This window comes from Sphingomonas sp. FW306-1B-B10E (assembly GCF_058782005.1).
This window is the reverse complement of record NZ_JBYSXG010000021.1, coordinates 1-55,306: the sequence shown is the minus strand read 5'-3', so window position 1 is coordinate 55,306 and position 55,306 is coordinate 1. Positions and strand designations below refer to the sequence as shown.

The following is a 55,306-nucleotide window of genomic DNA, read 5'->3' as shown; positions in this document are numbered from 1 at the left end:
GCTGACGGCGGCGGGTTCACTGCGATTGCGCCCGAACTGCCGGGATGCCGCTCCGACGGGGAAACGCCCGAGGAAGCGCTGCGCAATGCCTATGATGCGATCGCCTGCTGGATAGAGGCTGCATGTGAGATGGGACGCGTTGTTCCCCTGCCGCAACGCCGGGCCGCGTGAGGAGTAACCATGGACTTCATCTCGATCCTGTCGATCTTCGTGCTGGCCTGCTTCGTCGGCTATTATGTCGTCTGGTCGGTCACCCCGGCGCTGCACACGCCGCTGATGGCGGTGACCAATGCGATCTCCTCGGTGATCATCGTCGGCGCGCTGATCGCATCGGCGGCTACGGGACTGGGCGGCGGCGGCGCGGTGTCGAAATGGCTGGGGCTGCTCGCGGTGGTGTTCGCCAGCATCAACATCTTCGGAGGGTTCGCGGTGACCGCGCGGATGCTGGCGATGTACAAGAAGAAGGTGCGCTGAGATGGAGCATGCCGTCTCCGTGAGCCCCTGGGTGTCGCTGGCCTATCTGGTCGCGGGCGTCTGTTTCATCCTCGCGCTGCGCGGCCTGTCGAGCCCGGTCACCAGCCAGCGCGGCAATCGCCTCGGCATGATAGGCATGGCGATCGCGGTGGTGACGACGCTGGTGACGCATATGCCTTTGCGCTCCCAACCATGGCCGCCCGGCAATCCTCACGACTTAATGATCGATTATTCCACCGCCGGATTGATCCTCGGTGCCATTGCCATAGGCGCGGCGATCGGTCTCGTCACCGCCCGCCGCATCGCGATGACTGCGATGCCGCAGCTCGTCGCGGCGTTCCACAGCCTGGTCGGCATGGCCGCGGTACTCGTCGCCGCAGCGGCGTTCCTCAATCCGCTGGCCTTCGGCATCGCGCAGGTGATCCGGCCGATCTACGGCCCGGATGTAGTGACGATCCTGCCGGTCAGCCGCATCGAGATGGCGCTCGGCGTCGCGATCGGCGCGATCACTTTCTCTGGCTCGGTGATCGCCTTCCTCAAGCTCAACGGCAACATGTCGGGCAAGCCGATCCTGCTACCGGGCCGACACGTCATCAACCTCGCACTGCTCGCGGGCATCGTCGGGCTGATCGGCTTCTTCCTCACCGATCAGAGCCCCTGGGTGTTCTGGACGATCACCGTGCTGAGCTTCGTCATCGGCTTCCTGCTGATCGTGCCGATCGGCGGAGCGGACATGCCGGTGGTGGTGTCGATGCTCAACTCCTATTCGGGCTGGGCGGCCGCGGCGATGGGATTCACGCTCCACAACACCGCGATGATCGTCACCGGTGCGCTGGTGGGCAGCTCGGGCGCGATCCTTAGCTATATCATGTGCCGCGCGATGAACCGCAGCTTCGTCAGCGTCATCGCCGGCGGCTTCGGCGGCGACAGCGGCAGCGGCGCGGCCGCGGCGGCGACCGACCGGCCGTGGAAGCGCGGCTCGGCCGAGGATGCCGCCTTCCTGATGAGCCAGGCCGAGCAGGTCATCATCGTCCCGGGCTACGGCATGGCGGTCGCGCAGGCGCAGCACACGCTGCGCGAGATGGCGGACAAGCTCAAGGAGCATGGCGTCCGCGTCAAATACGCGATCCACCCGGTCGCGGGGCGCATGCCGGGGCACATGAACGTGCTGCTCGCCGAGGCGAACGTGCCCTATGACGAGGTGTTCGAGCTCGAGGACATCAACAGCGAGTTTGCGCAGACCGACGTCGCCTTCGTGATCGGCGCCAACGACGTAACCAACCCGGCCGCCAAGACCGACAAGTCCTCGCCGATCTACGGCATGCCGGTGCTCGACGTCGAAAAGGCCAAGACGGTGCTGTTCATCAAGCGATCGATGGGCGGCGTCGGCTATGCAGGTGTGGACAACGAGTTGTTTTACCGCGACAATACGATGATGCTTCTGGCCGACGCCAAGAAGATGGTGGAAGAGATCGTGAAGTCGCTCGACTGATTTCCGGTCGAACGGGGGAATTTGTTCAAGCGTAGTCGCCGCGTTCGATCCGTTACGGACGCTTGATCGACTGCGCACTGCGTGGGCCGCCTTATAACCTCCGAAATGGAGGAAATCGGACTCAATTGTTTCGGGGCGCTGCGGCATCTCCGGAACAGAAGACGAACCCTTGAGGCAGCGGATGGCGAGACTGACCCAATTTTCCGAAAGTCCGAGCGATGGCTATGCCAACGGTGCGCCTGTCGCGCTGGTCATCGCGGACAGCGTTGACGCAGCCGGCGAGGCGGTCGATGCTTTGGGCCTCGCGGGATGCCAGTCGCGCCAGCCGGTTTCCTTCGCCGAGGCCTCGCGCGACCTGAGCAACTATGACGGGCTCGACCTGATCCTGATCGAGACCGCGGCAGCGCCCGAGGACCTTCTCGACCTGGTGCTGGCGCGCGCGGACACGATGGCGCGTGAGCGCGCGCTTGGTGTCGTCGCGACCGTGCTGCCCGAGCAGATCGACGCCGCTGCTGCGCAATTGCTCGGCCCGCATCGCCAGATACTCTGCAGCCCGACGCGCGCCGAGCGGGTCAGCGCGATTGCGGGTGCCAAGTGGCACGCCCGCGGGGTGATGGACGATGTCAACCGCGAGACCGAATCGGTTCGACTGCGTCGGCTGAGCGAGGAAGTGGCGCGGATCGCCGAGACGCTGGCGCGGCTGACCCGCAGCGAGGAAACCGAGACGCGCGGTCGGATCCGCGACCCTGGCACCGGCTATCGCGGCCCCGATGCCGGCCCGCCCGTCGAGATTGCCGCGGGCGAGATCCGCGCCGTGATCCGCGCGCGGCGGATGCGCGCGCAGTTCTTCGCCGACGAATTGTTCGCCGATCCGGCCTGGGACATGCTGCTCGACCTGTTCGCCGCGCAGCTCGAGCGGCGCCAGGTCTCGGTGTCGAGCCTGTGCATCGCCGCCGCAGTGCCGCCGACGACGGCGCTGCGCTGGATCGGTACGCTGCACGAAGCCGGACTGTTCGAGCGCCAGGCCGATCCCAGCGATCGTCGTCGCGCCTATATCGGCCTGAGCGCCAAGGGCCTCGAGGGGATGCGCAGCTATGCGAGCGCGGTGAAGCGCGCGGGGCTCCACCTCGTTTGAAGCCTTGCCCCGGCGCGCGGCTTTTGGCATCGGCAACGGGCAAGGGCGCTTAGCTCAGTTGGTAGAGCATCTCGTTTACACCGAGAGGGTCGGCGGTTCGAGCCCGTCAGCGCCCACCATCCCTTCGCTACCGGGCGGCTAGGTCGCCTTGAAGGTCGGCGCGCCGTTGGCGTAGTTGAGCGTCACATAGGCGTTGTCGCACACGTTGATCCCCGACCAGACCGCGCTGGTATCGTCGGCAAACGTTGCCTTGACGTCGTATTTGCAGCCGCTGCCCTTGTCGAAATGCACGGTCATCCGGCCGCCATGCTTGGTCTCGCTCTTCTTCGCCTCGGGTTCGACCTTGTTGGGGACCCAGGTCCCGGCGCCGGCGGCGGAAATGTCGATCCCCTTGATCGGCTTGCCGGTGTTGTTCGCGAGGACGAAGTCCCAGTCCTCGGCCAGTGCCGGCGCCGCGAATGCCGCTATTGCGGCGATCGAAATCGCTGTTCTGATCATCGCAGTCCCCTCCTGCATTTGCCTTTTTATGCAGGCAGACTGCGCCTCTGTGGCGCACTCGGCAAGAGGGTTGCGACGGCCTAGAGCGCGCGGACCAGCCGTACCGCGCAGCCGATCCAGGGCGGATCGTTCACCACTTGCTGACGCGCGCCGGCGCCGAGCGGCAGCAGGTGCAATTTCTCCCCTTCGCGGCCGATCAGCCGCCCGAACACGAAGCGGCCGGCGGGGCGGGGCACCAGCACGTCGCGATTGAGCGCGCGCGCGTAGAGATCGGGGGCGAGCCGATCGCACCAGATTTCGTCGCCGGCGCGATAATCGCCGATCCCGCCGCCCACCGTTACGGCGATCATCCCCGGCTCGCCGCGCGGCGGGACCACCGAGGCGGGCCTGCGCGGCGCCTGCGCACCGCTGCCGTCGAGGATCGCGGCGACGGCGATCTCGGGGCGGTCGGGCAGCCGGACGAGGTCCGACGCCTCGACGCCGAGCGCGGCAGCGATACGGTTGAGCCAGCCGACCGACACCGTCCGCGTGCCCGTCTCGAGACGGCCGATGGTCTGCGCGGTGGTGGGGGGATCGCAGCGCTGCGCGACGTCGTCGAGCGTCAGGCCCTTGGCGCGTCGCACTTCGCGGATGGCAGTGATCATCGGCACGTCTCCTAACCGATTTGGTTTTTTGTCTTTCCTACAAACAGGTCTTCGTGGCAAGCCGTGCCTTCGGAACATAAGGAGTACGACATGCGCGAACTCATCGAGCGGCGGATCGACCATTTCGGTGTAAGCGGCGAGGCGCCACCGCGTGGGGGGCGCAGCGTGACCGTCAATCTGGCCGAGTCGCCGCTCGGCTGGCTTCGATCGCGCGGGCATGTCGACGCTCGGCAGTTCGAGGCGGGCGAGCGGTTGCGCGGCGACTATGAGCGGGCGGCGCTGGGGCCGCAGGTGACGATGCGTTGGGATACGAGTCCGCGTGCGCCGCGCGGGTCGTCGGCGCGCCACGATCCGACGCACGCGCAGATCGGGGCGAAGGCACGCTTCGATGCGGCGGTGACGGCGACGGGCCCGGGGCTGTCGGACGTGCTGTGGCGCGTGGTCTGCGCAGGCGAGGGTCTGGCGACGGCCGAGAAGGCGCTGGGCTGGCCGAGTCGCGCCGGCAAGGTGGTGCTAGGGATCGCGCTCGATCGGCTGGCGGACCATTATGGGCTGCGGCGCGACAATCGAGGTTAAGCGGCTGCTAACCTTCAATTTTGCGGAACGGCCGGCGTCGCCGTGCGCTTCCCGCTGATGGCGGACCGGGGGTAAGATGCGTACCAATGACAAGGACGGCGCGCACCAGCGAGCGGCGCCGCGCACCAAGATCTTCCATGCCGGCGAACTCAGTTGCGAGACCGGCGCGCCGCAGCGCGTGCATGTGCTCAACATTTCGACGGGCGGCGCCTTGGTCTATGCCGATGCCGTGCCCGAGATCGGCGAGAAGGTGCGGCTGGCCTGCGGAATCCCGCTAGGAGCCGCACGCGTTCAGTGGCGCAGCGGACGGCGGTTCGGCGTGGCGTTCACCCAGCCGATCACGGCGGCGCAGATCGAGGCGATCCTGACCAAGCAGGACGAACTGATCGAGGCGGTGGCGCGGCGGATCGGGTCGATCGCGGTCCGCTGATTCAGCGCCCCGGCGACGGCGCCGCGAAGGTCACGCGCTCGGCGGCGACCGCGCGGTCCCAATCGGCGCGCGTGCGGAAACCGCCATTGCCGAGGTTCCACGCCGAGCCCGAATAATAGACGAACGGCTTGCCCGGCGTCACGCGAAGCAGCGCGAGATGATTATCGGCATCCTTGACGACATCGACGAGCATCGCGGGATCGAAGCGGAGCGCGATCGCCATCCGGCCATGTTCGCGCTCCTCCGGCCCCCACCAGGAAAGCAGCCCGCGTGCCTTGTCGACGGTGAGCTCGCCCTCGGCGCCGGTCGGCTTGCGGGCGAGCCCGATCCCGACGACCAGCGCGCCTGGCTTGTCGGAGCGGATCGTCGATACCATCCGGGTAAAATGGGTGCCCATCGGCAGCGTGAAGCGCCGCGTTTCCCAGACCTTGCGGCCGACATCGACCGGCCAGGGCGCGTAATCGACCTGGAAATCGGCGGCGTCGGGGCCGTTCCGCAGGATCCGGTAGCTGCGGAAGTTGCGCGAGGTCCACAATTTGTTGTCGAGCCAGATGCCGAGCCCGCCGGCGCCGCGCGAGGTCCCGACATTGTAATAATCGAGCCCCTCGCCGTGGAAGCCGTGCTGGTCGCCGCTGCGGAGCTGGCGGTCCATGAACGGCCAGGCGACGTTCTTGCCCCAGCTGTCGATCCCCGAACCCGATGGCGGTTCATAGGCTTCGAGTGCGCGCCCATAGATGCGGTGCGCGGTGCGGTCATTCTCCCAAAGCAGATCGTCGTAGCGATAATCGGCGAGCATCACCGCTGCGCGCGGCGTGCGGTCGGCAGCGGGTGGCAGCGGCTTGTCGATCGGGGGCAGCGCCGCGCGCGGAACGTCCTGCGCGGCAAGTGACAGCGGGAGTAGCGATAGCGCGGCGGCGGCAAGCGAGCGAATCCACGACATCGGCAAATCCCTCCCGGCGCCGGTGTCGGGCCTCTTGGTCGGGCCAGGCTAGCCAAGCCCCTGGTCGCTGGCAAGCTCAGCCGAGCGCGGCGACGGCGGCGTTCCAGGCATCGGCCTCGTCAGTGCGGCGCGCGATGATCTCCGGCGATCCGGCGCGGCCGCTCGCCAGGTCGATCTCGATCGTGGCGTCGTAGAGGAAGGTGGCGTTGCCGCTGATCGTCACGATCCGGTCGGCATCGGCACGGCCGCGGACCAGCCCGCCCTTGTTGAACACGCGGACCTGGGTGTCGAGCGGCACCCGCCCGGTCAGCCCCGCGGCGAGCACCGATGCCGCCATCGCGCTGCCGCAGCTGTCGGTCAGCCCGACACCGCGCTCGAAGGTGCGCACGAACAGATCCTCGCCGCGCAGCTCGACGAACGAGACGTTCGCACGCGCCGGGATCAGCGCCGGGCCCGCCTCGCAATATTCGCCGAGCGCGACGAGCTCGGCCTCGTCGACCGTGTCGACGAAGGTCACGAGATGGGGGTTGGGCATCGCCACTGCGGTGAAGCTGCGGGCGCTCGGCAGCTCGGACAGCGGGCCAGTGAGGCCGACATCCGCGAGATCGGTCGAGGCCGGGCCCACGACGGTGCGGACGGTGACCACGCCCGGCGCGAGTTCCGCCTCGCGCGCGACCTCGGCCGAACTGGTCTTGAGCCTGACGCGCGCGGCATCGAGGCAGAGCGCCTCAAAACCCGCGCGCGCGACGCAGCGCAGGCCGTTGAGGCAGGTCTCGGCCTCCGAGCCGTCCGAATTGAACATCCGCATCCCGAAGGCGTGTTCGCCGTCGCCCGCGACAAGCAGCAGCAGCCCGTCGCCGCCGACCGGGCCGTTGCGATCCGCGAGTGCGCGCGCCACGGCTGGCCAATCCGTATCGGCCAGTGCGACGGCGCGCGCGTCGATCAGCGGGAAATCGTTTCCCGAGCCATGGCATTTGGTGAAGGCGAACCGCATGCCGCCCCTCTAGGGCGCGGCATGCGGCTTGGCCAGCGGCTCAGGCCGCCTGTTGCGCGGTCACCGGGCCGCCCATCGCCGCCACCACGGCCTGGTCCTTGGCGAGGATCGCGGCGAAGCTCGGCCGCGCGAGCATGGCTTCGATATAGGCGGCTGTGCGCGGGTGGCGCGCCGCGTCCGCCGATACGCCGATGCAGCGAAGCGTCGCGAACGGGCTGGCGACCGCAATATCCGCCAAAGTCAGCCGGTCCTCGACGAGAAAGCCGCTCGCGGGAATAACGTTCTCCAGATAGTCGAACAGCGGCGGCAGCAGGTCGCGCTCGGCCAGGTCGGCCGCTTCGAGGTCGCATTCGCGCTTGAGCACGCGAGGCAAAACGAAGCGGTTGCCGAAGATCGCGGTGCCGGCCGCCATCATCATCGTGTCGGCCAGTTCGTCGTACCAGATCGTCCGCGCCCGCGCGCGCGGCTCCGCCGGAATCAGATTGGGCTCGGGATATTTGGCCTCGAGATAGGCGACGATCGCGGACGAATCCGAGATCCGGAAGTCCTCGTCCTGGAAGCCGGGGATTTTGCCGAACGGGCTGGCCGCCTGGAAATCGGGTCCTCCGCGGCCGAGGCCGGCGGGCTGCAATTCGAGGGCGATTCCTTTTTCGGCCCCGAAAACCATGCACTTGCGAACGTAAGGCGACAGCGTCGAACCAAATACGATCATCGCACATTCTCTCCATCATGCCGCAAAACAGGCATTCCGGACCCCGGGAACGCCTAGTTTGCCACGACAGCGCGAATCCGCTGTGCCAAGGAGAGGCAAGTGAACGTCTTCACGCTCCTGCTCGCCCTGGGTGTCGCCGCGGCCTTTTATGTGGTCCTGCGTCGCCTTGCCGTTGTGGAACAGGAGTTGCGCCGCGTCGAGTCACTCGTCGCCAAGCTCGAAGCGCGCGAGTCCGATTTGGTCGCAGTGCCGCCGCCTTTGGTCGCCAGCGAATCGATCGAGGATGCGCCCGCGGCCATCGCGGCGAAGAGCGCTCTGCCGTCCGAGCGGGTCACCGCACCGGAGCCCGCATCGCCGGAGCCGGCGCGCGCCAATCCGACGCTACCGCCGCTCAACCTCGAATCGCTGATCGGCGGACGGCTGCCGATCTGGATCGGCGGGGCAGCGCTCGTCCTCGCCGGCTTCTTCCTCGTGCGCTATTCGATCGAGAGCGGGCTGCTAGGCCCGTCGGTGCGCACCTTGCTCGCCGCGGCGTTCGGCGTGGCGCTCATCGCCGCCAGCGAAGCCGCGCGGCGCTGGCCCGCGACGGCCGACGACCCGCGCGTCGCGCAGGTGCTCGCCGGGGCGGGCGTGGCGAGCCTGTACGGCACGTTGTACATGGCGGCGGCGCTCTACCACCTGATCGCGCCGCTGACCGCATTCGTCGCAGTGGTCTTCGTCACCGCGGCGGCGATGGGACTGGCGCTGCGGCACGGCCCGCCGACCGCAGTGATGGCGCTGATCGGCGGCTTCGTCGCGCCGCTGGTCGCGGGGTTCGATGCAGCGGGGATCGGGCCGCTGCTGGTGTATCTCGGGCTGTTCATCGCCGCCTTGTTCGGGTTGGCGGTCCATCGCGGTTGGGGTTGGCTCGCGCTCGCCGCGAGCATTGCCGGGTTCGGATGGATCAACTTCCTGATCGCGGTGCTGCCTGGGGGCGGCGGCGACTTGTCGGCGGTGGGTGCGTTCACGATGCTGCTCGCGGTCTGCGCCAGTGCCGCACTGCCGGCCACCGGCACACACAATCGCTGGCTGCGGCTGGCGCCGCTCGTCGCCGGCTTCGTCCAGCTGCTGGCGCTCGCGCCGTCGCTCGATTTCGGGGCGCTGGCATGGAGTTTCTATCTCGTGCTGGCGGCGGCGGCGCTGTTCCTGTCGTGGCGCCAGTCGCTCTATCTGCCCGCCGCGCTCGCGGCGCTCGGTTTCCTGCTCGTGCTCGAAACGCTCGCTTTGCTCCAGCCGGAGCGCAGCGCGACCCCGCTCGCGGCTGCCGCCGCGACCTTGCTGTTCGCGGTTCCCGGCCATTTGCTGGCTGCCCGGGCGAGAAGCTGGGCGGCGCTCGCGCTCGGCGGCACCGCCGGTCCATTGCTCGTCGCGCAGGGCTGCGCGCCGTCGCTGCTCGCACCGGCGGCGTGGGGCGGAATCGACCTGCTCGCCGCCGCGGCCTGCGCACACCTCGCATGGCGCATCCGCAGCGAGACCAGCGAGCCGGTGCTGGTCGTTGCCAGCCTTGCCGCGGGCCTATTCGCCGCGCTCGGCCTCGCCCAGTTCCTGCCCGCGACATGGCTGGGGCTGCCGCTTGCGCTGGTGGTACTCGGGCTGGCGGGCTGGGCGCGTGTCGCCCGTGCACCGGCATTGTTCGTGCTGCCTGGCTTGCCTTATGGTGCGGCGCTCATCGCCGCCGCGCTGCCATTGCTCGGGCTGACGACGTTGGTGGCGAAGTCGCTAGCCGGCGAGCGGCTGCCGTATCTGGACCTGCCTGCCTTGCCGGAGCTGTTCCGCGCGCTGGCGCTGCCCAGCGCGGCGTTGCTCGTCACCCTGCTCGATCCGCGCCAGCTCGGGCGCGCGCGGCGATTGGTCGGCAGCATCGCGATCGGCGTGGCGATCCTGCTACTCTACGCGCTAGCCAAGCAAGTGCTGGCGATCGCGACGATCCCGCAATTCGTCGCTTGGGGCTTTGTCGAGCGTGCCCTGCTCACCCAGGCATGCCTCGCCGCCGGCTGGGCGCTGCTGCGCAGCCGGCGATTTCCCTCACTCGCGGCGATCCTGTTTGGGCTGGGGCTGGTGCGGCTGGTCTGGTTCGACTTGCTGGTCCTCAATCCGGTGGTCGAGCCCCAGGCGGTCGGCGCGATCCCGCTCGCCAATGCCGCGGTGCTGCACGCCGCGCTCGCCGCTGCCTGGCTGTGGACGCTGCTGAAGGGGCGGGGCTGGCGGATCGGCGCGGCGTTGCTCACCATTGTCACGGCGCTGGTCGCAGTCCGCCAGGCGATGCACGGCAGCATCCTGACCGGCCCGATCGGGACGCTCGAAAATGGCGGCTATTCGGCAGTGCTGCTCGGTCTCGCCCTGTTCTGGCTATGGCGCGGGATCGCCGCCGCGGTGCACGATCTGCGCCTAGCCGGGCTGGCGCTGCTCACGCTGGTGACCTTCAAGGTATTCCTGATCGATGCCGCCGCGCTCGATGGCATATTGCGCATCCTGTCGTTCCTCGCGCTCGGCGTGGTGCTGATCGGGATCAGCTGGGGCTATAGCCGCTTCCTGACGCGGACTGGCGACGCCGAGGCACCGGCGGCACCATGAGCGTGAAGCCTGCGCTGCCGCTAAGAAACTTGCCTTGACCACGCGTTGGGCATAACTCCGCCCCATTCTCATCCGGCAGGCTCGAATATGGCATTTTCTCGTCTCGGCGCCTTCGCGCTCGTCTTCGCGGCCGCCGCGGCGGGGTCGGCCGCGCACGCGCAGCGCGCCGGCAAGCAGGCGGCGCCCACCGAGACGATGACGCTCGAGGCGGATCGCTTTCAGCTCGACGACCAGAATCTGCGGGCGACGTTCGAGGGGCGGGTCCGCGCCCAGCAGGGCACCCTGTCGATCGCATCGGATCGCGCGGTGGCGATGTACACCTCGAGCCTGCTCAAGTCGTCCGCCGCCCCGGACCTGACCAAGGTTCAGGCGACCGGGCATGTCGTGGTGAAGCGCCCCGACGAGACCGCGAGCGGCGATTACGCCGTCTACAATCTCAACGAGCGGATCATCACGCTGGTCGGGAATGTGGTGCTGATCCGAGGATCGAACGTCGTGCGCGGGGCGCGGCTGGCGATCAACTTGGACAGCAATTCGGCTACGCTCGGTGGCGGCGCGAATGTCGGCCCGGCCACGCCGACCGGCCGCGTGAGCGGCAGCTTCTCGGTGCCCAAGCGCACCGACGGCAGCACGCCCCCGGCGACGTCTACGCCGAGGCCCACGCCCACCCCGAAGCCCTAGGCGCATGCCAGCGCTCACCGATCGCATCGCCGCAGTTCTTCGCGAAGCGGCGGCGACTGCGGTCATGCCGCGGTTCCAGCGTCTCGCCACCGCGGAGGTCGAGGAGAAATCGCCGGGCGACCTGGTCACCGTCGCCGATCGCGAGGCCGAGCGGATCATCGCAGCGGGGCTCGCATCCGTGCGCCCCGATGCCCGCTTCGTCGGCGAGGAAGCGTGCGCGCGCGACCCGTCGCTGCTCGACGGGCTGGATCGCGGCGCGGTGTGGATCGTCGATCCGATCGACGGGACCGGAAACTATGCCGCTGGGCGCCGGCCCTTCGCGCTGATGGCGGCGCTGCTCGAAGAAGGCGAGATCGTCGCGTCGTGCATTCTCGATCCGGTCGAGGGTCGCCTGGCCGCGGCCGAACGCGGCGCGGGCGCGTGGATCGGCGGAACGCGGATTATGCCGGCGAGCGGCTCGCCCGGGCTGGCGGCGATGACGGGGATCGTGAGCGACTTCTCGCGCCCGCCCGCGATGGCGCCGCGCGTCGCGGCACTGGCGGAGCGCGTGGCCGAGGCAGTGCCGACTCGCCGCTGCGCCGGCGACGAATATCCGCGCGTCGCGACCCGCGAGCGCGACTTCGCGCTCTATTGGCGGACGCTGGTGTGGGACCACGCACCGGGGGTCCTGATCCTCGAGGAGTCGGGCGGCAAGGCCGCGCGGCTCGACGGCAGCCCATATCGCGCGGCCGACCCGAGCGCGCCGATCCTCCTCGCGCGAAGCGCGGCGATCTGGAACGAAGTGGCGGCCGCGCTGGCCGAATAGGTCAGCCCTTGGCGAGGCGATCGAAGGCCTGGAGCCGTGCGAGCAACGCAGGCATGTCCTTCAGCGGCACCATGTTGGGGCCGTCGCTTGGTGCGACGTCGGGGTTCTCGTGGGTCTCGATGAAGACCGCCGCCACGCCGACCGCGACTGCCGCACGCGCGAGCACCGGCACGAATTCGCGCTGCCCGCCCGAGCTTTCGCCCTGGCCGCCGGGTTGTTGCACCGAATGTGTCGCGTCGAAGACCACGGGGAAGCCGGTCTCGGCCATGATCGGCAGCGAACGCATGTCGCTGACCAGGGTATTGTAGCCGAAGCTCGCGCCACGCTCGCACAGCATTACGCGCTCATTGCCGCTGGCGACGACCTTGGCGGCGACGTTCTTCATGTCCCAGGGCGCGAGGAACTGGCCCTTCTTGATGTTGATCGCGCGGCCGGTCTCCGCGGCGGCGACCAGCAGGTCGGTCTGGCGGCAGAGGAATGCCGGAATCTGCAGCACGTCGACGACCTCGGCGACCGGGGCGCACTGCCCGGCATCATGGACATCGGTGATCACCGGGCAGCCGAATTGCTCGCGCACTTCGGCGAACACCGACAGTGCGTTGTCGAGCCCGATCCCGCGCGGCGAGCCGATCGAAGTGCGGTTGCCCTTGTCGAACGACGATTTGTAGATGAAGCCCATGCCGAGCGCGCCGCAAATCTCGTGCAGCGCCGCCGCCATTTCGAGCGCGTGCTCGCGGCTCTCCATCGCGCACGGGCCGGCGATCAGCACGAACGGCTTGTCATTGGCGATCTCGAGCGCGCCGACGGTTACGGTCTTCATCATGTCGTTCCTCAGAATGCGCCGCATTCGGCGAGGATCTCGCCGACGTCGCGCCCGCGCGCCGCATACATGCGGATCCGCGCTTCGTTGCTCATCACGTCCCAGGCCGCGGCCTCGACTTCGTCCCAGCGTGCCCGGGGCACGACGATGACGCCGTCCTCGTCGGCGAATACCACGTCGTCGTTGCAGATGCGTATGCCGCCCATCTCGATCGGGCGGTTCATCGCGTGCATCGTGCCGTCCAGCTTGATGTCGTTGCAATTGGTGACCCGCGCATAGACCGGGAAGCCCAGGGCGCGCACGTCGGCGGTGTCACGGGTAGTGCCGTCGATGACCGCGCCAACCGCGCCCGAGCGGACCGCGATATTCGCGTTGAGGTCGCCGAAATAAGCGCGTTCGGGAATGTCGGTCGCGACCATGATCACGTCGCCGGGGCGCACGAACTTGTACGATTCGAGCGCGGTGTAGATGCCCTTCCAGGCGTCGGGCGGATCGTTCGGGCCGAGCCGGCGCAGCTCGAGCGTCTTGGCGCGGCCGAGCAGCTTGCCGCCGCTGGTCGGGCGCAGGCTGGGCGGTAGGACCACGGCGATGCCCTTGTCCTTGCAAATGTCCGCGAGCACGGTGGACGACAGATGCGAGATCATCGCGCGGAAGCGCGTGACTTCGGCGGCGCGCTGCCCGGCGGCGACGGTCTCGGCGATGACGAGGTCCGAGCCGCGATTGATGTCGATCTGCTCGATCGGATCCAGGTCGAACAGGATCGGGCGCACGCCGTAGCGCCGCGTCGGAACTTCGCCCGAGGCCGGACGGCGCACGATATAGAGGCTCATCGCCTCGATCACCGTGGCGGGGAGATCGACGCTGTTGGGGATCCGGCCGGTGCCATAAGCGGGCGTGTCGCCATCCCAGCAATATTGCTTGGCGCGGCTGACCGCGACGAGGCTGTCGGCTTGCGGATCGGCGAGCAGCACGTCGATCGCCCGCGAGATCGTCGCGGCCGAGACGAACGGCGCGGTGCACAGGATCTGGATCCAGATATCGGCGTCGGGACGCTGGCTGCACTCCCAGGCGAACATCTCGTGCCCGTCGGTGGCGTTGCTCGCGAGCGTGGCCGGGCGGACCAGCCGGGTGACGGGGAGGTCGGTGGCGAGGTCGGCGAGGGTGTCGGACTCGGTGTCGAGGCACACTTCTGTGATCGCCGGGCAATCGAGTGCCTGGCGCAGCTTGCGCTTGAACAGATAGTCGCCATCGAGGATCGCGACATTCTTGTCGCGAACGCGCTCGCTGTGACCCTTGGCGGGGACGAATGCAACGATTTTCATTTTGAGATCAGCCCTGCATCAAGTCGTTGGCGTGGAGCATGCCGTGGAGCCGGCCGGCATCATCGACGATCGGGAGGACGAGCCACCCGCCGGAGCCCGCGCCGCGCGTGAGAAGCACGTCGCCGACATTGGCCTCGATTCCGATCACGTGCGGGCTGGGCTGCATCATCTCGCCGGCGGTGGCGGTATGGACGTCGGGATGCGCCTGGATGTGGCGGCGCACATCGCCGTCGACGACCAGCCCGAGCAGGCGGTCCTCGTCATCGACGACGCAGGCGGCGCCCATGCGCTTGCTGGACATCACTGCGAGCAGGTCGACGAACGACGTCGAACGCGCGACCTTGGGCAGATCGTCGCCCTGGCGCATGAAGCTGGCGACCGGAATCATCTGGCGGCCGAGCAACCCGGCCGGGTGGTGGCGCAAGAAATCCTCGCGCGTGAAGCCGCGCGTGCGGCTCACCGCGACGGCGAGCGCGTCGCCGATCGCCAAATGGAGCGTCGTGCTCGATGTCGGCGCCATGCCGATATGGTCGGCCTCGCGCTCGACTTCGGCGAGGATGAGATGGTCGACCGCGCGGGCGAGCGGCGAATCGCCGCGGCCGATCAGGCCGATCAGCACGCAGCCGCGTGCGCGCAGCAGCGGCATGATCCGGACGATCTCGTCGGTGGCGCCGCTGTTCGACAGGATGACGACGACGCTGCCAGCTTCGACTGCGCCCAAGTCGCCATGCGCGGCTTCGGCGGCATTGACGAACAGCGCGGCGGTGCCGAGGCTCGAGAAGGTCGCGGCAAGCTTGGCGGCGACATGCCCCGATTTTCCGACGCCGAGCAGCACGATCGGCCGCGTCTGGCGCGCGATCAGCGCGACGGTTTCGGACACGCCCGAGAGCGGCCGACGCAGGAAGCTCGACAGCGCGTTGCGCTCGGCCGCGATGACGTCGCAGAACCAGGCGGTCGCGAGATCGGTCTGTGCCGCATGCAGGGCAGTCAGCGCGTTCATGCGGCCATCTCCAAGGCGGCCGTCTGGAGGCGGGCGACACCCGCCGCCCAGCGCGCCGGGTCCATCGGCCGGTCCAGCCGGGCGAGCAGCTCGTCCGCGGTCAGCTCGGGATCGTTGGGATCGATCAGGTTGTTCGCGACGTGATAAGCGAACCAGGTCCGCGCATCGTCGCGATCCGCACCCACTGCCTCGCCCGCAAGGATCGCGCGCTGGAAGCTTTGGAGATCCGTATAGGCGTTCAGCCAGGGGGCGGTCTTGAAGCGCGACTGGCGCAGCATCGGCGTGCCGAAGAAGGCAGCAATGGCATAGACCTTAGAGTCACCGACCAGCATGCCGTCGGCGTCGCGTGCGAGCAGCATCGTCACGTTTTCGCCGTCCGGACCTGCCCCGGGGAGCAACCCGACCTGCGAACCGCGCGCGGCGATCTCCTCCCGCAGCGCGCTGTTGTCGACATGCTTTTCGTTCAACGGATGATTGGTGACCGCGAGGAACAGCGAATCGTCGAGTCGCTCCGCCAGCTCGGCGACCAGCCGGTAATTGGGCGTTGCGCCAATGCGATGGATCGGGAAGAAATTCTCTTCATGCTCATATTCGAGCGGTAGCGCGATGACTCGGCCGTCCGCAGGCACGTTCGCCCATTCGCGGAATGCCTTGCGCTTCGCCCGGTTCGGTTCGGCGAGGCGGAGCAACGGGTCCCAGATCGGCGCGATAAGGCGATCGAGCGTGGCGCGCTGCTCGCTGGTAAAATCAGGAAGCAGGCCGTGATCGAAGGGCTCTTCCTGCAAGATGAGCCAGCTCGGCGGGATCGACAAGGGCGAGGCGCCGCCCTCCATCAGATGGCGCACCACGCCGGGAAACTGGCGCACGGTGTCGCAATCGGCTGACCGGCACAGGACATAGTCAGGGGCCAGGCTCTTGACGAACTCCACGATCCCGGCGCGCTCGACCGCGGCGGTGCGCATCGACGGGTGGTTGGAATCGTCGACGATGTGCCAATGGATCTGGTAAAGATGCGCGCACAGCGCGAGCTCGGCCTTGCCGATCCCGGTCCCGCGCCAAGGCGCGGGGGCGAGCACATGGACCTCGTGCTCCGCGACCAGCCGGCGCATCAGCGGCTCCACGACCTGCTCGAGCCACCAGGGTGTGATCACCGGCAGATAAAAGAGTATTTTCACGCAGGCCCCAGCTTGAGGTGTGAGCGAAGACGCTCGGACGATGCGACGCCCGCAAGGACCATCGCCACAGCTGCATTATAGAGGCGGTGCGCCGGGGCCGGCGCGGCGATAGGAAAAATTTGCCTAGTGCGGCGCTCCGGCCGGCGGTCCGCGCGCCGCTTGCGCCCCGGGGTGGCGAAAACCTTCTACAATGGGAAAGTTAACTATCGAGAGAGACCGCGTGACTTCGCAATTCGGCCAGGCCCGCTTCTTCAGATTGAGCGATTCCCCTGAAGGCGGGATCAAGACCTATCATGCCCAGGTCGCCGATGGGATGCGTCGCGACGGGCCGATCCGGCGTCTCAAATATCTCGCGCGCGCCAACTACGCGTATAACTACATCTGGTGGTTCAAGACGCGGTCGAACGATCCGGCGCGGATCAAGCGTCTCGGCCAGGTCGAGCGGATGCTGCAGCAGCCGCTGTCCGCGCGCCGTCCGAAGACCGAGCGCGCCGCCGAGTTCGCCAAGAGCGACTTCCATTTCGAGTCCGGCATGCTGGACCCGCAACTCGTCGCGCGCTTCTCGGACGATCTCTACAATGCGGGCCGTTACAACGAGCCCTATCGCACCAATTTCGAGCATGTCGGGCGCCCGGAGGCGAGCGACAGCCCGTTCCTTTACATGCTGCCGCAGACGCTGTTCGAGAACGAGAATTTCCTCGAAATTTGCGCCTCGCAGCCGCTGATCGACTTTTGCCGTGAGGCGCTTGGTCCGCGCGCCGCGCTCAGCTGGGCATGGTCATGGATCAGCCAGCCGGGGCACATGCCCTACCAGAACCAGAACTGGCACCGCGACGTGGCGGAGCCGCTCAACTTCATCCGGGTGTTCATCCCGCTCCAGGCGATCGGCACGCGTGCGGATGGCCCGACCGAGCTTATCCCGGGAACGTCGGGGATGCGCGAATTTTACGAAATGCGGCGCTTCTCAGATGCCGAGCTTGAGCCGACCAAGCAGGCCATGGGTGCCGGGGTGGTCTTCGCCGAGCCCGGCGACGTCTATTTCGTCAACACCTTCGCGCTGCACCGCGGGACGCCGCCGGCGAACCGCCGCGCGATCCTGACCTTGCTCGTGTCGCTGTCGCCGTCGCACCGAACCCCGTCGATCCGCAAGCTGCGTCTCCGTGAGGTGCCCGAACGGCTGCGCCCGATGATCCGCGCGAACCGGTCGTTCTTCCGCAACCTGATCCAATAGGCAGGGCGCGATGATCAAACTCGTCATCTGGGACCTCGACGACACACTATGGCGCGGCACGCTCGCGGATGGCGACGCGGTCGTGCCGTTCGAGGCGCGCGTGGACATCGTTCGCGCGCTTAATGCCCGCGGCGTCGTGTCGTCGATCTGCTCGAAGAACGATCCAGAGATCGCGCGGGCCAAGCTCGTCGCGCTCGGCCTGTGGGACGATTTCGTGTTCGCACATATTGCCTTCACGCCCAAGGCAGCGGCGATCGCGAAAATCATCGCCGACATGCAGTTGCGCGCGTGCAACGTGCTGTTCGTCGACGACAATCCACTCAATCTGGAAGAGGTGCGGTTCGCGCTGCCCGAAATCCAGCTGCTCGACGCGACTGCGCCGGATGCCGATGCGCGGCTTCGCGCGATCGTCGATGGGTTGTCCGTGGGTCGGAGCCGCGTCGAGGAATATCGCATCCTCGAGCGCAAGACTCGCGATCGCGACGTCGCGACGGGTTCGAACCACGATTTCCTGCGCAGCTGCGCGATCAAGGCGTGCGCGCCGTTCCTGATGGACAATCTCGATTTCGCCGGTCGTATCGCCGAGCTGATCAATCGATCGAACCAGCTCAACTACACCAAGTCACGCGTCGAGCGCGCCGACCTCGAGGCGCGGATCATCGACGTCGTCGGCTATGACAGCTGGTCGATCTTCGCCTGGGACCGCTATGGCCATTACGGGCTGGTCGGGTTCGTGATGGTCGATCGGCGAAGCCAGCAGCTCGTCGACTTCGTCTTTTCGTGCCGGGCGATGCACATGGGGCTCGAAGCCTATGCGCTCGGCAAGGTGCGCGAGAAATGGCCGGAGATCGACCTGGCACAATGGCACGGCCGGTTCGATCACACCTATCCGGACTGGATCGAGGATCGCTCGTTCCACGATTCCGAGATTCGCGGCACCCTGATCGCCGAGCAGGTCACCGGGCTCGCCGAATCGCCGGCGCTGCGGATCATGTTCGATTGCCAGTCCGGCGGGATCGCCCATTTCAGCCGCAATCGCCGGCGGATCGAGTTCGACAACAATCCCCGGCTCTTCGCGCTGAAGTCAGTCTGGCACGACGGCCACCACGCGCAAAGCTATCCGCGCTTCGTGGTCTATGGCGCGGGGATCGACTATAGCGATCCGCGCTGGGGCGATCTCGCTCCGATGCTCGATCACGGCGTGTATCGTGAGTGCGTGCGCAAGCTCTGCGCGTTCTTCGATGCGCAGGGCATCCGCGCACTGATCGTCCTCCCGCCGGAAAATGCGCCCAAGGCATTGTACCGCCCGCAGATGAACCACACGCGGGATCGCACTGCGCGCTTCAATCGCGAATGGTGGGCCGCGGCGGCCGAATGGGCCTGCATCGACATCGTCGACCTGTCGCAGGCCGACAGTGCCGACATGGCCGATGTCAGCCATTATCGGCCGAGCCTGCTCGTCGAGCTGGCGGAGACGATCGACGACTGGCTGGAGGCGGCCGAAGTGCCCGCGCTCGGCCAGGCGGCGGCTTAGGGCTTTCCCGAAATCGGGAGCGATCCTTCAGCGCCGTTTTAGGCCGCCTTCCACGCCAGCGCATCCTGCTCGGCACTGAGCCAGTCTTCGAATTCCGCCGCCGGGATCGGACGCGCGAACCAATAGCCCTGGCCCTCGTCGCATCCCATCGCGCGCAGCTGCGCGCATGTGGCCTCGGTCTCGATCCCTTCCGCCACCACGCGGTAGCCGAGGTCGTGTGCCAGCGCGATCATCGAGCCGACCAGCGCGCGATCGCGATCGTCGGTGTCGAGATTGCCGACGAACGACTGGTCGATCTTGAGGATGCGGGCGGGGATGCGCTGCAGGTAGGACAGGCTGCTATAGCCGGTGCCGAAATCGTCGATCGCGATCTGCATGCCCGCGTCGCTCATCGCGGTGATCTGCGCGAGGGCCTCGTCGACATTCTGCATCATCGCGCTCTCGGTCATCTCGAGCTCGAGCGCCGCGGGCGGGAGGCGGTGCTTGAGCAGATAGAGCTGCACCTGCTGGGCGAAATCGCGTTGCTCGAGATTCGCCGCGGAGACATTGATCGCCAGCTGGATATGGATGCCCCTGCCGCGCCACGCCGCGAGCTGGGCAAGCCCCTTGTCCAGCACCCAGGCAGTGAGCGGCCCGGCGAGCGAGGTCTGCTCGATGATGGGAATGAACTCGGCCGGCGACACCGCGTCGAGCTCGGGGTGGTGCCAGCGCAGCAGCGCCTCGGCGCCGATGCACGCGCCCGAGCGCAGGTCGACGCGCGGCTGGAACACCAGCGACAGCTCGGCATCCGATTCGAGCGCCGATCCGAAATCGTTGAGCAGGCGGAAGCGGCGTTGGTGGGCTTCGTCGATATCGAGCGAATAGAGGCTGACCGATCCCGCCGACGAGCGCGCGTCCTGCGCCGCGCTGTGCGCCCGTCGCAGCACCGAATCGGCGCTGGTGCGGCCCGCGACGAACGGCGCCACGCCGATCGTCGTCGCCATCACGAACCGCGCTTTCGATGTCGCGCGGACCTGGCGAAGCAGAGTGGTGAGCAGCGTGACATAGTCGGCCTCGTCGACGCCCGGCTCGGCAAGGAAGGCGAATTGCGTCGGGGCGACGTGGTACGCGCTGCGTTTGGGGCCGATCAGCGTGGTGATGCTCTTCGCGGTCTCGCGAACGATCTCGTCGAGATAGATGGTGCCCATCACCCGCACGCCGTTGTTCAACTGGTCGCTGCGGGCGAGGTCGACGAGCACGGCGAGGCGCTGCTCGCCGGGCCGGTCGCGACCAAGATCGGCGAGGTCCTCGGCAAACTGGTTGCGATTGGGCAGGCCGCTCAAGGGATCGATGCGCCCGAACGCATGCTGGAGCTCGATCTCGTGCATCACGATCTCGGCAAGGTCCTTGAGCGATTCGATCTCGATCGCGCTGGCCTCGCGCGGTTCGGTGCCGAGGACGCAGAGTGCGCCGAGGCTGTAGCCCTCACGCGTGGTGAGCGAGGCGCCGGCATAGAAGCGGATGCCCTGCTCGGCGAGCAGGCTGGTCTGGTAATTGGGGCAGGCGAGCAGGTCCGGGATCAGCACCAGCTCGGCGCTTTCCGCGACCTCGGCGCAAGGCGCCTTTTCGCGCGGGATCGACCAATGGGTGATGCCGACGCGCGACTTGAACCATTGGCGGTCGCTGTCGGTCAGCGACACCGCCGCGATCGGCAGGCCGAAGATCTGGCTGGCCATCCGGGTGATCCGGTCGAAGCTCTCGCTCGGTTCGGTATCGAGCAAGTTCAACCGGTGAAGCGCCTGCAAGCGCTCCTGTTCATCGTGACGAATCATCCGTGTGCCTCCGCACGCGAGGGTAGCGGAGAGAAGATGGGCGGGAAGCTAAAGGTCCGCACTGTAGTTCTACGTGCCTCCCGCGAGCGCCGGGTGATACGGAAGCCTGCGTCCAGCTAGCCGGCCTCTTCGATCCTGACGAAGTGCCGGGCGTAGAGCGCGGCGCCGTAGCCGGGCGGATGTTTCGGCTCGACCGGCGCGAACAACCCTGTCTGCTCGAGCGCGCCGACGAACGCCGCGCGGACGATCGGCTGCTGCGCGAGGACTCCGCCCGACCAGGAGACCGGCGTCGCAACGCCGTCCGGGAAGCCGAGCCGGGTGCGGAGCGCGGTCGCCAGCTGCAGCAATTCGCCGGCCGCCGCAGTGAGGATAGCGGCGGCGGCTGCATCCCCGTCGGCCGCTGCCTGCGATACGAGGCTGGCGAGGCGCGCGACTTCGCCGCGGGCCATGCCGTGCGGGCCCATGACGCGCTCGCACAACTCCAGATCGTCGCGGAGGGCGAGTTCGCCGCGGACCAGGGCGTGGAGCGGTCCCTTGGGCGCGCGGCCGTCGCTCATGCGCGAGAACAATGCGAGGCCCTGGACCGCGATCCAATAGGCCGAGCCCTCGTCGCCGAACACTTCGCCCCAGCCGCCGCTGCGGGCAGCCTGGCCCTGCCGCTCGCCATAGCCGATCGATCCGGTGCCCGCGACGATGTTGATCCCGTCCGCGCAGCCGAGCGAACCCGCCCAGCCGCAGATCATGTCGTTGCCGCAGGCGAAGCGATCATGGCCGAGCAACTGGCCGCACTCCGCGCGGAGCTGGGGATCGGCTTCGGTGTCCTCGCCATATGCGGGCAGTCCGAAGAAGACGAAGCCGAATGCGGCCGGCGTGATCCCGAGGCTGGCGCAGATGCCGGCGATGCCCTCGCCGAGGCGGCGCACAGCTTCGTCGATCCCGACCTCGAGATGATAGGTCGTCCCGGTGATGACGCTGGCCAGGATCGTCCCGTCGCCATCGATGCAGACGAATTCGGTCTTGGTGCCGCCGCCGTCGACGCCGAGGAAATAGGCGGTCATGCGGGGGTCGCGTGGATCCGCACGCCCTGGACGACGCGGTTGACCGTGCCGCTCGCATTCGGCCGGTCGGGGGTCAGGCCAAGCCGTTCGGAGACGCGCAGACCGAGCAATTGCGCCGGCACGATGAAGGGGAACAGCAGGTCGGCATCCGCAGCCTCCGCCATGCCCGCGATCTCGATCTCGGCGCCGTCGGACGGCTGCGCCGAGATTACCACGACTTCGCCGGCCCGCCCATCGCTGCGCAATTCCTCGATGATGTCGAGATCGTAGAGCCGCGTAAGCGAATCGTTGGCGACGAACACAACGACGAGCGTGTCCGCGTTGACGATCGTCTTGGGGCCGTGGCGGAAGCCGAGCGCGCTGTCGAAGCAAGTGACGATGGCACCGTCGCTGAGCTCCATCATCTTGAGCGCGGCCTCGCGGGCGAGCCCGGTGAACACGCCGCTGCCGAGATAGACGACGCGCTGGAAGCCGCGGCTGGCGAGCCGCTCGACCACCGGCTCGGCGCGGGCGAGCGCGTCGCCGACCGATGCCGCGATCGCTGCCACGCGCGCTTCGAGCGACGCGATGCCGCCGAGGATCGACAGCGCCGCGAGCATCATCGCGCTGAAGCTCGAGGTCATCGCGAAGCCGCGGTCGTGCGTCGCTTCAGGCAGGATTACGACCTTGGTGTTGGCGTTGCCGCGCTGTGCCAGCGCGCCCTCGGCATTGCAGGTGATGACGAGGTGATAGGCTTGGTCGACCTGCGCGTCGACCAGGTCGACCGCCGCGACGCTTTCGGGGCTGCTGCCCGAGCGGCCGAACGACACGAGCAGGGTAGGCATGTCGCGGCGCAGATGCTGAAGCGGTGCGCTGACGATATCGGTCGTCGCCACGGCTTCGACGCTGCGGCCGAGCAGCTTCGACAGCCAGGGCGCGAGGCACTCGCCGGCGAACGCCGAGGTGCCGGCGCCGGTCAGCACGATGCGCAGCTCGGGCCGCGCAAGCAAAGGCGCGACGAACGCTTCGATCTCGGCGCGCTGGTCGCGCAGCAATGCCTGCGTCGCCTGCAGGGTCGCGGGCTGCTGTTCGATCTCGCGTCGCGTCCAGGTGTCGACATGGTCGGTCGCGAGGAGGGTGTCAGGCATGGGGATAGCAGGCTCCGTGATAGGCATCGAGCGTCGCGCCGACATGCGCCATGACGAGCTCGGCAGGATCGAGGCTGGCCTGGCCTGCGCGCAAAGCGGCATAGGCCAAGGGCAGATATTGGCTGACTAGTGAGAGCGGCGGGACGGCGCCGCGCAGATTGGCGAACAGCCGGTCCTGCGCGGCGGCGATCTCGGGATCGGGCCAGTAATAGCGGACGCGGTCCGACAGGCTGTATTGCAGCTGCTGGGTCAGCGCCGCGCCGCTCGCGTGGTAATATTTGGCCCAGTTCTTCGGCTCGGCCTGCATCCGCGCGAGCACGACCGCGCGAAGACTGGCGCGATCCTCCGGCGCCACCGTCTCCGCTTCGATTGCGTCGAGCGCCCATAGCGCCTCGCGCAGCGCGAAGGTCACGCCGGGGCCGACCTTGAGGATGGCGAAATGATCGCGGACCAAGGCCGCGAGCGCCCCCTCGGTCTGATAATCGGTCGAATGCGCCTCGAATACGAGATGCTCGACCGGCTCGATCGCGCGGCTGAGCGCGGCTGCGCGCTCCGGACGGTAATCGACCACCTTGTCGTGATCGAACTCGACGCCGGGCTGGACCACCGTCGCGATCACCCGCTCCCACGCGTCGCCAAGGCCCTGATCGCGGAACAGGTCGCGGTGCATGTCGACCGTGGCGATCGCCGCCTCGGGGGTGGTGACCGCGAGCTCGTCGAGATCCTCGGCCGCGCCGCCCGGCACCGGCACTTCGGTGCCGATGACATAGGCCGGCGCCTCGGACGCATCGCCCGAGAACGCATCCTCCGACGCCCGGCACAGCCGCGCCGCGCGCTCGGCGATCACGCGCTCGGGCAGGGGCACCGGATCGTCGGCGCAGCTCATCGAGCAATCGAGATGGATCTTCCGGAACCCGGCGCGGACATAATCCGCCACCATGATCTCGGCCTTGGCCATCGCCTGGTCGGCGGGCAGCGCCGTCCAGGCATTGGGGCCGAGATGGTCGCCGCCGAGCACCAGCCGCTCGCGCGGGAAACCGGCTTTGTCCGCGATCCCCTCGACGAACGCGCGGAAGTCGGCCGGTACCATGCCGGTATAGCCGCCGTCCTGGTTGACCTGGTTCGACGTCGCCTCGATCAGCACGATCGGCTGGCCGGTGCGCAATGCGTGGCGGAAGGTCGCCTCGATCACCAGCGGATGCGCCGAGCACACCGAAGTGACGCCGACCGCTTCGCCCGCATTGTGCCGCAGCACGATATCTCGAATCAGGTCCACTGGAGCCCCCTTTTGCGCAAACGATAATCGCATCTGCCGCGAAAAACAATAAAGCGCAATATAACGAAACTAAAGAGCTTCGGCCGCTGGTTTCGCATCCGCATCGGGTTCGATCGCGAGGAGCAGCGAGGCGATGAACGCGAGGACGATGCCGAGCGTCTTAAGCGGCCCCGGCACCACGCCAAGCACCGCGAGCGACAGCAACGCTGTGGCAAGTGGCGCGCCGGCATTGGCGAGCGGCGCGACGATGATCGCCTTGCCATAGCGGAACGCGAACACCAGGGTCAGCGCGCCGATCGCGTTGAGCACCTGGATCACTACTGCGAGCCCGGGACCACTGAGCCCCCAATTGATCGGCCGGCTGAAGTCGGTCATTGCCCAAGCGACGGGAACCAGCAGCAGCCCGGACAGGGTCATGTAAACGAAGATGCTCTCGGCCGAAGTGACCGCATTCGCCGCCTTCATAAAATAGGCCTGGACGCCCCAGCACAGCATCACGATCAGCGCCGGCACCAGCCAGGTCAGCGACGACCCCGCAGCGCTGCCAGGCGCGAAGTCGAAGGTCGGCAAGGCGAGCAGGGCGAGCACGATGCCGATCGCGCCGAGCCGCCCGGTGCGCTCGCCGATCAGCAATGCCGACAGCGCGATCGTCACCACCGGCGACAGCGAGATCACCGGAAAGATCAGATAGGCAGGCCCGCGCGCCACCGCGTAGAACAGCAGCATCTGCCCTCCCGCGCCGAGCAGCCCGATCGCGAGGCCGTAGGCGACCGCGCGCGGCGTGCGGTCGAGCTTCCACCCGGCCTGCGCCAGCACCACCAGAGCGGGCGGAACCATCGTCAGCGCCCACACGCAATAGACCAGGGTCTCGGGAAAGCCGTTCTGCGGCGACAGCCCGGAAAACGCGCCCCAGATCCCCCACAGGACGACGGTGACCAGCGCATTGACCAGCCAGGCGCGGCCCGACGCCGCCCCGCTCATGCAGCGCCCCCGGCCGGGGTGGCGCGGACCAGCAGGAAATGCTCGAACGACGCGCGGATGGCATGGCCGCGCGTCGCGGTACCCAGCGGCGCGCCGGTGAAGCCGTCGGTCAGCGTGTAGCGCCCCTTGCCGAGCCCGCGCAGCGCGATCGCGCCGTCCCATTTATCCGCGAAGAAGGCGTAATGCAGCGCGCCGTCTTTCTCGATCGCATGCCCCTCGGGCCGGTCGAAACCGATATCGTAGAGCCCGCCGAGATACTCGCCCTTGGACAGCATGTTGGCGCGGTAGAGGTCGATCCATTTGCGCCACAGCGCTTCCTTTTGCGCCGTGAGCACATAGCCGCCGGGCGGCAACTTGTCGGTCGGTCGGGTCGTGTCCTCCGGCCAGGTGAACTTGGTCGAGGGGATCGCGCCGATGCCATAGGTCGAGGCGAAGTCGTCGCGCCCGTCGCTCAACTCGACATGGTCGCCCGAATAGGGTGCCGACGGTCCCATCAGCGCCTTGAAGGTCTTGCCCTTCGAGCGGACCTGCCAGGAAGAGGTCGGATCGGACGCCGGAGTGTTGTTCATCGCCGGAATATTGTGGAAGGCGAAGCTGTCGCCGCACGGGCAGATCTCGACCACCGCCTCGGGATTGATCGACAGCGCCTCGTCATAGACCGCCTTCCAGAAATCCTGGAGCTTCTCGAACGATTCCTCGGGGCGGGCGTGGTTGTGCGCGGGATTGTAGCAGGGCGCGACGCCGTTGAGATGCTGGCCGTCGAGCTTGAGCCCCTCGAACCCCCATTCGCCGATGATGCGGCGGACCAGCGCGCGGTGATAGTCGATCACCGGCTGGTAAGCGGGGCACAGGGTATAGGCGTCCCACCAGGTGACGTCCTGCTTGGCCCCCTTGCGGTCGAGCAGCAGCATGTCGGGGTGGTCGCGTAGCAGGTCGGTGCCCGGATCGACCGCGAGCGGCGCCAGCCACAGCCGCGGGCGCATTCCATCCGCCTTGATGCGGTCCGCGAACGCCTTCATGTCGGCGCCGCCGCGCGGGAATTTGGTGCGATCGACCTTCCAGTCGCCCTCCGAGGTCTGCCAGCCATCGTCGAGCACCGCCCATTCGAAGCCGAGCGCCTTGGCCTTGGGCAACGTCCCGTAGACCTGATCGGTGGTGAAGTTGCGCTCATAGCCCCAGGCGCACCAGATCGGCGCATAGCTCGATTCGGGGATCGCCGGCGCCGCCAGCCCGCGCTCGGCCATGATCCGGCGATAGGCGTCGAGCGGGCGGAAATGGTCGCCGGTATGCGCCATCAGCATGGTCGCCGGCAGGTCGAGGCTAGCGCCGGGAGCGAGCGTCATCCGCTCGTCGCCCGAAATGCCGATGCGCGTCCCCGAGGGCTGCGCGGCCACCGGCAGCGACACCAGCCGTGGCACCGTCTCGACATGCCCGACCGCGAGCCCGACATCGCGCCGCCACACCACCGAGACCGGCGTGCCGCCGCCATAATCCGAGCTGTTCATGCCCATGAAGTTGCGCTGGTCGAAGCCGGGCTTGACCCGCTGGACCCAGTCGCGCCGATCGGGGTGCGAGGCGCCGGCGAAGGTCCAGGCGCCCTCGGGATGCGCGAGCAGGTCGTGCGTCGCCAATCGCCAGCCGGCCACCTGGATCGGCGCCGATCCGGTGTTGCGGAAGCGCGCTTCGTAGAGCGCGAGCCCCGGATAGCGCTCGAACAGCGACACGCGCAGCTCGAGCTCGACATCGCCGCCGGCGGTGGCGCGGATGCGGTGCTGGCGGCCGCGGCCGTGCGGGCCCTTGGCGGCCGCCTGGTCATGATCGAGCAGCAGGAAGCGGTCGACCGTGCCGCGATCGGTCAGCAGCATCGCGGCCGGCGCGGGCGAGGTTACCGGCCTGCCGGCATGCGAGATGCGCGACTGCAGCGCCGCGTCGAAATCGATCGCCAGCGTGCCGTCGGAAATGCGGACGCCCTTCGCCGCCGCCGCCCAGGCCCTGCCGCCCAGCGTCGGCGCGGCGATCATCGCGCCGCTTGCCATCAGCGATTTCAACATCGTGCGGCGGGTGGCGAAGCTCGGCATAAGGTCTCTCTCCAACACGGGTCCGTCACATCGCGGCGAGCGGCCGTTCGAAAGAGCTTGCACCAAGCCCGAATGCGGCGCAAATCAAAACGCAACAAAAAATAGCGTTACGTTTCGATTTGCATCGATAGGAGTTCGGGGATGCGCATTTGGGGTAGCATGCTGTTGCTCGGAGCGTCGGCGCTGGCGATCGGCGCGCGCGCGCCGGAGCCCAATTATAGCGAGGCAGATTTCGCCAAGGTCGCCAAGTTCGATGCGCACGTCCACACCAATGTCGAGGATCCCGGCTTCCTCCAAGTCGCGCGCCGCGACCGTTTCGAATTGCTCGCGATCAATGTCGACTATCCCGATTTCCCGCCGCTCGCGCTGCAGGCCACGGTTGCCCACGCGATGCGCGCCGCCGATCCCAAACATCTCCACTTCGCAACCACCTTCTCGATGGAAGGCTTCGGCACGCCCGGCTGGACCGAGCGCACCATCCGCGCGATCGATGCCGAGGTCGACAAGGGCGCGGTGGCGGTCAAGGTGTGGAAGAATATCGGGATGGTCGCCAAGGACGCGCAGGGCAAGCGCGTCTTCATCGACGATCCCCGGTTCGACGGCGTGATCGCGCATCTCGAGCAGCGCGGCATCCCGCTGATCGCACACCAGGCCGAGCCCAAGAATTGCTGGCTGCCGCTCGACCAGATGACCACGGAGAACGACCGCAGCTATTTCCGCGAGCACCCCGAATATTACATGTACCTCCACCCCGAGGAGCCGAGCTACGAGGCGCTGATGGCGGCGCGCGACCGCTTCGTCGCGCGCCATCCCAGGCTCGCCTTCGACGGCGCGCACATGGCGAGCATCGAGTGGAGCGTCGACGAGCTCGCCCGCTTCCTCGATCGCTATCCCAATGCAGTGATCGACTTGGCAGCGCGGATGTCCAACCTCCAGGCGCAGTCGACCGCAGATCTAGCCCGCGTGCGCAACTTCTTCGTCAAATATCAGGACCGCATCCTCTACGGCACCGACCTCACCGACAGCCCGCCCGACCCGGCGGCGCGCGCGCAGAACCCGCCGGCGACCAGCGACTTCACCGGCGAGGCCGACCGCGTCTGGCGCGCCGACTGGCGCTATCTCGCCACGCCGCTCAGTCAGCGGGTCGATGCGATCCAAGCCGACGCCAAGGGGCTCGCATTGCCGCGCGGGGTGGTCGACAAGATCTATTGGAAGAACGCGCAGCGGTTTTTCCGCCGGATGCACTGACTCTGTTCCCCGGCGAAGGCCGGGGCCCAGTTACGAGCGCTCTCGAGGGAGGAACTAACCCCGCGACTTCGCCGAGACTGGGCCCCGGCCTTCGCCCCCCCCCGGGGAACAGGTGTCTTGTCGATGGCGCCCCCTTCAGACCAGATGTAGCCGGAATCCTGCCCGCTCCGCCGCGGCCTGGATCCCGCTCGAATCGTCGGCATCTGTGATCAGATCGTCGATCTCGTCGACATTGAGGATGCGGTGGAGGCAGACCTTGCCGAACTTCGACTTGTCGGTCACCGCGATCACCTGGCGCGCCGCCTTGGCCATCTTGCGGTTTAGCATCGCCTCGGGCTCGAAATGGGTGGTGATGCCGCGCTCGAGATCGAAGCCGTCGACGCCTAGGAAGAGCTTGTCGACATGGAGGTCATCGAGCGCGCTCTCGGTCTGCGCGCCGTAAAAGGCGCGGTTGCGCCGCCGCAGCGCGCCGCCGAGCATGACCACGCCGATCCGCTCCTTGCGCGCGAGCGCCTGGAGGATGTCGAGATCGTTGGTGAGGACGGTGATGTCCTCGTCGTCGGGCAGATGGTGCGCGATCTGGAGCGTCGTCGTCCCCGAATCGAGCACGATCGACTCGCCGGGGCGGACCATCGATGCCGCGAGGGCGCCGATCCGCGCCTTTTCGTCGATATTGCTCGCGCGCTTCGCCTCGAGCGGCGGCTCGGCGACGACATTGACCGCGTCGGCCGAGATCGCCCCACCATAGGAACGCTCGGCGACCCCACGCTTCTCGAGATAATGCAGATCCTTGCGGATCGTCTGCATCGACACGCCGAACCGTGCGGCGAGCGGCGCGACCTGCACGCTGCCGCGCTCGCGCACGAGCGCGCTGATCTGTTGACGCCGTTCGCTGGTGTCGCGGATGATGACCGACATAAAACCTCCGAAAAACGGCTTACCAGCGAGATCCGTCATCGACAACAAAACGAATGAGTTTCGTTTCTTTTGTATTTGACAGTGTCGCGCGGCGGGCGTTACCAAACGCAATATATCGCGCTGCGCCGGTCATTGGACGCTGCCGTCATAACATATGGGAGACCGCCGATGACCCGACAGCGTTTCTGGCTTGGACTGGTGATGGGCAGTGCCAGCGCCACCGCGCTTCTCGCGGCATCCGCGGCGACGGCGCAGACGGTCGATTCCGCCTCCCAGGAACCTGCGGCGCAAACCGAGCCTCAGTCCGATGCGCCGGGCGACGACGTCGACACCGTCGTGGTGCGCGGCGTCCGCGGCAGCCTGCTCCGCTCGATCCAGGCCAAGCGCAACGCCGACACCATCGTCGACGCGATCTCTTCCGAAGAGCTCGGCAAGTTCCCCAACCGCAACGTAGCGGAGGCGCTCGCCAACATACCCGGCGTGACCGTCGGCCGCGACGGGCGCGGCGAGGGCCGGGACATCACCATTCGCGGGCTCGGCGAGAATTTCGCCATCACGACGTTCAACGGTCGCATCCTGCCGACCGACGGGGCGGACCGATCGTTCGCCTTCGACGTGCTGCCGTCCGAGATCATCTCGGGCGCCGAAGTGCAGAAGGCGATCCAGGCCTCGGCGCTCGAGGGCAGCATCGGCGGCAATGTCGACCTGCGCACCGCGCGCCCGCTCGACAATCCCGGCACGCACGCCTCGATCGCGATCGAGGGCCAGTATAACGATCTGGTCGAGAAGGGCGGCTACAAGGTCTCGGGGGTGTTCAGCACCAGCTTCGCCGACGGCACGATGGGCTTCCTGATCGGGGCGAGCTACAACAAGTACAAGTTCCGCACCGACAATCTCGGCGAATATTCGATCACCGACGGCACCGAGGCGGGGTACGGCGTCGATTTCGACCGCAACGGCCAGATCAATCCCGACGAGAACGGCCCGGCGTTCATCTGGCCCGATTACTATAGCGTCGGCTATGTGACCGGCGAGCGCGAGCGGATCGGATCGGCGGCCTCGTTCCAGTGGAAGCCGTCGAGCGATTTCGAGCTGACGATCGACGGGCTTTACAGCCATTACGACGTCACCCAGCACAATTACCGCTCGTCCAACTATCTCAACCCGCTCGGCGACGACGGGTCGCTGCGCTGGGACCCGGCATCGATCCAGACCGACGCCAACCATGTCGTCACCAATTTCGCGCTCGACGATCTCGTCGCCGAAGTGCTCACCACCGACGAGCCGCGCAAGAGCCAGACCTACCAGATTGGCGGGCATATCGACTGGCGCGCGAGCGACACGCTCAAGTTCGCGCTCGACGGCTATTTCGGCAAGGCGCGCGACAATGCCGGCGGCAGGAACCGCTTCGTCGTCGCCGGCATCCCCGGCGCCTCCGCGACCTTCGCGGCGCGCGAGGGCGGCATCCCCGACCTCGACATCACCATTCCAGGCGGACGCTCGCTCGACGATGCGACCAACGACGATTTCCGCGCGCACTATATCGGCATCCAGGGCCAGGACATCGAGGACCGCACCAAGGGAGTGAAGCTGGACGGCACGTTCGAGATCGGCGGTCTGTTCAAGTCGATCAGCTTCGGCGGCGCCTGGACCGATCGCGAGAAAACCGTCGAGACGATCGACAATCAGTACACCACGTCGTGCAACTATTGCGGCTATCCGTTCACCTTCGGCCAGCTCGGCGCGCAGGTCGTCCGCCCAGGCAATAGCGGCGGCATCCTCGACAAGCTGCAAGGCAATTTTCCGCGCAACTTCCCCTCGTTCGACATCGACACCTATCTCGCCGCCTTGCCCAAGGCGGACAATAATCCCGCGATCCTCGATCCCAACAGCTGCCTCGACGCCACCGGCGCGCCGATCCCGGGCTGCACGCTGTCGCCCTATCCGGTCGGCTATTCGACCCAGGTGATCGAGCCCGATCTTCCCGCCTCCTATCGCATCAAGGAGCGGACCTGGGCGGGCTATGCCCAGATCAACTTCGAGGGGAGCCATTGGCGCGGCGACATCGGCGCGCGGCTGGTCTCGACCAAGGTCTCGTCGACCGGTTACGGCGCGACGATCGCGAGCATCATCCCCCGCGCGGGCACCCAGGACAACGACGTCGACTTCAATCCGGTCGATGCGATCAACGGCGGCGGCGACTATACCCGGCTGCTCCCCGCCGCCAATTTCGCATATGATCTGAGCGACGGGCTGCGCCTGCGCCTCGCCGCGTCGAAGGCGATTTCGCGGCCTACATTCGGCGAGCTTTCACCGGCCAAGGATGCCACCTCGGCGCAATCGGGCACCTACATCATCTACGATGCCGGCAATCCGAACCTCAAGCCGACCGAGGCGAGCCAGCTCGACGCGTCGCTGGAATTCTACCCGTCGAACCGCCTCGCGCTGACCCTGGCCGGCTTCTACAAGCACATCACCAATTTCGTCTCGACGGTGCCGGTCGACGTCACGATCACCCCGACCGCGCAGCCGGCGAACCAGCAACAAGCCTTCCCCTTCGTCGAATATCAGGTCGTCAACGGCGATGCGGCGGACGTCTACGGTGTCGAGCTGGGCGGCCAGTATTTCCTCGACAACGGCTTCGGCGTGCAGGCCAATCTGACCTACAATCATTCGCGCGCGAAATCGGGCGACGTCACCACCGACCTGCCCGGTGCGATCCCGTTCTCGGCGAACGCCAAATTGTTCTACGAGAAGAACGGTATCGGCGCGCAGGTCTCGTACAGCTACCAGTCGCGCTACGTCTACGCCCAGTCGGGCAATCTCGGCTATCTTCCGGTCAAGGAGGATCCCTATCACGAGATGTCGGCGAGCCTGTCGTACGACGTGACCAAGAATCTGTCGGTCTACGTTCAGGGGTCGAACTTGCTCGGCTCGGAGACCAAGCGGTTCAACACCTATCGCAACGTGCCCAATTTCTACGAATATTCCGGCCGCTCGTTCTTCGCGGGAATCCGCGCGCGTCTCTGAGGGGAGACGCCGCGGCGGGCTGGAGATCGACGCTCTGGTCCAGCTCGCTAAACTGTTCCCCGGCGAAGGCCGGGGCCCAGGTTCGACGAACGCGCGACTGGAGCATTTCCTCTCCACGTCATTGCAGCTGGGCCCCGGCCTTCGCCGGGGAACAATCTCCGACCAACCGGAGCGTGCCGTCGGGCGCGGCTTCGGGACGGAGGGCGCGATAATCGCGGACATGGAAGCGGGCGGCATTTGCGCCATGCGACGGATGCGTCGCCTCCACCACGATCACCGTGCCGCCTGCCGCTTCGGCGGCGGCGATTCCGGCGGGCGCGTCTTCCCAGATCAGGCATTGGGCGGGGTCTACGCCGAGCGCCTTCGCGGCGGCGCGGAAGCCGTCGGGCGCCGGTTTGCCCCGCGTCACATCCTCAGCCGCGATCAGCACTTCGGGGATCGGCAGTCCCGCAGCTTCGATGCGCCGTAGCGCGAGCAGCCTGGGCGCGGAGGTGACGATCGCCCAGCGGGCGCGGGGAAGCCGCTCGAGAAAGGTCCGCGCGCCGGCTACCTCCTTCACACCGTCGACATCGGCGATCTCGGCGGCGGTGATCGATGCTGCCTCGTGTTCGACGTTCATATCCGGCGTAGCGAAGCGCCGGACGGTCTCGATCACGCGCACGCCGTGCAGGACCTTGATGACCTCCGCCGCGTCGAGCCCGTGCCGCTCGGCCCAGCGTCCCCAGATCCGATTGGCTACGGCGATGCTGTCGAGCAGCGTGCCATCCATATCGAACAGGAACGCCGCAAAGCTCTGGGCGGGGATCCGGTCTTCGGTCATCAAGGTCTCGTCGGTCGAAGGGGAGTATCGCCTGGCGTCAGCGCAGCCAGGCGGTGAGGGCGCGGAGGATGCTCGCCGTTTCTGCGGGATCGCGGACGCGCACCGAGTCGATCCCGGCGGCGCGGACCGGATCGTCATTGCCGCCCGGATAGATCGCGTCGCCGAGGAACAGGATCGCCTCGCGCGCCACCTCGGCGTGCTCGACCAGCCGCCCGATCGCATAGGCCTTGTCGACGCCCTCGCGGGTGATGTCGATCGAGGTCGATCCGCCGACCTTGATCGAGAAACCGGGCAATGCCGCGACGAGCTTCTGCTGCATCGCTTTGCGCTTCGCGAGGTCGGGATCCCAGGCCTTCTTTTCGGCGAGCGGCGCCTGCTGACCGAGCGCGGAGAAGGTGATCTGGCTGCCGCGGTCTTCGATCTGCTCGCCCCAGACCTGCTCGGGCTTCGGCACCGAGTCGCTGGCCTGATCGAGCGCAGCGAGGATCCGGTCGCGTTCCTCGGGTGCAAAGGTTTCGGCATAGACCTGGGCCCAGCCGCCGCCAGCGAAGCGGTAGAGCTTGGCGCCGGTGGTCGGCATGATGAACAGGCGGTCGAGACGCGCGCCTTGCGGCAACCGCGCGACGACCTGCGTCTCGAATCGCGGCCAGTCGCCGCCCGAGATCACTGCGACGAGCGCGAGATCGAGCAGCCGGCCGAGCAATTCGGCCATGTCGGCGTCGATCGGCTGCTTGCTCTCGGCGAGCGTGCCGTCGAGGTCGAAGGCGATCAGCGTCTTCATTGCGATTCCGCCAGCGGCAGCAGGATGCGGTCGATCGCCTGGGCGACGCCGTCCTCGGCGTTCGAACCGGTGACTTGCGTTGCCGCCGCGCGGACCTCGTCGGGCGCCTGCCCCATTGCGATCGACAGCCCGGCGCGCGCGAACATCGCCAGGTCGTTGCGCTGGTCGCCGATAACCGCGACTTCGTCCAGCGGCACCGCCATCGCCTCGGCGAGCGCGGCGACGCCGTCGCCCTTGTTCGCGGCGGCGGCGGTGATGTCGAGATAATAAGGCTGCGAGCGCGCGACATTGGCGCCCGTGCCGAGGGCTTCGGCGACTTCGGCCTCGAGCGCGGCCAACATCGGGTGATCCTGCGACACCGCGACGATCTTGTCGGTGTCGCCGGCGAAGCGCGACAGATCATCGCACAGCACCGGCTCCTGATTGGCGGAGACGCGCTCGCGCGGGGTGAAATGGTCGTCGAGCCGATCGGTGTGCCATTGGCCGCGGGCGAACAGCCAGCGGATCACGCCGGGCCGGTCGATCAGCGCCAGCGCGCGCGTCGCGATCTCGGGGGCGAGATGCGTTGCCGAGAGGATGGTGCCGTCGGGGCGCAGGATCGTGCCGCCGTTGAACGCGCCGATCGGCGCGGTCAGCCGCAGCCGCTCGGCGATCCACAGCATGCCGCTCGGCGGGCGCGCGCTGATCAGCGACATCGGCACGCCCGCCGCGGCGAGGCGGCGTGCGGCCTCGATCACCGGTTCGCCCAGGCTCTTGTCGGGGCGCACCAGAGTGCCGTCGATATCGGAGATGAAGAGGCGTATCATCCGATCGCGTGCCATTCGCGGCCGTCGCGGGCGAGCAAGGCGGCGTCGGGGCCGGCGCCGCCCGCGGGATATTCGTCAGGAGCGCCCGATCGCCAGGCGTCGAGCAGCGGTTGCACTGCGCGCCATCCGCCCTCGATCTGGTCGGCGCGCTGGAACAGCGTCTGGTCGCCGATCAGCACATCGTACAGCAAGGTCTCATAGCCGGTGCGGTGGCCGAGATCGAACTGCTCGGCATAGGCGAAGTGCAACGCCGCCGGCACGGTCTCGACCAAGGGGCCGGGCTGCTTGACTGCCATCTCCAGCCGGAGCCCTTCGTCGGGCTGGATCTGCAGCACCAGCCGGTTGGGCGGCAGTTTCTCGGTCGGCGTATCGCGGAACAGCATCAGCGGCGCGTCGCGGAACTGGATGACGATCTCGGTGTCGCGTGCCGCCAGGCCCTTGCCGGTGCGCAGATAGAAGGGCACGCCGTGCCAGCGCCACGTCTCGACCGCGACCTTCATCGCGACATAGGTCTCGGTGCGGCTGTCGGGCGCGACGTCGGGGCTCTCGCGATAGGGGGTGACGTCCGCGCCACCGGCCGCGCCGCCGAGATACTGGCCGCGCACTGCGTCCCGCGGATCGATCGGCGTGATCGCGGCGATCGCCTTCGCCTTTTCGGTGCGCAGTGCCTCGGCATCGAAGCTGTTGGGCGGCTCCATCGCGACCAGAGCGAGCAGCTGGAACAGATGGTTGGGAACCATGTCGCGCAGCGCGCCGGTCGCATCGTAGAACGCGCCGCGGCTGCCCACCGTCACCGTTTCCGCCGCGGTGATCTGGACATGGTCGACATAGCGGCTGTTCCACACCGCCTCGGTGAGCGCGTTGCCGAAGCGCGCGACGACGATGTTCTGGACGGTCTCCTTGCCCAGGAAATGGTCGATCCGGTAGATCTGGGCCTCGCGCATATGATCGAGCAGGTGCCGGTTGAGCGCCTGCGCCGAGGCGAGGTCGGTCCCGAACGGCTTCTCGACGACCAGGCGGCGGAAGCCGTCTTCCTCGTCGAGCAGCCCCGCCTTGCCGAGCTTCTCGCCGATCGGGCCGAAGAAGTTGGGCGCGGTGGCGAGGTAGAAGATGGCGTTGCCGGTGACGCGGCCCTTCAAATCGTCAAACAGCGCGTCTCCGGTAAAGTCGCCGCGCAGATAGGCGATCCGTTCCTGCCAGCTTTGCCATTCGGGCCCGTCTTCGACAAAGGCGCCGAGCCTCTCGCGCAGCGTCGAATCGTCGCCCTCGCTATGGCCGATGCCGAGCAGGCGGGTGTCGGGGTCGAGCAGCCCGGCTTTCTCGAGATTGACCAGAGCCGGCATCAGCAGCCGGCCGGCGAGGTCGCCGGTCGCGCCGAAGATCACCAACGTGGCGGCGGGCGCCGCCGGCGCATCGCTCATTGCGGCATCTCGACATGCCCGCCAAAGCCGAAGCGCATCGCCGAGAGCAATTTGTCGCCGAACGTGCTGTCGACTCGGCTGCGATAGCGCGCGAACAAGGCGGCCGAGAGGACGTAGGCCGGCACCGCCTCTTCCATCGCCGCGTCGATCGTCCACTGGCCCTCGCCCGAATCGGCGACCTTGCCGCTATAGGCGTCGAGCGCCTGATCCTTGGCGAGCGCGTCGGCCGAGAGGTCGAGCAGCCAGGACGAGATCACCGAGCCGCGTCGCCAGACCTCGGCGATGTCGGTGAGGTTGAGCTCGAAGCGCTGGTCTTCGGGCAGCCGCTCGGACGCCTTGCCCTTGAGCACGTCGAAACCCTCGGCATAGGCCTGCATCAGGCCGTATTCGATGCCGTTATGGACCATCTTCACGAAATGGCCCGACCCGGCATTGCCAGTGTGGATATAGCCCTTCTCAGCGCGCGGATCGCAGCCCTCGCGGTCCATCCGGTTGGGGGTGTGCGGAATCGTGCCGACCCCCGGCGCCAGCGCGTCGAAGATCGGGTCGAGCAGGTCGACCGTCGCCTTCTCGCCGCCGATCATCATGCAGAAGCCGCGCTTGAGCCCCCAGACCCCGCCCGACGTGCCGACATCGACATATTGGATGCCGCGTTCGGCCGCGACTTTGGCGCGGCGGATATCGTCCTTGTAGAAGCTGTTGCCGCCGTCGATGACGATGTCGCCCGGCTCGGCGATTCCCATCAGCGCCTCGACGGTGCTCTCGGTCGGCGCGCCCGCCGGGAGCATCACCCAGAAGATCCGCGGGGCCGTCAATTTGGCCGCGATGTCCTCCAGCGAAGTCGCCGGCGTCGCGCCGTCCTTGGCGAGCGCGTCAACCGCTTCGGCGCTGCGATCGAAGCCGACGATCTCGTGCCCATGCTCCATCAGCCGGCGCGCGATCCCCGCCCCCATCCGGCCGAGGCCGATCATAGCAAGACGCATCCGCAGGGTTCCTTTCGTTCGATGTCAGTGTGCGGCGAACATGGCGGCGTTCAGGTCCGGCGCCTCATCCGGTCTTCCCCAGCAGCGCGCGCGCCTGCCGGACGATATTGTCGACCGAGAAGCCGAATTTCTCCTGCAGCTTGGCGAGCGGCGCCGAGGCGCCGAAGGTCGACATGGTGATCGTCGCGCCGTCGCTGGTGACGTAGCGGTCCCAGCCGAACGATCCGGCCTGCTCGACGGCGAGGCGGGCGGTGACTTTCGGCGGCAGCACGCTCTCGCGATAGGCGCGGTCCTGCTTCTCGAAGAGGTACCAGCTCGGCAGCGACACCACCCGCGAGCGCACGCCCTCGGCGGTCAGCCGCTCATGCGCCTCGACCACCATCGGCAGCTCGGAGCCGGTGCCGATCAGGATGATCTCGGGCGCGCCGCCCTCGGCGTCGCCGAGGATGTAGCCGCCCTTCTCCAGCCCGTCGGCCGAGGCATATTTGCCGCGATCGAGCGTCGGGATCGCCTGGCGCGAGAAGATCAACGCGGTCGGCTCGTGGCTATGCTCGAGCGCGACCTTCCAGGCGACCGCGACTTCGTTGGCGTCGCCTGGGCGGATCGTGTCGAGCCCCGGGATCGAGCGCAGTGTCGCGAGATGCTCGATCGGCTGGTGGGTCGGGCCGTCCTCGCCGACGCCGATCGAATCGTGGGTGAACACGAACACCACCGGCAGCTCCATGATCGCCGCCAGCCGGATCGGCGCGCGCATGTAATCGGCGAAGACCAGGAAGGTGCCGGTGTAGGGCCGCAAGTAGCTCAGCGCCATGCCGTTGGCGATCGAACCCATGGCATGCTCGCGCACCCCGAAATGCAGGTTCTTGCCGGCATAATCGTTCGCCTCGAACGAGGCCGCGCTTTTGATGTCGGTCTTGGTCGACGGCGACAGATCGGCGGCACCGCCGAGAAGAGCGGGGATGTGCGGGGCGACGGCATTGAGCACCTTGCCGCCGCTGTCGCGCGAGGCGAGGCCCTTGGCGTCCGCGTCGAAGCTGGGGATCGCATCCTGCCAACCCGCGCGGATCTCGCCGCGGCGCAGGTCGTCGATCTCGGCGGCCTGCTCGGGGAAGGCATCGCGGTAGCGCGCGAACAGCTTCTCCCATGCCTCGCGCCCCGGCTTGCCGCGCTCCGACACCGCGCCGCCGAACGCCTCGGCGACGCCGTCGGGCACCAGGAACTGCGCGTCCTCGGGCCAGCCATAAGCGCGCTTGGTCGCGCGGACATTGTCCTCGCCCAGCGCCTCGCCATGCGCCTTTTCGGAGCCCGCGCGCGGCGAACCCCAGCCGATCACCGAACGCACGACGATGAAGGTCGGGCGGTCGTCGGTCGCCTTGAACGTCTCGATCGCCGCGGCGAACGCCTCGGTGTCGTTGGCGTCGTCGACATGAAGCACGTTCCAGCCATAGGCCTCGAACCGCTTGCCGACGTCTTCGTCGAAGGCGAGATCGGTGCTGCCCTCGATCGAGATATGGTTGCTGTCGTAGATCCAGCAGAGGTTGGAGAGCTTGAGGTGCCCGGCGACCGAAGCGGCTTCGCCCGAGACGCCCTCCATCATGTCGCCGTCGCCGCACAGGACGTAGACGTCGTGGTCGAACAGGTCGAAGCCGTCGCGATTGTATCGCGCGGCGAGTGCGCGCTCGGCGATCGCCATGCCGACCGAATTGCCGCAGCCCTGGCCTAACGGGCCGGTGGTGGTCTCGACGCCGCTGGTCATGCGATATTCGGGGTGGCCTGGGGTCTTCGACGAGAGCTGGCGGAACTGCTTGATGTCGTCGAGGCTCACTGCGGGCTGGCCGGTCGGCTTTCCGTCGGCGTCGATCTCGCGCACCCCCGCAAGATGAAGCACCGCGTAGAGCAGCATCGAGGCATGGCCCACCGAAAGCACGAACCGGTCGCGATTGGGCCAATCGGGCGTCGCCGGATCGTAGCGAAGGAAGCGCGTCCACAGGGTATGCGCGACCGGGGCCAGCGCCATCGGCGTTCCCGGGTGTCCGCTATTGGCCTTTTGCACCGCGTCCATGGCCAGCGTGCGGATGGTGTCGATCGCGAGGCGGTCGGGCGACCCATCCTCGCGGAGGCTGTCGGCGGTATCGGGCATGGATCGGCAACTCCTATGTTGCGCTGCAACGGGCAGGCCGGCGAAAGGCTGCATCGAATTGCGCCGGTCCGTTGGTCGTCAACGGCGCGACTCGAAACGCACCTCGCCGGTTTCGTCGGCGAGGTAAAGGCCGTGGATCTCGGTGAGGAAGAGTCCGTGGCCGAACGCGCCCGGAAGCTCGGACAAAGCCGTGGCCAGCGCCGCCGGATCGGCGATGGTCTCGAACCGGCAGTCGAGAATGAAGTTTCCGGAATCGCTGAGGAAGGGATCGCCGGCATCGCCGCGCAGCGTCGCCGATCCGCCGAGCTGTTCGACCCGCGCAGTGATGAAGCCTTGCGCTGCCGGGAGAATCTCCACCGGCACCGCGCGGCCGCCCAGCCGGTCGACGCGCTTCGACGCATCGGCGATCGCGACGTTGCGCTTCGCCATCGAAGCGACGATCTTCTCGACCAGCATCGCCCCGCCGCCGCCCTTGATCGCGCGCAACTGGGGATCGATCTCGTCGACGCCGTCGATGCACAGGTCGATCGCGCGCAGGCCGCGCAGGGGGAGGAGCGGGATGCCGACAGCAAGCGCCGCGGCTTCTGTGCGCCGTGAGGTCGCCACCGCAGTGATCGAGAGCCCGGCGGCCACGCGCTCGCCGATCAACTCTACTGCGAAGGCGGCGGTGCTCCCGGTCCCGAGGCCGACCACCATGCCGTCGCGCACTTCCGCGACGGCTGCCGCCGCAGCGGCGCGCTTCATGGCTGAGTCGTCCAGAGTCACGGTGTCCTCCGCTTGGGTCTCAGACTCGCAGGTAGCGGAAGTACCACACCTCGTGCCCCTGGCGTCGGGCTTTGCGTTCGTAGCGGGTTTCGGGCCAATCGTCGGGGCGGGTGAGGAAATCGGCGGCACTCTGCGCCTGCCAGACGAAGTCGCGGCGGCGATTCATCACCATCATCGACCAGCGGCAATAGGTCGGGTCGTCGGTGCCCAGGCGGAATTCGCAGCCCGGCTTGAGCTTGGCGGCGATCATGTCGAGCGGGCCGTCATTGACCATCCGGCGCTTGGCATGCCGCGCTTTGCGCCACGGATCGGGATGGAGCAGGTAGACTCGGCTCAGGCTCGCGTCCGGCAGGCGTTCGAGCGCGTCGAGCGCGTCGCCCATGTGAAGGCGGACGTTATTCAGCTTGTCGTCGCGGATATGGTTGAGCGCGCCGACGACGCCGTTGAGGAAGGGCTCGCAGCCGATAAAGCCGTGATCGGGGCGCATCGCGGCCTGGCCGGCGAGATGCTCGCCCGCACCGAAACCGATCTCGAACTCTAGCGGGCGATCCTCGCCGAACAGCGTGAAGGCATCGAGCGGGCCGCTATCGGGGATGCTCACTTCGGGCAGCAGTTCCTCGACCAGGGCAGCCTGGCCCTGGCGCAACTTATGTCCCTTGGCGCGGCCGTAGAGCCGGCGAATGGTGATCGGATCGGGCATGCCGCCTGTTAGCGCCGCGGCGCGGCTACGCAACCTGCATGGTGAGTGCGGCCTCGGCCGGGCGGGCGGCGCGCAACGGGAAGGCGGCGCGGTTGTGATGCGCGAGGCGGCGATGCAGCGGCGGAGTGATCCCGCGCATCTCGCGGCGGACCATATCGGCCTGGGGCATGGCGGCGGCGCCGATCTGGAAGTGGCGAACGCCCATTGCGTGGAGCACGTCATGTTCGGCGCGATTCTCGACGCCGCGGGCGATCACGGTGACGCCCATGTTGCGCGCGAGGCGCATCACGCCTTCGGCCATCAGCCGGCGCGAGGCGCTGCCGCCGATGCCGCGGACCAGCGACGGATCGAGCTTTACGAAGCGGGGGGTGAAGCGGGCGAGCAGCTTGAGCGCGACGGGGCCTGCGGCGAAGGCGTCGAGCGTGATCGAAATTCCGCGGCGGGTGCAAGCTTCGGCGAGGGCTGCGGCCTGATCGAGATCGCCGCGCTCGTCGGCGCTGATCTCGACAACCAGCCGGTCGGTGGCGATGCCGCTGGCCAGCGCGGCGCGGAAGAGGTGCGAGAGGAGCGGTTCGGCGAGCCCGGCGGCGGCGCCGAGCGGCACGGCGACCAGCGCCTCGCCGCGGTGGAGGCCGAGCGCCACGGCGCGCTCGAGCGCCAAAGTGATGCGGCGCGCCTCGAGTGCGGAGCGCTGCTCGGGGAGCAGCGAGGCCGAGATCGCTGCGAAGCTGCGTCCGTCCGCGCCGCTTGCGACTGCCTGCCAGGCGAAGGGACGATCGGCGCCCTTGGCGATCATCGCGTGGAAGCCGATCGTGAGATCGAGACGCGGATCGGCGCGGTTGAGCGTGGCGGTCGGCAAAGCGGCGGGCTGGGCAGCGGTCATGCGATCTCCTCTTCGCCGTCTGAAATATTCGTTAACGGTATCTTCGCCCATTCCGTGCGTCGCCGCATTGGATTCCCACCGATAGGGATTCCCCTGGGTTCCGCGCCGCGCCGCCCGGAGTCGCGGATCGAACCCCTCGGCGTCTCGCGGGTTGTTGCGGCATGGCAAGGAAGAAGCTGAAGGCACCCAAGGCGGCACGCCGCGCCAGCAGGGTCGAACGAATCGACGCGGCGGTGTCGACCGAATTGATGCGCCACCGCGAGAATCGCGTCGTGCGCGCGCTCGGATTCGCCAGCGAAGCCGCGGACCAGCCGCCGCTGATCGGCGCGTCGCTGGCGACGATCGGCCTCGGTGCGGCGCTACGGCGTCCAAGGCTGGCGCGCGCGGGGATGCGCATGCTGGCGAGCGAATTGGTGGCAACGGCGATCAAGGGGGCGATCAAGCACCGCGTCAACCGCACTCGGCCGCACAAGATGCTCGCCGATGGCCGCTACGCGCTGCACACCGACCACAAGGGTAGCAAGGACGAGGGGCCTTGGAACAGCTTTCCCTCGGGCCACACTGCGGGTGCGGTCGCGGTGGGCCGGGCAGTGAGTCGCGAATATCCGGCGGCGGTGCCCGCGGCGGGGCTGGCATCGCTCGCGGTTGCGTTGCTCCAGCTGCCGCGCGGCAAGCATTTCGTCAGTGACGTGATCGCCGGCGCGGCGATCGGGGCAGCATCGGAAGCGTTGGTCGATGGGGTGGCGCGGCGGCTCGATCGCCGCGTGCGCCGGCGCTCAGGCGGCGGCGCGGCGTAGGTTCGGCGTAGGCAGCGCGCGTACCGCGGGGCTGGCGATCTCTTCGCCCTGCACCAAGGTGATGCCGAAACCGCGCAGGCGCTGCAGCACCGGCTCGCTGTCGACTCCGGTGGCGATCACCTTGAGGCCGAGCTGGCGGATCCGCGGGGTCAGATCCTCGAGGACGAGGCGGCGCGACCAGCTGCTCGCGATCGCGCTGACCAGCTCCGATTCGAGCGTGACGAGGTCGGGCAGATAGCGGCCGCACAAAGCGAGCCCGGCATGGCCGGCGCCCAGGCCGACGAACGCGGTTAGCGGACCGGCCTTGCGATGGACGTCGATGATCTCGGCAAGCTCGCGGCCGGCCAGGCGGCGATAGCCTTCCAGCCCGAAGATCAGGCGCTCGGGGATGAGGCCGGCACCGCGCGCGACGCGGAGGATCGGCTCGAGATGCTCGGCGGGCTTGCCGATCGACTCGGCCTGGACCGGGATCAGCAGGCGGGAACCGCTGGTGCCGAGCCCCGACGCCATCGCCCAGCGGATCGCACCGGCGGCGCAGCGCTGGTCGAAATTGGCCCGAGCCTCGGCCGGCAAGGTCTCGAAGATCTGCGCAGCCGTCTCACCATTCGGCCCGCGGATGATCGCCTCATAGGAATAGACGCGGCTGGCCGAGATGTCGGCGATCGGCTGAAAGGCGATGGTAATGCCCGAGTCGGACATGGGCTTGCCTTCCGATTCCGATGTCACTGGTTGCGACTCCAACGTTCCCGCTCCTTTGCACCCTAGCTAGTGAACAAATGCGGTTACCCCAGGGTTAACGGCGGCTCCGTAGATTCACGCGACTGCGCTTCTGCTACTTCCGGCCGGGGTCGAGACAACGGATACTCCGATCGCCATCGACTGCCCAGACCCTCGTTGCGCTCGTCGCGACGTACACCGGCTTGCCCGCTGCGAGCGAGGAAAAGACATGGATCTCGGTCGGCACCGGGTCGAGCAGGTGGGTAATGAACAGCCATTTCGCGGGGCCGTTCCCGTTCACCGGCGCATTGGTCGGCACCGGGATACACGCTTTGGAGAAGGCGCGGACGGGACCCGGCTTTCCGTCTGGCGAAACGTCGATGCGGTAATGCCCGCCGAACGGAAGCGAGGTCATGTCGCTCTGCGGTGTCAAATAATAGACGCTGACCGGGCTGTCCGGACCAGCAGGCGGCAGCACCACCGTGTTGAATGCCTGGCCGGAGCAGGGGCCGACCTTGCTCGCCGCCAGAACGGCGTTGGCAGACCGCACGGCGGCAATCATCCGCTTGCGGCTCACCGTGAGACTGCGATCGTCACCGGGGCCGAGCACGCGCGAGGAAAGCAGCTTCCCACTCGTGAACGACGCGACGTAGACGACATGCGGATCGGCGATGTCCTTGTCGTAGAAGACAAGCTGCGCGGCGTCGGCGGGTCCGTCGACGATCCAGCCACCAACCAGATTCTGGGGATTGCCGACTTTCGCGATCATGTCGTCGGTGCCGTGCCACGCAGCCTGATCGTAGGCGTAGAGCAGCCGACCGCGCTCGACCGCGTCGCGAAGCGCGGTGGCTTCGTCGCCGGTCTGTGCGAATGCCTGCGGCGCGAGCGCCAGAGCAATTGCCAGCACTGTCAGACGCATTCGAGCCTCCCCTTTACGAACCTATCGTGACCGGGACCGGCTGAAACGAAAAGGGCCGGAGGATTTCTCCCCCGGCCCCTTATGCGCTTCGAAAAGGATCAGGCCAATGCGGCCTTGAGGTCTTCGACGAGGTCGGTCTTCTCCCAGGGGAAGAAGTCGCCCTCGGGCTTGCGGCCGAAATGACCGTAGGCCGCGGTCTTCTGGTAGATCGGCTTGTTGAGGCCGAGATGGGTGCGGATGCCGCGCGGGGTAAGCCCGCCGAGCTTCGCGATGCCCATGATCGCGTCTTCGATCTTGTCGTCGCCGACGGTGCCGGTGCCGTGGGTGTCGACGTAAAGCGACAGCGGCTTCGACACGCCGATCGCGTAAGCGAGCTGGATCGTCACGCGCTGGGCGAGGCCCGCGGCGACGATGTTCTTCGCCAGATAGCGGGTGATGTACGCCGCCGAGCGATCGACCTTGGTCGGGTCCTTGCCCGAGAAGGCGCCGCCGCCGTGCGGGGCCGCGCCGCCATAGGTGTCGACGATGATCTTGCGGCCGGTCAGGCCGGCATCGCCGTCAGGGCCGCCGATCTCGAAGCTGCCGGTCGGGTTGATGTGATATTCGGTCGCGTCCGAAAGCAGTTCGGCCGGAAGAATGTCGGCAACGACCTTCTTCACATACGCGTGGAGCTCGGCTTCCTTGTCGCCCTCGTCATAGCCCTTGCCGTGCTGGGTCGAGACGACGATCGCGGTCGCGGCGACGGGCTTGCTGCCCTCGTAGCGGAGCGTCACCTGGCTCTTGGCGTCGGGCTCGAGGAACGGCGCGGCGCCCGAATGGCGGTCGGCGGCCATGCGCTCGAGGATCTTGTGGCTGTAATAGAGCGTCGCCGGCATCAGATCCGGCGTGTCGTTGGCGGCATAGCCGAACATGATGCCCTGGTCGCCGGCGCCTTCGTCCTTGTTGCCGCCCGCGTCCACGCCCTGCGCGATGTGCGCCGACTGCGGATGCAGATTGTTCTCGAAGCGGAAGCTTTCCCAGTGGAAGCCGTCCTGCTCATAGCCGATGCGCTTCACCGTATCGCGGACGGTCTTCTCGACTTCGTCCTTGACGCCCGGTGCCCAATTGCCGGCCTCGTCCATGATCCCCTTGCCGCGGATCTCGCCGGCGAGGACCACGAGCTGGGTGGTGGTGAGCGTCTCGCACGCGATGCGCGCTTCGGGGTCCTTCGACAGGAACAGATCGACGATGGCGTCGGAAATCTGGTCGGCGACCTTGTCGGGATGGCCTTCCGAAACCGATTCGGACGTGAAGAGATAATTGGAACGCATGATTTTCCTCGAGTCGTGGGAAGGACAGCCGGGCCGTTGCCATGCCCATATAAAGCTTTCCTTATATGTGCTCCCTAGCGGGCGCGGCGGCGCAACGCAATCGCGAACAAATACAGGGCGCCGGCGACGAGGAAGGCTAACCAGTTCCCGGCGCGCGCGAACAAAGTCGGCGGGAGCGGGCGAGGCAATGCCAGCTCGATCGCGCCCTCCTGGCCGTGCGGGATCGATTCGAGCACCCGGCCGCGCGCGTCGATCACCGCCGAGATGCCGGTGGGGGTCGAGCGCAGGATCGGCAGCCCCTCCTCGATCGCGCGCAGCCGCGCCTGGGCGAGGTGCTGGGGCGGACCCCATTTGCCGAACCACGCGTCGTTCGACGGATTGAACAGGAAGGCCGGGCGATTGCGCCGATCGACGACTTGCCCCGAGAAGATGATCTCGTAGCAGATCTGGATGCCGGCCTTGCCGAAGCCGGGCGTCTCGATTGCGCGCGGGCCGGGGCCGGGGACGAAATCGATCTCGCCCATCACCAGCCGGGCGAGGCCGAGCGGGGCGAGCAGCGTGCGCATCGGCAGATATTCGCCATACGGCACGAGGTGCGCCTTGTCGTAGCGCTGGCCGAGACGGGCGTTCGGATCGAGCGACCAGACCGAATTGCCGGCGCCGCTCAACTGGCCGTCCTTGCCGAAGAACAAGGCGGTGCCCCCGATCAGCGCCGCGTCGCGCGGCCCGAGCTTCGTTGCGATGCGGATGCGGACCCAGCGCGGGTCGCCGCGGCCGTAGAAGCGGGTGTCGGGATAGCCGTCCTCGACATAATAGTTGACCGTGCCCTCGGGCCAGACGAGCAGCCGCGGCGCCTGCCCCGGCTGGCCGCTCCATTCGAGCAGTTTCACCAGCACGCGCTCGGGGTAATCGGCGTCGCCGACGCCTTCCTGCCCGATATTGGGCTGGACCACGCGTACCCGCGGCGCCGCCGGATCGGGAACGGCCGGGGTCTGCGAGAAGTCCATCGTGACGAGCGCGAGCACCGCCAGCAGCGGGGCGCCGATCAGCAGCGGGCGGTAGTGGCGTTGCGACGCGAGGAAGAGCAGACCCGCGGCGAGCATCGCGACGCCCGACAGCGCATAGGTGCCGATCCACGCCGCGACCTGGACCAGCGGCGTCGGCAGCCAGATCACGCCCAGCGGGTTCCACGGATAGCCGGTGAACAGCACGCCGCGCAGATATTCGGTGAGGATCCACGAGGCCGCGGCGGCCAGGACGAAGGCGAGATCGGGCTCCTGCCATCCGGCGCGGCTCTTGACCGTACGGGCGAAGCGCCAGGCGAGCCCCATCGCGAACGCAGGATAGATCGCCAGATACAAGGCCAGCAGCACCACGGCGAAATAGCCGAGCACCGGCGGCATCTTGTCCTGGAAATCGAAGGCGTGCTGGATCCAGTTGTTGCCGACGGTGAAATGCCCGACCCCGAACACCCAGCCGCGCAGCAGCACCGACTTGAGCGTCGGCGCGGTCCAGCTCAGCCAGAGCAGGAGCGCGAAGGCCAGCAGGGCGATCGGCCACAAATTGAGCGGCGCGAAACCGGTGGCGGAGACCAGGCCGGCGAGGAGCGCGGTGAGCAAGGGACGGGAGGGCATCGGGAGGGGCTTAGCCGATCCTCCCCCGGAGGGGGAGAGGGACCGCGAAGCGATGGAGGGGTAGTTGCCCCAAGGGCTGAACCATCGCTCGTGGAGACTACCCCTCTGCCGGCTTCGCTGGTCCCCCTGCCCCTCCGGGGGAGGATCTGATAGCAGCGCGCCCATGACGCTGCGTCCCTTCCATCTCGCTTTCCCGGTCCACGACCTCGCCGCCGCGCGCGGCTTCTATGGCGAGGTGCTCGGCTGCCCGGAGGGGCGCGCGTCCGAGCATTGGATCGACTTCGACTTGTTCGGCCACCAGATCGTCGCGCATCTCGACCCTGCCGCGAAGCCGGTGACGGTCGCGAACCAGGTCGACGGCCACGACGTGCCGGTGCCGCATTTCGGCGTGGTGCTCACGATGCCTGACTGGGAAGCGCTCGCCGCACGCGTCGAAGCGGCGGGGATCGCGTTCGGGATCGCCCCGCATGTCCGCTTCAAGGGCCAGGTCGGCGAGCAGGCGACGATGTTTTTTCGCGATCCGAGCGGCAACGCGCTCGAGTTCAAGGCGTTTGCCGATGATGACATGTTGTTTGCACGCTGATGGCTGACCCGATCGTCCTCGACATCCCGCACAAACTGGGCCGCGACGCCGCACGTGCGCGCATTGCCGGCGGGGTCGGCAAGATCGCCGAAGTCGTGCCCGGCGGCGGGCAGGTCGAGCAACGCTGGGAGGGCGACACGCTCCACTTCACGGTCAGCGCGATGGGGCAGCAGGTGGCGAGCCGGCTGCAGGTCTATGAGGACAAGGTCCACGCCGAAGTCCATCTGCCGCCGATGCTGGCGTTGTTCGCGGGCAAGGTCCGCGACAAGCTCGCCGAGAAGGCGACCGTGCTGCTGAAGTAAAGCGGGTCACCCTCACCCTTCCGGCGCTTCGCGCCTCCTTCCCTCTCCCGATGGGAGAGGGAAGGGGCTCGCCGCCGAAGGCGGTGGGAAGGATGAGAGCGACGGGAGCTACTTCGCGCTGACCCGCCAGATCACGTTCCCGACATCGTCCGCGACCAGCAAAGCGCCGGTCGCGTCGGTGATCACGCCGACGGGGCGCCCGCGCGTGGTCTTGCCGTCGGGGCTGAGGAAGCCGGTGAGCAGGTCGACGGGCTTGGCGTCGCGCACCGGGAAGCCGTTGTCGGCGAAGGGCACGTAGACGACCTTGTAGCCGGACTTGGGCTCGCGGTTCCACGATCCGTGCAGCCCGACGAACGCGCCGTTCGCCCAATTGCCGCCGAGCTTGGCGTCACCGGCGAAGCTCAGCCCGAGTGGCGCGGTGTGCGGTCCGAGCGCGAAATCGGGACGGCGGGTATATTCGCGCAGGTCGGGTCGCTCGGGGGTGACGCGCTTGTCGACATAGCCGCCCCAGAAATTCCACGGCCAGCCGTAAAAGGCGCCGAGATCGACCTGGGTCAGATAATCCGGCGGCATGTCCGATCCGAGCATGTCGCGCTCGTTGACCACGGTCCACAGCTGGCCGCTCTTGGGCTCGAACGCCATGCCGTTGGGATTGCGCAGTCCCCAGGCATAGACGCGCAGCTTCCTGGTGTCCGGGAAGACCTGAAGGATCATCGCGCGGCCGGGCTTGGTCGAGGCGGCGGCCATCTCGGCGGCCGACTGCGCGCTATAGGTCGGGCCCTCGGCGTCGAGGCCGTTCTCGGCGATGTTCGAGGAGGAACCGACGCCGACGTACAAGGACTTGCCGTCGGGCGCGGCGAGCACGTTGCGCGCCCAGTGATTGCCGCCGCCGGGCAGGTCGACGACCTTTTCGGGCTTGGCGGTGATCCTGGTCTGGCCAGGCGTGAACGGATAGCGGACGAGCGCGTCCGTATTGCCGACATAGAGCCAGCTGCCGACCACGGCCATGCCGGTCGGCGAATTGAGCCCGGTGAGCAATGCCGACCGCTGGTCGGCCACGCCGTCGCCATTGGTGTCCCGCAGCAGGGTGATGCGGTTGGGCGAGGGCACGGCGGCACCGGCCTGGCCGAGCAGCACGTTCATCACCTTGCCGGTGATCCCGCCGCCCTTGCGCGGCGGCGAATTGGTCTCGGCGACCAGAACGTCGCCATTGGGCAGGCGGTAGAGCCAGCGCGGATGCTCGAGCTTGTCGGCGAAGGCGGCGACCTGCAGCCCCGCCGCCGCGGTCGGCTTCGCGCCGCCGGTCCAGCCGATCGGCTTGGCGATGCCGACGGTCGGCACGTTCTGGATCCGCGTCTCGGTGAGCTGCGGCACCCGTCCGGTGACCGCCTGTTCGCTGAGATGCGCCGTGTCGGGCCGGCTGATCCAGAACCAGCCGGCGACGGCCAGTGCGATCAGCACGGCCAGGACGATCAGGATGCGCTTGAGCATGGTTATTCCTCGTCCTCGGCGAGCTTCTTGGGCGGGTGCAGCCGCAAGCGAGTGACCTTGCGCGAATCGGCCTCGGTCACTTCGAGCGTCCAGCCGCTGGCGTGCACCAGGCATTCGCCCGCGGCGGGCACGTGCCCGGCCAGCACGAACGCCAGCCCGCCGAGCGTGTCGACATCCTCCTCGACCTCGCCCAGCCGCGAATCGACCGTCTCGGCGACGTCCTCGAGCTCGGCGCGGGCATCGGCGTCCCAGCCGCCGCCGTCGATCGGCACCAGCAACGCGGTCGGCGCCTCGTCATGCTCGTCCTCGATCTCGCCGACGATCTCCTCGATCAGGTCCTCGATCGTGATCAGCCCCTCGGTGCCCGAATATTCGTCGACGACGATCGCCAGATGCGTGCGGTTCGACCGCATCTGCGCGAGCAGGTCGAGCACCCCCATCGACTGGGGGACGTAGACCGGCTGGCGGATCAGCCCGGCGATGCTCGGCGGGTGCGGCGCGCCGGTGGCGAGGATCGCGAACACGTCCTTGACGTGGACCATGCCGATGACGGTATCGAGCTCGTCGCGATAGACCGGCAGGCGGCTGTGCCCCGCCTCGGCGAACAATTGGACGAGATCGGCGAAGCTCGTCGCCTCTTCGACCGCGACGATGTCCGCGCGCGGCACGCCGACATCGCCCGCATCGCGCTCGCCGAAATGGAGCAGGTTGCGCAGCATCTGGCGCTCGATCGGCGCAAGGTCTCCGGCGGGCGCCTTGCCGCCTTCGTCCTCATGCTCGTCGATCGCTTCCTCGATGCGGTCGCGCAGCGTCTCTTCCTGCTCGTCGCCGAACAGCAAGGTGCGGATTCCCCGCCATATGCCGCCGCTCTCGGAAGGGGACTCGTGGGTGCCGGTACTATGTCCGGTACTGGGGCCCTCGGGCATGTTCGTGTTCAGTCCTCGCGTACGGAGTACGGGTCGTGCAGGCCGAGACTGGCGAGCGCGGCGCGCTCCATGTCTTCCATCGCCTCGGCCGGGGCGTCCTCCATATGGTCATAGCCTAGCAGATGGAGCACGCCGTGGACAATCAGGTGCGTGGCATGATCCTCGACGCTGACGTCGCGCTCCGCCGCCTCGGCGACGCAGACCCCGTGCGCCAGGACGATGTCGCCGAGGATGACTTCGCCGTCGTCGCTATTCTGGGTCACCGTCTCGAGCAGGTCGGGCTGGACCATCGGGAAGGACAGCACGTTGGTCGGCTTGTCCTTGTGGCGATATTGCCGGTTGAGCGTCTGGACCTCGTCGTCACTGGTCAGCCGCACCGCGATCTCGATCACGCTCGGCCAGTCGCGCCATTCGCCGAAAGGCGACTGGGCGATCGCGGCATCGGCAGCGCGGGCGGCGAGGGCTTCCCAATCGCCCTCGGGCCAGGGGTCTTCGCGAAGGGCGGCGACGTCAAGCATCAGGCGAGATCCGTGTGTCTGAAGTCGTTGCCCTTGTAGAGTAGGCGCGCATTGTTGGCCTTGGCACAGGCATAAGCGAAACAGTCACCCATGTTGAGGCGGGCGGGGTGCCGCCCTTTCCCGTATTTGAGATAGGCATCCAGCGCGAGCGTCAGTTCATTGCTGCCTACAGATATCAGGCGGAGCGGAAGCACAGCCGCGGCGTCCTCCACCTTCGTCCGTGCCACTTCCACCGGGAGCTCGTAAGAGGATCGCAAGCTGGAAACGGTCTCCCAGCAAGACATCGGCGACCAGAGCGGGTCGTCATCGGCGTGGACGGCGTGGAGGAAGCTATCTTGCTCGTCCTCTCCGGCAATCATGACAACCAACGCTGAAGCGTCGACGAACAACGTCATTCCTCGCCCCAAAGCCGGTCGAAAAATGCCTTGTCCGCCTCAGGCCCGGTCCGAGTCAGCGGCGGGAAGCGTCGTTTATAATCTTTCAGCCACGCCTCGCGCGAAAGGGAAGACGCCTTCGGGTCGATCTCCTCCTCGGCCTTACGCAACGCATCGCGGACCGCTTCGGTCTTGGTAACGCCCCGTCGTTTGGCCACGCGCGACGCCAATTCCGCCGTCTCCGGATCCTTTATGAAAAGCGACGCCATCTCAGGCCTCCTCTGGATATCCCGAACATAACTTTGGATATCCCGCGCTTCAAGCGCCCGGCCCCTCATACGCCTGCACGATCCGTCCAACGATCGGATGCCGCACCACGTCCGCTGCGGTGAACCACGAAAAGGCGATGCCCTCGACGCCCTCGAGCCGCCGCACCGCGTCGTTCAGCCCCGAGGCGGGCGGGCCGCCGGGCAAGTCGACCTGGTTGGGGTCGCCGCAGATCACCATCCGGCTGTTCGCGCCGAAGCGGGTCAGGAACATCTTCATCTGCGCCGGGGTGGTGTTCTGCGCCTCGTCGAGAATGACGAAGGCGTCCGCCAGCGTGCGCCCGCGCATGAAGGCGATCGGCGCGATCTCGATCTCGCCGCTGGCGATCCGCCGCTCGACCTGCTCGGCGGGCAGGCAATCGTAGAGCGCGTCGTAGATCGGGCGGAGATAGGGATCGACCTTCTCCTTCATGTCGCCGGGCAGGAAGCCCAGCCGCTCGCCCGCCTCGACCGCCGGGCGCGACAGGATCAGCCGCTGGACCGTCCCCGTGATCAATTGCGCGACTGCCTGGGCGACCGCGAGATAGGTCTTGCCGGTACCCGCCGGCCCCAATGCGAAGATCATGTCGTTCGATACGAGCTCACGCATGTAGTGCGTCTGCGCGACCGAGCGCGGGACGATCGTCTTCTTGCGCGTGCGGATCATGATCGGCGGGGTGCCGCCGCCGCTCTCCGCTGGTTCGGCGCGGACGATTCCGGTGAGCGTCGGTTCGCTGGACATCGCGATCACCGCATCGATCAGCCCGGTGTCGATGTCCTCGCCGCGGATCACCCGGCTGTGGAGCTCCTGGAGCACTTCGCGCGCATGCGCGACGGTCTCGGCCGAGCCCTCGATCACGACGCGCTGGCCTCGGGCGTGGATATACACGCCCAGCCGCTCCTCGAGCGCGAGGATGTTCGAATCATATTCGCCGAACAATTGCGGCAGCAGCTGGGGCTTGTCGAACGTGACCTCCACCCGCGAGCGTTCACCGGATTGGGCGGGGACGGGCTTGCGGCTCATGCGGCTCCTTGCGGATGAAAGTTTAGAAAGTTGCGGTCCTGGCGCGGTTCGATCCGCCGGACGCAGGGTGCGCGGCCCCTTGAGGCGAAACCGAGGCGGATGCGGAGGGTTCCGTGGCGCATGACTCGGCGCCGAGGATGACAGAGCGAATCCAACTTTGACAGGGGAGGGCGCGGCACGGCGCCAAATAAAATGCCGGTGTGACGCTGCGACGACAGCGAAGCATGGCTGCACGATCGCGATTGCATCGCTTTCGCGCAGTGATAGCGTGCGGCCCAAGGGGGAACATCACACATGCCGTACCGACACGCACACTGGTATCTGCTTGCGATTTTCCCGCTCGCGGCGCTGGCATTCTGGCCGGGCTATCTGTCGCAGATGCGCACGGCACCCGCGCAGATGCATCTGCATGGCGTGACGGCGACCTTGTGGCTGGTGCTGCTCGTCGCACAGAGTTGGACGATGCGCGCCGGAGCGCGCGCGCTGCATCGCAAGCTCGGGCTGCTGAGCCTCGCCTTCTTTCCGCTCTTCCTCGCCGGGGGCGCCGGCATTTTCCTCGGCATGGCGCAGCATTATGCGCAGGCCGAGTCGCCCTTCTACATCCAGTTCGCGCCGCGGCTGGCGCTGATCGACATCGTTTCGGTCGCGGCCTTCGCGCTGTTCTTCCACGAGGCGCTGCGCCACCGCCGACGGGTGCATCTCCATGCGGGCTATCTGCTCGCCACTGCGGTCCTGCTGTTGCCGCCGATCCTCGGCCGGCTTGCGCCGCTGCTCCCCGGCCTCGGCATTTCGGGGCCTGCCGACTTCTGGAAGCTCGGGATCGGCTTCCAGCTCGGCAACGCCGCCGCCGCGGCGCTGGCATTCGCGATCGCCGCGCGGCGCGGAAAGGACGGGCTGCCATTCGTACTCGCCGGGACTGCGGTGGTGATCGCGGCGCTGCTTTATCAGACGCTCGGCGTGGCGCCTGCGTGGCTGCGGGTGTTCGCAAGCGTCGCGGCGCTTCCAGTCGCGCCGCTCGCACTCATCGCAGCGCTCGCCGGGGTGGCGATCGCGGCGTCGGGCTGGTTCAGCGGGGGCAGCGCGCCACGGCGATCTCCGCCACAGCCCGTCTAGGCCGCGACCCGCATGCGCTCGACCCCGGTGAGCGAATTGGCATAGCCCGCCTGGATCTCGACTTCGATCATGTCGCCGATTGCGGCGCTGGTCTCGAGATAGACCGACTGGAGCCAGGGCGACTTGCCGAGCATCTGGCCGGGCAGCTTGCCGCGGCGCTCGACCAGGACGTGGCAGGTCTTGCCGATCGTGGTGCGATTGAACGCTTCCTGGTCGCGGTTGAGATGCGCCTGGAGCCGCTGGAGGCGCTCATCCATCACTTCGGCGGCAACGAAGCCGTCGACCATCTCGGCGGCCGGCGTGCCGGGGCGCGGGCTGTACTTGAAGCTGAAGCATTGCGCATAGCCGACCGCGTCGACGAGGCTGAGCGTCTCCTCGAACTCGACCTCGGTCTCGCCGGGAAAGCCGACGATGAAGTCGCCCGACAGCGCGATGTCGGGCCGCGCGGCGCGGACGCGGTCGAGGATGCGCAGGTACGAATCGCGCGTGTGCGACCGGTTCATCGCCTTGAGCACGCGGTCGCTGCCCGCCTGCACCGGCAGATGGAGGAACGGCATCAATTTCTCGACCTCGGCATGCGCGCGGATCAGGCCTTCGCGCATGTCGTTGGGATGGCTGGTGGTGTAGCGGATGCGGTGCAGCCCCTCGATCCGGTCGAGGGCGCGGATCAGCCCGTGCAGGCCATGGCCCTCGGCATCGTCCCAGGCGTTGACGTTCTGGCCGAGCAAGGTGATTTCGCGCGCGCCGGCGTCGACCAGCGCCTTGGCCTCGTCGACGATCGCGTCGAACGGGCGGCTGATCTCGGCGCCGCGCGTATAGGGAACGACGCAATAGGTGCAGAATTTGTCGCAGCCTTCTTGGACGGTGAGGAAGGCCGAAGGGCCGACCTTGCGCCGCGCGGGCAGCGCGCCGAACTTGGCGGTGGCGGGCATGTCGGTGTCGAGCGCGGCGGTGCCTGCGGCGGCCTCGGCGACCAGCGCCGGCAGATTGTGATAGGCCTGCGGGCCGACGACGACGTCGACCTTTGCGCGCGTGACGATCTCCTCGCCCTCGGCCTGCGCGACGCAGCCGGCGACGGCGATCATCGGCGCCGCGCGATCGGCCTCGCGCGCGTGCTTCCGCAGCCGCCCGATGTCCGAATAGACCTTCTCGGTCGCGCGCTCGCGGATATGGCAGGTATTGAGCACGACGAGGTCGGCGCTGTCGGCATCGGTCGCGGTCATGCCTTGCGCGGCCATCAGCTCGCTTATGCGCTCGCCGTCATAGACGTTCATCTGGCAGCCGAACGACTTGACGTGGAAGGTCTTGGGAGTCGGTTTCATGATCGGCGGCGCTATAGCGCTGAAAGGCGACAACATTAAGCCCCTCCCCTTCAGGGGAGGGGGAAGGGG

Annotated in this window: 53 protein-coding genes and 1 tRNA gene (1 of these 54 cut by a window edge); 18 read left to right on the top strand and 36 right to left on the bottom strand. The window is 67.6% G+C overall.

The annotated features are described in order from the left end of the window. The 5 genes from AC3WJI_RS10355 to AC3WJI_RS10335 all read left to right on the top strand — a co-directional run. On the top strand, positions 1-171 hold the 3' portion of the coding sequence (locus AC3WJI_RS10355; RefSeq protein ID WP_492757183.1) for a type II toxin-antitoxin system HicB family antitoxin. It extends 51 nt beyond the left edge of the window; 171 of the gene's 222 nt are visible here — the last part of the coding sequence; its start codon lies beyond the left edge, outside the window; its stop codon occupies positions 169-171. A gap of 9 nt (positions 172-180) precedes the next feature. After that, the gene (locus AC3WJI_RS10350) at positions 181-474 is read left to right on the top strand and encodes a proton-translocating transhydrogenase family protein (protein ID WP_492757182.1); all 294 of its coding nucleotides are present in this window, start codon (positions 181-183) and stop codon (positions 472-474) included. 1 nt (position 475) lies between these two features. Next, positions 476-1,966, top strand: coding sequence for an NAD(P)(+) transhydrogenase (Re/Si-specific) subunit beta (locus AC3WJI_RS10345; RefSeq protein WP_492757181.1), 1,491 nt, complete (start codon positions 476-478; stop codon positions 1,964-1,966). 181 nt (positions 1,967-2,147) lie between these two features. Beyond that, a complete protein-coding gene (locus AC3WJI_RS10340; RefSeq protein WP_492757180.1) occupies positions 2,148-3,101 on the top strand; it encodes a winged helix DNA-binding protein in 954 nt (317 codons plus the stop codon). A gap of 43 nt (positions 3,102-3,144) precedes the next feature. Continuing rightward, positions 3,145-3,220, top strand: a tRNA-Val gene (locus tag AC3WJI_RS10335). 19 nt (positions 3,221-3,239) lie between these two features. Here AC3WJI_RS10335 and AC3WJI_RS10330 read toward each other — a convergent pair. After that, the gene (locus AC3WJI_RS10330) at positions 3,240-3,599 is read right to left on the bottom strand and encodes a hypothetical protein (protein WP_492757179.1); all 360 of its coding nucleotides are present in this window, start codon (positions 3,597-3,599) and stop codon (positions 3,240-3,242) included. A gap of 80 nt (positions 3,600-3,679) precedes the next feature. Further along, entirely contained in the window at positions 3,680-4,243 is a 564-nt protein-coding gene (locus tag AC3WJI_RS10325; RefSeq protein ID WP_492757178.1) for a helix-turn-helix domain-containing protein, read from the bottom strand. 90 nt (positions 4,244-4,333) lie between these two features. On the opposite strand from AC3WJI_RS10325, the gene AC3WJI_RS10320 reads away from it, so the two are divergent. Next, on the top strand, positions 4,334-4,819 hold the full coding sequence (locus AC3WJI_RS10320) for a DUF6456 domain-containing protein (protein WP_492757177.1): 486 nt from the start codon (positions 4,334-4,336) through the stop codon (positions 4,817-4,819). A gap of 76 nt (positions 4,820-4,895) precedes the next feature. Beyond that, the gene (locus AC3WJI_RS10315) at positions 4,896-5,249 is read left to right on the top strand and encodes a PilZ domain-containing protein (RefSeq protein ID WP_492757176.1); all 354 of its coding nucleotides are present in this window, start codon (positions 4,896-4,898) and stop codon (positions 5,247-5,249) included. A gap of 1 nt (position 5,250) precedes the next feature. On the opposite strand, the gene AC3WJI_RS10310 is transcribed toward AC3WJI_RS10315, so the two are convergent. The 3 genes from AC3WJI_RS10310 to AC3WJI_RS10300 form a co-directional block, all read right to left on the bottom strand. Then, positions 5,251-6,189, bottom strand: coding sequence for a DUF4861 family protein (locus AC3WJI_RS10310; protein ID WP_492757175.1), 939 nt, complete (start codon positions 6,187-6,189; stop codon positions 5,251-5,253). A gap of 76 nt (positions 6,190-6,265) precedes the next feature. Beyond that, positions 6,266-7,183, bottom strand: a complete 918-nt coding sequence (dapF, locus tag AC3WJI_RS10305) for a diaminopimelate epimerase (RefSeq protein WP_492757174.1) — start codon at positions 7,181-7,183, stop codon at positions 6,266-6,268. 40 nt (positions 7,184-7,223) lie between these two features. Then, the gene (locus tag AC3WJI_RS10300; protein WP_492757173.1) at positions 7,224-7,895 is read right to left on the bottom strand and encodes a glutathione S-transferase family protein; all 672 of its coding nucleotides are present in this window, start codon (positions 7,893-7,895) and stop codon (positions 7,224-7,226) included. Between the two features lie 99 nt (positions 7,896-7,994). On the opposite strand from AC3WJI_RS10300, the gene AC3WJI_RS10295 reads away from it, so the two are divergent. From AC3WJI_RS10295 to AC3WJI_RS10285, 3 genes are all read left to right on the top strand, one after another. Continuing rightward, positions 7,995-10,508 (top strand): DUF2339 domain-containing protein, encoded by a 2,514-nt coding sequence (locus AC3WJI_RS10295; RefSeq protein ID WP_492757172.1) that lies wholly within the window; start codon positions 7,995-7,997, stop codon positions 10,506-10,508. A gap of 87 nt (positions 10,509-10,595) precedes the next feature. Beyond that, positions 10,596-11,189, top strand: a complete 594-nt coding sequence (locus AC3WJI_RS10290; protein ID WP_492757171.1) for an LptA/OstA family protein — start codon at positions 10,596-10,598, stop codon at positions 11,187-11,189. Positions 11,190-11,193: 4 nt separating this feature from the next. Then, positions 11,194-11,994 (top strand): inositol monophosphatase family protein, encoded by an 801-nt coding sequence (locus tag AC3WJI_RS10285; protein ID WP_492757170.1) that lies wholly within the window; start codon positions 11,194-11,196, stop codon positions 11,992-11,994. 1 nt (position 11,995) lies between these two features. On the opposite strand, the gene kdsA is transcribed toward AC3WJI_RS10285, so the two are convergent. The 4 genes from kdsA to AC3WJI_RS10265 are packed head-to-tail and all read right to left on the bottom strand — an operon-like array spanning position 11,996 to position 16,311. Next, positions 11,996-12,814, bottom strand: coding sequence for a 3-deoxy-8-phosphooctulonate synthase (kdsA, locus tag AC3WJI_RS10280; RefSeq protein ID WP_492757169.1), 819 nt, complete (start codon positions 12,812-12,814; stop codon positions 11,996-11,998). An 11-nt stretch (positions 12,815-12,825) separates the two neighbouring features. After that, entirely contained in the window at positions 12,826-14,136 is a 1,311-nt protein-coding gene (locus AC3WJI_RS10275; RefSeq protein ID WP_492757168.1) for an RraA family protein, read from the bottom strand. A 7-nt stretch (positions 14,137-14,143) separates the two neighbouring features. Further along, positions 14,144-15,136, bottom strand: a complete 993-nt coding sequence (locus tag AC3WJI_RS10270; RefSeq protein ID WP_492757167.1) for a KpsF/GutQ family sugar-phosphate isomerase — start codon at positions 15,134-15,136, stop codon at positions 14,144-14,146. Beyond that, positions 15,133-16,311: a hypothetical protein gene (locus AC3WJI_RS10265; RefSeq protein WP_492757166.1), complete on the bottom strand. Its 1,179-nt coding sequence runs from the start codon at positions 16,309-16,311 to the stop codon at positions 15,133-15,135. Before AC3WJI_RS10265 ends, AC3WJI_RS10270 begins: the two co-directional genes overlap by 4 nt. Before the next feature lie 220 nt (positions 16,312-16,531). Here AC3WJI_RS10265 and AC3WJI_RS10260 point away from each other — a divergent pair, with 220 nt between their 5' ends. Continuing rightward, positions 16,532-17,542, top strand: coding sequence for a phytanoyl-CoA dioxygenase family protein (locus AC3WJI_RS10260; RefSeq protein ID WP_492757165.1), 1,011 nt, complete (start codon positions 16,532-16,534; stop codon positions 17,540-17,542). 10 nt (positions 17,543-17,552) lie between these two features. Then, entirely contained in the window at positions 17,553-19,076 is a 1,524-nt protein-coding gene (locus tag AC3WJI_RS10255) for a hypothetical protein (RefSeq protein WP_492757164.1), read from the top strand. 38 nt (positions 19,077-19,114) lie between these two features. Here AC3WJI_RS10255 and AC3WJI_RS10250 read toward each other — a convergent pair whose 3' ends face one another. From AC3WJI_RS10250 to AC3WJI_RS10225, 6 genes are all read right to left on the bottom strand, one after another. Continuing rightward, positions 19,115-20,887: a putative bifunctional diguanylate cyclase/phosphodiesterase gene (locus AC3WJI_RS10250; RefSeq protein WP_492757163.1), complete on the bottom strand. Its 1,773-nt coding sequence runs from the start codon at positions 20,885-20,887 to the stop codon at positions 19,115-19,117. 116 nt (positions 20,888-21,003) lie between these two features. Next, the gene (locus AC3WJI_RS10245) at positions 21,004-21,945 is read right to left on the bottom strand and encodes an N-acetylglucosamine kinase (protein ID WP_492757162.1); all 942 of its coding nucleotides are present in this window, start codon (positions 21,943-21,945) and stop codon (positions 21,004-21,006) included. Then, positions 21,942-23,072, bottom strand: a complete 1,131-nt coding sequence (locus AC3WJI_RS10240) for an SIS domain-containing protein (protein WP_492757161.1) — start codon at positions 23,070-23,072, stop codon at positions 21,942-21,944. The genes AC3WJI_RS10245 and AC3WJI_RS10240 overlap by 4 nt, the downstream gene beginning before the upstream one ends. Beyond that, on the bottom strand, positions 23,065-24,348 hold the full coding sequence (locus AC3WJI_RS10235) for a D-tagatose-bisphosphate aldolase, class II, non-catalytic subunit (protein ID WP_492757160.1): 1,284 nt from the start codon (positions 24,346-24,348) through the stop codon (positions 23,065-23,067). The genes AC3WJI_RS10240 and AC3WJI_RS10235 overlap by 8 nt, the downstream gene beginning before the upstream one ends. A gap of 69 nt (positions 24,349-24,417) precedes the next feature. Then, positions 24,418-25,329 carry an EamA family transporter gene (locus AC3WJI_RS10230; RefSeq protein WP_492757159.1) on the bottom strand — a complete coding sequence of 304 codons (912 nt, stop codon included), beginning with the start codon at positions 25,327-25,329 and terminating at the stop codon, positions 24,418-24,420. Beyond that, positions 25,326-27,407 (bottom strand): glycoside hydrolase family 36 protein, encoded by a 2,082-nt coding sequence (locus tag AC3WJI_RS10225; protein WP_492757158.1) that lies wholly within the window; start codon positions 27,405-27,407, stop codon positions 25,326-25,328. The genes AC3WJI_RS10230 and AC3WJI_RS10225 overlap by 4 nt, the downstream gene beginning before the upstream one ends. A gap of 141 nt (positions 27,408-27,548) precedes the next feature. On the opposite strand from AC3WJI_RS10225, the gene AC3WJI_RS10220 reads away from it, so the two are divergent. After that, on the top strand, positions 27,549-28,655 hold the full coding sequence (locus tag AC3WJI_RS10220; protein WP_492757157.1) for an amidohydrolase family protein: 1,107 nt from the start codon (positions 27,549-27,551) through the stop codon (positions 28,653-28,655). Positions 28,656-28,790: 135 nt separating this feature from the next. On the opposite strand, the gene agaR is transcribed toward AC3WJI_RS10220, so the two are convergent. Further along, positions 28,791-29,573, bottom strand: a complete 783-nt coding sequence (gene agaR, locus AC3WJI_RS10215) for a transcriptional repressor AgaR (protein ID WP_492757156.1) — start codon at positions 29,571-29,573, stop codon at positions 28,791-28,793. A gap of 168 nt (positions 29,574-29,741) precedes the next feature. Between agaR and AC3WJI_RS10210 the strand changes: the two genes are divergently transcribed. Beyond that, on the top strand, positions 29,742-32,603 hold the full coding sequence (locus AC3WJI_RS10210; protein WP_492757155.1) for a TonB-dependent receptor: 2,862 nt from the start codon (positions 29,742-29,744) through the stop codon (positions 32,601-32,603). Between the two features lie 118 nt (positions 32,604-32,721). Here the strand turns inward: AC3WJI_RS10210 and AC3WJI_RS10205 are convergent, their stop codons facing one another. From AC3WJI_RS10205 to AC3WJI_RS10165, 9 genes are all read right to left on the bottom strand, one after another. Further along, complete coding sequence (locus tag AC3WJI_RS10205) at positions 32,722-33,423, bottom strand: HAD-IA family hydrolase (RefSeq protein ID WP_492757154.1); 702 nt, start codon at positions 33,421-33,423, stop codon at positions 32,722-32,724. A 37-nt stretch (positions 33,424-33,460) separates the two neighbouring features. Beyond that, positions 33,461-34,204 (bottom strand): HAD-IIB family hydrolase, encoded by a 744-nt coding sequence (locus AC3WJI_RS10200; protein ID WP_492757153.1) that lies wholly within the window; start codon positions 34,202-34,204, stop codon positions 33,461-33,463. Continuing rightward, on the bottom strand, positions 34,201-35,010 hold the full coding sequence (locus tag AC3WJI_RS10195) for a Cof-type HAD-IIB family hydrolase (RefSeq protein ID WP_492757152.1): 810 nt from the start codon (positions 35,008-35,010) through the stop codon (positions 34,201-34,203). The genes AC3WJI_RS10200 and AC3WJI_RS10195 overlap by 4 nt, the downstream gene beginning before the upstream one ends. After that, the gene (zwf, locus tag AC3WJI_RS10190) at positions 35,007-36,431 is read right to left on the bottom strand and encodes a glucose-6-phosphate dehydrogenase (protein ID WP_492757151.1); all 1,425 of its coding nucleotides are present in this window, start codon (positions 36,429-36,431) and stop codon (positions 35,007-35,009) included. The genes AC3WJI_RS10195 and zwf overlap by 4 nt, the downstream gene beginning before the upstream one ends. Beyond that, complete coding sequence (gene gnd, locus AC3WJI_RS10185; protein WP_492757150.1) at positions 36,428-37,414, bottom strand: phosphogluconate dehydrogenase (NAD(+)-dependent, decarboxylating); 987 nt, start codon at positions 37,412-37,414, stop codon at positions 36,428-36,430. The genes zwf and gnd overlap by 4 nt, the downstream gene beginning before the upstream one ends. Positions 37,415-37,478: 64 nt before the next feature. Further along, a complete protein-coding gene (tkt, locus tag AC3WJI_RS10180) occupies positions 37,479-39,554 on the bottom strand; it encodes a transketolase (RefSeq protein ID WP_492757149.1) in 2,076 nt (691 codons plus the stop codon). 78 nt (positions 39,555-39,632) lie between these two features. Next, positions 39,633-40,298 (bottom strand): ribose-5-phosphate isomerase RpiA, encoded by a 666-nt coding sequence (rpiA, locus tag AC3WJI_RS10175; protein ID WP_492757148.1) that lies wholly within the window; start codon positions 40,296-40,298, stop codon positions 39,633-39,635. A gap of 40 nt (positions 40,299-40,338) precedes the next feature. Continuing rightward, a complete protein-coding gene (gene trmB / locus AC3WJI_RS10170) occupies positions 40,339-41,019 on the bottom strand; it encodes a tRNA (guanine(46)-N(7))-methyltransferase TrmB (protein ID WP_492757147.1) in 681 nt (226 codons plus the stop codon). Between the two features lie 25 nt (positions 41,020-41,044). Beyond that, positions 41,045-41,902, bottom strand: coding sequence for an EAL domain-containing protein (locus tag AC3WJI_RS10165; protein WP_492757146.1), 858 nt, complete (start codon positions 41,900-41,902; stop codon positions 41,045-41,047). Between the two features lie 161 nt (positions 41,903-42,063). On the opposite strand from AC3WJI_RS10165, the gene AC3WJI_RS10160 reads away from it, so the two are divergent. Further along, positions 42,064-42,699, top strand: coding sequence for a phosphatase PAP2 family protein (locus tag AC3WJI_RS10160; protein WP_492757145.1), 636 nt, complete (start codon positions 42,064-42,066; stop codon positions 42,697-42,699). Here the strand turns inward: AC3WJI_RS10160 and AC3WJI_RS10155 are convergent. From AC3WJI_RS10155 to lnt, 4 genes are all read right to left on the bottom strand, one after another. Then, positions 42,679-43,398: an EAL domain-containing protein gene (locus tag AC3WJI_RS10155; protein WP_492757144.1), complete on the bottom strand. Its 720-nt coding sequence runs from the start codon at positions 43,396-43,398 to the stop codon at positions 42,679-42,681. The genes AC3WJI_RS10160 and AC3WJI_RS10155 overlap by 21 nt on opposite strands. 133 nt (positions 43,399-43,531) lie before the next feature. After that, a complete protein-coding gene (locus tag AC3WJI_RS10150; protein ID WP_492757143.1) occupies positions 43,532-44,335 on the bottom strand; it encodes a hypothetical protein in 804 nt (267 codons plus the stop codon). A 98-nt stretch (positions 44,336-44,433) separates the two neighbouring features. Then, entirely contained in the window at positions 44,434-45,645 is a 1,212-nt protein-coding gene (gene metK / locus AC3WJI_RS10145; RefSeq protein WP_492757142.1) for a methionine adenosyltransferase, read from the bottom strand. 74 nt (positions 45,646-45,719) lie between these two features. Beyond that, positions 45,720-47,279: an apolipoprotein N-acyltransferase gene (gene lnt, locus AC3WJI_RS10140; RefSeq protein WP_492757141.1), complete on the bottom strand. Its 1,560-nt coding sequence runs from the start codon at positions 47,277-47,279 to the stop codon at positions 45,720-45,722. Positions 47,280-47,442: 163 nt separating this feature from the next. Here lnt and AC3WJI_RS10135 point away from each other — a divergent pair, with 163 nt between their 5' ends. Both AC3WJI_RS10135 and AC3WJI_RS10130 read left to right on the top strand, forming a co-directional pair. Further along, positions 47,443-47,862 (top strand): VOC family protein, encoded by a 420-nt coding sequence (locus AC3WJI_RS10135; protein WP_492757140.1) that lies wholly within the window; start codon positions 47,443-47,445, stop codon positions 47,860-47,862. Then, positions 47,862-48,164 carry a polyhydroxyalkanoic acid system family protein gene (locus tag AC3WJI_RS10130; RefSeq protein WP_492757139.1) on the top strand — a complete coding sequence of 101 codons (303 nt, stop codon included), beginning with the start codon at positions 47,862-47,864 and terminating at the stop codon, positions 48,162-48,164. The genes AC3WJI_RS10135 and AC3WJI_RS10130 overlap by 1 nt, the downstream gene beginning before the upstream one ends. 108 nt (positions 48,165-48,272) lie before the next feature. On the opposite strand, the gene AC3WJI_RS10125 is transcribed toward AC3WJI_RS10130, so the two are convergent. Genes AC3WJI_RS10125 through AC3WJI_RS10100 form a run of 6 tightly spaced genes read right to left on the bottom strand, consistent with a single transcriptional unit; the run spans position 48,273 to position 52,802 of the window. Further along, entirely contained in the window at positions 48,273-49,655 is a 1,383-nt protein-coding gene (locus AC3WJI_RS10125; RefSeq protein ID WP_492757138.1) for a PQQ-dependent sugar dehydrogenase, read from the bottom strand. A 2-nt stretch (positions 49,656-49,657) separates the two neighbouring features. Then, positions 49,658-50,581: a hemolysin family protein gene (locus tag AC3WJI_RS10120; RefSeq protein ID WP_492757137.1), complete on the bottom strand. Its 924-nt coding sequence runs from the start codon at positions 50,579-50,581 to the stop codon at positions 49,658-49,660. Positions 50,582-50,589: 8 nt separating this feature from the next. Further along, positions 50,590-51,099, bottom strand: a complete 510-nt coding sequence (ybeY, locus tag AC3WJI_RS10115) for an rRNA maturation RNase YbeY (protein ID WP_492757136.1) — start codon at positions 51,097-51,099, stop codon at positions 50,590-50,592. Next, entirely contained in the window at positions 51,099-51,494 is a 396-nt protein-coding gene (locus AC3WJI_RS10110) for a type II toxin-antitoxin system VapC family toxin (RefSeq protein ID WP_492757135.1), read from the bottom strand. Before AC3WJI_RS10110 ends, ybeY begins: the two co-directional genes overlap by 1 nt. After that, on the bottom strand, positions 51,491-51,742 hold the full coding sequence (locus AC3WJI_RS10105; RefSeq protein ID WP_492757134.1) for a type II toxin-antitoxin system VapB family antitoxin: 252 nt from the start codon (positions 51,740-51,742) through the stop codon (positions 51,491-51,493). The genes AC3WJI_RS10110 and AC3WJI_RS10105 overlap by 4 nt, the downstream gene beginning before the upstream one ends. Positions 51,743-51,791: 49 nt before the next feature. Next, on the bottom strand, positions 51,792-52,802 hold the full coding sequence (locus AC3WJI_RS10100) for a PhoH family protein (RefSeq protein ID WP_492757133.1): 1,011 nt from the start codon (positions 52,800-52,802) through the stop codon (positions 51,792-51,794). A gap of 294 nt (positions 52,803-53,096) precedes the next feature. Here AC3WJI_RS10100 and AC3WJI_RS10095 point away from each other — a divergent pair, with 294 nt between their 5' ends. Next, on the top strand, positions 53,097-53,915 hold the full coding sequence (locus AC3WJI_RS10095) for a hypothetical protein (protein ID WP_492757132.1): 819 nt from the start codon (positions 53,097-53,099) through the stop codon (positions 53,913-53,915). On the opposite strand, the gene miaB is transcribed toward AC3WJI_RS10095, so the two are convergent. Continuing rightward, positions 53,912-55,237: a tRNA (N6-isopentenyl adenosine(37)-C2)-methylthiotransferase MiaB gene (gene miaB / locus AC3WJI_RS10090; RefSeq protein ID WP_492757131.1), complete on the bottom strand. Its 1,326-nt coding sequence runs from the start codon at positions 55,235-55,237 to the stop codon at positions 53,912-53,914. The genes AC3WJI_RS10095 and miaB overlap by 4 nt on opposite strands. Between the last annotated feature and the right edge of the window lie 69 nt (positions 55,238-55,306).

What these genes read in the sequence shown, in the direction of transcription:
- AC3WJI_RS10220 (WP_492757157.1), top strand. Translation starts at nt 27,549, where the DNA reads ATGCGCATTTGGGGTAGCATGCTGTTGCTCGGAGCGTCGGCGCTGGCG.
- trmB (WP_492757147.1), bottom strand. Translation starts at nt 41,019, where the DNA reads ATGCCCGATCCGATCACCATTCGCCGGCTCTACGGCCGCGCCAAGGGA.
- miaB (WP_492757131.1), bottom strand. Translation starts at nt 55,237, where the DNA reads ATGAAACCGACTCCCAAGACCTTCCACGTCAAGTCGTTCGGCTGCCAG.
- gnd (WP_492757150.1), bottom strand. Translation starts at nt 37,414, where the DNA reads ATGCGTCTTGCTATGATCGGCCTCGGCCGGATGGGGGCGGGGATCGCG.
- AC3WJI_RS10240 (WP_492757161.1), bottom strand. Translation starts at nt 23,072, where the DNA reads ATGCCTGACACCCTCCTCGCGACCGACCATGTCGACACCTGGACGCGA.
- AC3WJI_RS10135 (WP_492757140.1), top strand. Translation starts at nt 47,443, where the DNA reads ATGACGCTGCGTCCCTTCCATCTCGCTTTCCCGGTCCACGACCTCGCC.
- AC3WJI_RS10330 (WP_492757179.1), bottom strand. Translation starts at nt 3,599, where the DNA reads ATGATCAGAACAGCGATTTCGATCGCCGCAATAGCGGCATTCGCGGCG.
- dapF (WP_492757174.1), bottom strand. Translation starts at nt 7,183, where the DNA reads ATGCGGTTCGCCTTCACCAAATGCCATGGCTCGGGAAACGATTTCCCG.
- AC3WJI_RS10310 (WP_492757175.1), bottom strand. Translation starts at nt 6,189, where the DNA reads ATGTCGTGGATTCGCTCGCTTGCCGCCGCCGCGCTATCGCTACTCCCG.
- AC3WJI_RS10100 (WP_492757133.1), bottom strand. Translation starts at nt 52,802, where the DNA reads ATGAGCCGCAAGCCCGTCCCCGCCCAATCCGGTGAACGCTCGCGGGTG.
- metK (WP_492757142.1), bottom strand. Translation starts at nt 45,645, where the DNA reads ATGCGTTCCAATTATCTCTTCACGTCCGAATCGGTTTCGGAAGGCCAT.
- AC3WJI_RS10290 (WP_492757171.1), top strand. Translation starts at nt 10,596, where the DNA reads ATGGCATTTTCTCGTCTCGGCGCCTTCGCGCTCGTCTTCGCGGCCGCC.
- AC3WJI_RS10275 (WP_492757168.1), bottom strand. Translation starts at nt 14,136, where the DNA reads ATGAAAATCGTTGCATTCGTCCCCGCCAAGGGTCACAGCGAGCGCGTT.
- AC3WJI_RS10165 (WP_492757146.1), bottom strand. Translation starts at nt 41,902, where the DNA reads ATGACCGCTGCCCAGCCCGCCGCTTTGCCGACCGCCACGCTCAACCGC.
- AC3WJI_RS10315 (WP_492757176.1), top strand. Translation starts at nt 4,896, where the DNA reads ATGCGTACCAATGACAAGGACGGCGCGCACCAGCGAGCGGCGCCGCGC.
- AC3WJI_RS10230 (WP_492757159.1), bottom strand. Translation starts at nt 25,329, where the DNA reads ATGAGCGGGGCGGCGTCGGGCCGCGCCTGGCTGGTCAATGCGCTGGTC.
- zwf (WP_492757151.1), bottom strand. Translation starts at nt 36,431, where the DNA reads ATGAGCGATGCGCCGGCGGCGCCCGCCGCCACGTTGGTGATCTTCGGC.
- AC3WJI_RS10155 (WP_492757144.1), bottom strand. Translation starts at nt 43,398, where the DNA reads ATGTCCGACTCGGGCATTACCATCGCCTTTCAGCCGATCGCCGACATC.
- AC3WJI_RS10125 (WP_492757138.1), bottom strand. Translation starts at nt 49,655, where the DNA reads ATGCTCAAGCGCATCCTGATCGTCCTGGCCGTGCTGATCGCACTGGCC.
- AC3WJI_RS10110 (WP_492757135.1), bottom strand. Translation starts at nt 51,494, where the DNA reads ATGACGTTGTTCGTCGACGCTTCAGCGTTGGTTGTCATGATTGCCGGA.
- AC3WJI_RS10200 (WP_492757153.1), bottom strand. Translation starts at nt 34,204, where the DNA reads ATGAAGACGCTGATCGCCTTCGACCTCGACGGCACGCTCGCCGAGAGC.
- AC3WJI_RS10300 (WP_492757173.1), bottom strand. Translation starts at nt 7,895, where the DNA reads ATGATCGTATTTGGTTCGACGCTGTCGCCTTACGTTCGCAAGTGCATG.
- AC3WJI_RS10325 (WP_492757178.1), bottom strand. Translation starts at nt 4,243, where the DNA reads ATGATCACTGCCATCCGCGAAGTGCGACGCGCCAAGGGCCTGACGCTC.
- agaR (WP_492757156.1), bottom strand. Translation starts at nt 29,573, where the DNA reads ATGTCGGTCATCATCCGCGACACCAGCGAACGGCGTCAACAGATCAGC.
- AC3WJI_RS10320 (WP_492757177.1), top strand. Translation starts at nt 4,334, where the DNA reads ATGCGCGAACTCATCGAGCGGCGGATCGACCATTTCGGTGTAAGCGGC.
- AC3WJI_RS10130 (WP_492757139.1), top strand. Translation starts at nt 47,862, where the DNA reads ATGGCTGACCCGATCGTCCTCGACATCCCGCACAAACTGGGCCGCGAC.
- AC3WJI_RS10160 (WP_492757145.1), top strand. Translation starts at nt 42,064, where the DNA reads ATGGCAAGGAAGAAGCTGAAGGCACCCAAGGCGGCACGCCGCGCCAGC.
- AC3WJI_RS10205 (WP_492757154.1), bottom strand. Translation starts at nt 33,423, where the DNA reads ATGACCGAAGACCGGATCCCCGCCCAGAGCTTTGCGGCGTTCCTGTTC.
- rpiA (WP_492757148.1), bottom strand. Translation starts at nt 40,298, where the DNA reads ATGAAGCGCGCCGCTGCGGCGGCAGCCGTCGCGGAAGTGCGCGACGGC.
- AC3WJI_RS10340 (WP_492757180.1), top strand. Translation starts at nt 2,148, where the DNA reads ATGGCGAGACTGACCCAATTTTCCGAAAGTCCGAGCGATGGCTATGCC.
- lnt (WP_492757141.1), bottom strand. Translation starts at nt 47,279, where the DNA reads ATGCCCTCCCGTCCCTTGCTCACCGCGCTCCTCGCCGGCCTGGTCTCC.
- AC3WJI_RS10150 (WP_492757143.1), bottom strand. Translation starts at nt 44,335, where the DNA reads ATGCGTCTGACAGTGCTGGCAATTGCTCTGGCGCTCGCGCCGCAGGCA.
- AC3WJI_RS10255 (WP_492757164.1), top strand. Translation starts at nt 17,553, where the DNA reads ATGATCAAACTCGTCATCTGGGACCTCGACGACACACTATGGCGCGGC.
- AC3WJI_RS10245 (WP_492757162.1), bottom strand. Translation starts at nt 21,945, where the DNA reads ATGACCGCCTATTTCCTCGGCGTCGACGGCGGCGGCACCAAGACCGAA.
- AC3WJI_RS10210 (WP_492757155.1), top strand. Translation starts at nt 29,742, where the DNA reads ATGACCCGACAGCGTTTCTGGCTTGGACTGGTGATGGGCAGTGCCAGC.
- AC3WJI_RS10270 (WP_492757167.1), bottom strand. Translation starts at nt 15,136, where the DNA reads ATGAACGCGCTGACTGCCCTGCATGCGGCACAGACCGATCTCGCGACC.
- AC3WJI_RS10105 (WP_492757134.1), bottom strand. Translation starts at nt 51,742, where the DNA reads ATGGCGTCGCTTTTCATAAAGGATCCGGAGACGGCGGAATTGGCGTCG.
- AC3WJI_RS10225 (WP_492757158.1), bottom strand. Translation starts at nt 27,407, where the DNA reads ATGCCGAGCTTCGCCACCCGCCGCACGATGTTGAAATCGCTGATGGCA.
- AC3WJI_RS10285 (WP_492757170.1), top strand. Translation starts at nt 11,194, where the DNA reads ATGCCAGCGCTCACCGATCGCATCGCCGCAGTTCTTCGCGAAGCGGCG.
- AC3WJI_RS10095 (WP_492757132.1), top strand. Translation starts at nt 53,097, where the DNA reads ATGCCGTACCGACACGCACACTGGTATCTGCTTGCGATTTTCCCGCTC.
- AC3WJI_RS10120 (WP_492757137.1), bottom strand. Translation starts at nt 50,581, where the DNA reads ATGCCCGAGGGCCCCAGTACCGGACATAGTACCGGCACCCACGAGTCC.
- AC3WJI_RS10345 (WP_492757181.1), top strand. Translation starts at nt 476, where the DNA reads ATGGAGCATGCCGTCTCCGTGAGCCCCTGGGTGTCGCTGGCCTATCTG.
- AC3WJI_RS10250 (WP_492757163.1), bottom strand. Translation starts at nt 20,887, where the DNA reads ATGATTCGTCACGATGAACAGGAGCGCTTGCAGGCGCTTCACCGGTTG.
- ybeY (WP_492757136.1), bottom strand. Translation starts at nt 51,099, where the DNA reads ATGCTTGACGTCGCCGCCCTTCGCGAAGACCCCTGGCCCGAGGGCGAT.
- AC3WJI_RS10195 (WP_492757152.1), bottom strand. Translation starts at nt 35,010, where the DNA reads ATGATACGCCTCTTCATCTCCGATATCGACGGCACTCTGGTGCGCCCC.
- AC3WJI_RS10350 (WP_492757182.1), top strand. Translation starts at nt 181, where the DNA reads ATGGACTTCATCTCGATCCTGTCGATCTTCGTGCTGGCCTGCTTCGTC.
- tkt (WP_492757149.1), bottom strand. Translation starts at nt 39,554, where the DNA reads ATGCCCGATACCGCCGACAGCCTCCGCGAGGATGGGTCGCCCGACCGC.
- kdsA (WP_492757169.1), bottom strand. Translation starts at nt 12,814, where the DNA reads ATGAAGACCGTAACCGTCGGCGCGCTCGAGATCGCCAATGACAAGCCG.